Source organism: Pseudarthrobacter sp. AL07 (assembly GCF_029960665.1).
GTDB lineage: Bacteria > Actinomycetota > Actinomycetes > Actinomycetales > Micrococcaceae > Arthrobacter.
Window position 1 is genome coordinate 56,571 of the sequence record NZ_JASBRB010000006.1, and the last position, 55,828, is coordinate 112,398.

The following is a 55,828-nucleotide window of genomic DNA, read 5'->3' on the forward strand; positions in this document are numbered from 1 at the left end:
GATGGCACGCGTGATCACGCCGGCGCCGTGGATCAAGACACCGAGGACCGTGAGGGCGACGGCGACCCGCGCCGGAACGCGCCGTTCCGCCGCGTAGCGCATGTCGGCGTCGGCGGTCTGCCCTGCCCCGGAAGCCGGCCCGCCCTGCTTGGCAACGGACGACGACGGCCGCTCGGCCCGTCCCACGGGTCCGGCCAGGTGTGAGTCCACCCTGTCCACTGCCGCACTGTCCACTGCCACTATGTCCGCTGGCGCGGCTGAGCCGGCGCCGGCCATCGCGGGTACCCTGGCCGCGGCAGCCTCGGCCGCTTTCAGGTCAATGGCGCGCAACGCTTTGCTGCTCTTCGCGAGGTCCCAGGCGAAGGCGATGAAGGCCACGGTGTAGGTGCCGGCGGCGAGCAGCATAAACAGCTCGCTGTACTGGCCCATTGCTTCGTTGATGGCGAACGGCATTACTTGTCCTTTTTCGGCCCGGTGGGGCCAGCTGGAGAGGTGAGCGAGACTGCGCCATTATCACCCTGGCGGCTGGGAGTTTGCTGGGTGACGCTGGAATCAGAGTGGGAATCGGGATCCTCGATCTGCCACTCTTCGGACAGCAGCTTGCGGATGACGGCCGCCTCCGCGGCGAGCCGGTGGTCCTCACCGCGGGCAAGCAGGCCATACTCCACCATGGTCCGGCCATCCCCGTGGGTTCCGGTCCGGATCCAGACGCGGCGCCGGTTGACGTAGAGCGAGACGATCAGGCCGCCCACGGCCAGCAGCGCGAATATGAGCGCGTAGAGCTGGCCCGGGTTGTGGTGGATGTCTACGCCCACATACCGCTTCACGCTGTCAAAGCTGATGCTGCCTTTGCCGTCCGGCAGGTCGTAGGTGCTGCCCGGCGCCAGGGTGATGCCACCGGCGTCCAGGTTGCGGGCGTTCAGCGGGGTGAGGTCACTGACGTCCAGTTCGAAGACGTTCTGCGGGGAGCCGGCGTCCAGGCCGAGGTCACCGAAGTAGGAGTTGAGAGTCAGCCGCGGGTTGAACAGGTCCGGATCGCCGCTGAAAGACACGCCCTCGTCGGTGACAAACGCTGTGGGCAGGAAGAACCCCACGAAGCCAAGCTGTTCGGGCCGGGCGTCCGGGACCTTGATCACCAGGGACGAGTAGTAGTTGTCACCCTGGAGTTTAGCCACCACGGGACCCTGCATGGCCACGTTGCCGGCGCCGTCGCGGATGGTCACCACGGGCGCGTAGCCGTTGCCGGTCAGGTAGATGCTGGTGCCGCCCAGGGTCACGGGGTCGTTGACCTTCAGGACTTCCTGCCTGGCAGGCGAGTCCGGGGTTTCCCGGGTGGTGACTTCGGCGTTGAAGTCGATGGGCTGACCGATTTTGCCTGGTGATTCGCGGTCAAACAGGACGTCGAATTTGTCCAGCTGGATGGAGTACGGCTGCAGCTGGCTGGACTGGAAGTTGGTGCCGGGGGTGAATTGGTCGTAGCCCACCAGCGTGTTCACGAAGGTGTCGCCCTCCACCAGGATGCGCTGGCCGCTGTAGCCGAACAGGCCGCCCACGGCCACGGACACCAGCACGCCGATCAGTGACGTGTGGAACACCAGGTTCCCCACTTCCTTGGCGAAGCCGCGCTCGGCGCCCAAAGACGGCCGCGCACCGTCGTCGTCCCTCACGTCAACGCGGTAGCCGCGCTTCTTCAGCACTCCGGCGGCACTGCGGATGGCGTCCGACGCCGGGAGGCCGGCGTCGGCGGGAACCACCAGGGTGCCGTACTCGGGGAGGCGGGAGAGACGTTTGGGGGTCCGCGGCGGCTGGGAGCGCATGGCCCTGTAGTGGGCGATGGCACGCGGGACCACGCAGCCGATCAGCGAGATGAACAGCAGGATGTAGATGGCCGAGAACCAGGCCGACGAATAGACGTCGTAGAGCTGCAGGGTATCCAGCAGCTTCCCGTAGTCCGGGTTGCCCTTGATGTACTGCGTCACGATGGACGGGTTGGCCGGGCGCTGCGGGAACAGGGACCCGGGCACCGCGGCAACGGCCAAGAGGAGCAGCAGGAACAGCGCCGTGCGCATGCTGGTCAGCTGGGTCCAGGCCCACCGCAGCATCTCCACCGGCCCCAGGACCGGCAGCGCCGCCTCAGTTTTGGCTGCGCCAACGGGGGCCGGAGACTTTTTGTTTGCTTTCACGCGCTCGCTCATCAGATCGGCAACTTCACATCGGTTTGGAACCAGTACTGCAATTCGGTGACCCAGGTGCCCCAAACGCCGCTGGCCATCAGCAGGCCCAGCACCACCAGTATCCCGCCGCCGATCCGCTGAATGGCCACACGGTGCGTGCGGAAGAAGGACATCACGCCCATGCCGCGCCGGACCGCCAGTGCGATCAGCAGGAACGGGATGCCCAGGCCCAAGCTGTAGACAAACGCCAGGAAGGCACCCTTGGCTGCGGATGAACCGCCGGACAGGCTCAGGAGCTGGACGGCGGAGTAAGTGGGGCCGATGCACGGGGCCCAGCCGAGTCCAAACGTGAGGCCCAGCAGCGGTGCGCCCCACAGGCCGGCCGGCGGCTTGGCGTGGATCTTCGCATCGCGCTGCAGCCAGCCGAATCCGCCCATAAACACCACCCCCATGAGGATGACGAGGAGCCCCAGCAGTTGGGTGATCCAGGCATTCTGCGAGCCGGTGATCAGCGTGCCCAGCTGGCCGAACGCGCCGCCCAGCAGGACGAAAATTACCGAGAATCCCAGCACAAAAAGCCCGATGCCCGCAAGCATCCGGCCACGTTTCTGCTTCTCCAGGTCTACGCCGCTCAGTCCGGTGACGTATCCGAGGTAGCCGGGCACCAGGGGCAGCACGCACGGCGACAGGAAGGACACCAGGCCGGCGAGCAGCGCCACCGGGATGGCAAGCAGGAGCGAGCCGTTAAGGATGGTTTCGGCGAAGGGGCTGTTCACGGTCCGGGGCCGCCGTTACTCTGCCACGGCGGCGGTGATGAGGGCTTTGAGGGTGCCCTTCTGGATTTCGCCCAGCACGCGCGAGGCCACGCGGCCCTGCTTGTCCAGGACCAGCGTTGTGGGGACCGCTCCCGGTGGGACCAGGCCGGAGACGGCCAGGAGCACGCCGCCGTTCTTGTCGTCGAAGCTGGGGTAGGTCAGGTTGAACGTTTTGTCGAAGGCCTCCGCGGTGGCTTTTTCGTCGCGGAGGTTGACGCCGAAGAACTGCACACCCTGGTCCTTGAACTCCTGGTGCAGCTCTTCCAGGATGGGTGCCTCCACCCGACAGGGTGCGCAGGCGGCGAACCAGAAGTTCAGGACCGTCACCTTGCCCTGGAAGTCCGCAGAGGATACTTGGGTGCCGTTGAACAGCGTGCCGTTGATAGCGACGGCGGCCTTGCGGTCCGGCGCGGTGAACTCTGTCACCGAGCCGTCCCCGGCTACGTAGTTCTTGTTGTCGCCGGCTTTTGCCTGCTTGGCGAGGGCGTCTTCCTGCGCACAGGCGGACAGGCCCAGGGTCAGGGCGGCAAGGGCGGCGCCGCCGGCAGCGAGCACGGCGCGCCGGGATGCGGTGCCGGCCGTTGTGCGGGATGTTGTCCGGTTGTCCATCACGTCATGCTCCCGGGGTGCTGGCGGCGCCGGGAAGGAGCGCGGCAGCGGGCTCACTGTACTCAACACGCAGGAGCGAGCCGTCGTCGTCGAACACCAGGGAGGTGATGGACGTCAGAGTGCACTCGCGTTTGCGCGGGTCATGCCACAGCGGCTTGCCTTCGGCGCTGAGACGGGTGGCCCAGATGGGGAGCTGGTGGCTGACCATGACGGCTTCCGGGCCGCCTGTGCCGTAGTCTCCGGCGGCCAGTTCGATGGCTCGGAGCCGGGCGTCCTCAACAGCTGCCCTGACGCGCGCGGCCTGTGCCTTATACGGTTCGCCCCAGGAGGGCCGGAACGGGTTGACCAGGTGCGGCCAGTGCTTGGGCTTCCGGAGCTCGGCTTTGGTGACCTTTATGCCCTGGAAGTAGTTTTCCGCTTCGATGATGCGGCCCTCCGTGTGGATTTCCAGGCCCAGCGCCTCAGCAGTGGGAGCGGCCGTTTCCTGAGCCCTGACCAGCGGCGACGATGCGAGGTAGACGATCCTGGCGCCGCGCGCGGCGCGCTCGGCGAAGTGGTCGGCGAGCGTCTGCGCCATTTCCCGGCCCAGTTCGGAGAGGTGGAATTCGGGCAGCCTGCCGTAGAGAACGCGGTCAGGATTGTGGACCTCGCCATGGCGGAGCAGATGGACAGTGGATTGGGGCATGTTTACCAGTTTCTCAAAGATGGCGTGCGATCCGAAATCTTCTACATCCAGTAGAACTCAATTTTTTGGAAAAATGTTCCGGAACGGGGAACAAAACATGCAAATGCATGTTTATACTGAATGCAGCGGATAGTTGAGGATTCAACAGATGAAGCGTCAAGCTATCCGGATATACCACCTGACAAACCCTAAGGAGAAACACCATGGCTCTTCCCGCAGACGTCACCACCGGCACCTGGACCCTCGACAACTCGCACAGCGAGATCGCGTTCACCGTCCGGCACGCAGGCATCAGCAAGGTCCGCGGCCAGTTCAAGGATGCCGCGGCAACCCTGGACCTCGCCGCCAACGTGGCCGATTCCAAGGTCAGCGCCATCATCCAGACAGCCAGCTTCGACTCCGGCGATGTCAACCGCGACGGCCACGTCCGCGGCGAAGACTTCTTCGACGTCGAGACGTTCCCGGAAATCTCCTTCGTCTCCAACGGCCTCGTGGCCAAGGGCAACAGCTACGAGCTGACCGGGGACCTCACCATCAAGGGCGTCACCCGCCCGGTTGCCCTCGAGACCGAGTTCAACGGCGTGGCTGTGGACCCGTTCGGCATGACCCGCGCCGGCGTCTCCGCGGAAACCATCATCAGCCGCAAGGATTTTGGCCTGACCTGGAACGCCGTACTGGAAGCCGGCGGCGTGCTGGTCAGCGACAAGGTTGCCATCAACCTGGAGCTCGCGTTCATCGCACCCGCAGCATAGTTTTCATCCTGAAGCACCCCGGCCGCCCTACCCGGAATCTGGCGGCGGGGGTGCTTTGTTTTGTCCCCTAGATACCGGCGAACCCGCGGTCTACAGTGAGACCCATGAGCAACAGTGAAGTGCCACGGCCCCAGCAGCCTCAGCAGCCCGGCGCCGAGCAGCCCGGTGCCCAGCCGCCTGTCACACCGCCGCCTACCGGCAGCGCTCCTCCGGCCAGCAACGTTCCGCCCGCCGGCTACCAGCCGCCGCAGGGTTTCCCGCAGCCGGCCCAGCCGTACAGTCAGCCGGGCCCGGCCTACAACCAGCCGGGCCAACCGGGCGGCTTCCAATTTGCGATGCCTACCGACGGCCCTCACAGCTTTAATGACGTTATGCCCAAGGGCGGTTTCTCCGGCATGTTCAGCGTGACCGGGCTGCCCACCGAGCTCAAGGTCTCGTACTGGATCTGGCTCATCGGCGGCATGTTGGGAGTCCTTGGCGGCCTGTTGGCAGTGCTGGGCTCGCTGGCGTTGTTCGTTGTGGCACCCGGGCTGGCTGCTGTGTTCCTCCTACTCATCCTGGTGGCCCTCGCCCTGGCCGCGGCCCAGATTGTCCTGGCCCTGAAGATGAAGGAGGGCAAGGAGTGGGCCCGGCTGGCCCTCACGATCGTCGCCGGCGTTTCACTGGTGCTCGCCGTGATCGGCGGCAGTGTGGGCGGCGGCAGCGGGATCGGCAACAACTGGCTGGGCTTCCTCATCTCCGCCGCGGCAACCGTCCTGATGTGGCTGCCGAACTCGCAGGCCTGGTTCACCTCCGTCAAGGGACGCGCGTAGACGCATCTCACCCGGCCAGCCGGGCTGTTAGCCGGGCTGATATGGGCGTTGACGAACGTGGATAGACAGCCGTGTGCGCACGAATATCCGCTGAAAGCTGGGCCGTGAACGAACCGGGCTGGCTTCCGCCCGAATACCTCTCTGGAATGATCCCCCGCGGCATGCGCCGGGGGTACGGTGGGAACTAAGCCGTACTGGGGGCAGGCCAGTTGGACTGCACCCAGCAGCCGAACTGACATCCGACCTGCAAAGGACCGCTCATGAGCACGCCTGTCCCGCCTCCTGTCCCGAACGAGCCCGAGCCCGGCAATCAACCGCCAGCCCCCCGATACGGCGAGAACAGCCCGCAGTTCGGGCAGCCCACGCCACCTGCGCCGCAGTACGGGCAGAACGCCCCGCAGTATGGCCAGAACGCCCCGCAGTATGGCCAGCAGACTCCCCCGGCGCCGCAGTATGGGCAGAACACCCCGCAGTTTGGGCAGAACACCCCGCCGCAGTTCGGCCAGCCCACACCTCCGCCGTATGGCCAGCCGCCGTACGGACAGTACCCTTACGCGCAGTACCCCTCAGAACAGCCGCAGGTCACTGGATCGAACGGGGTGCCCCGGCTGGTCAATATCTCGTTCTGGCTGCTGATCGGCGCGGGTGTTGTGTACGTCATCAGCCTGCTGATGGGCATCGGCAGGCTTGACGATCCTCAGATCCGGAATGCGTTCGACGACGCCATGCTCAGCAGCGGCGCCACCCCTGCTGACTTCAACTACGAAGACTTTAAGGGCATCCTTGCCGGATCGCTCGTAGTCTTCGCGATTATCGGTGCGGGGTTGTACGCACTCGTGGCGTTCTTCGTCCGGAAGGGCAAGAACTGGGCCCGTATCCTCGGCACCGTTTTCGCGGCACTGTCAATTTTTGGCCTCTTCGGCGTACCGAGCTTCGGAACCCTGGGGACTCTGGCGGGAATCGCGGCCATCGTGCTGCTCTACCTGCCGGCGGCGGCCCCGTACTTCCGCAAGCCGCAGCCGTTCGCCAGCCCCTACGGCGCACCGGGCAGCACGCCTGGCAACCCGTACGGCCAGTAGCACCACCCAGCTCGAATCCACAACCTCAACGGGCGTGGACCCAGCCATCGGCCAACGAAACTAGGCGGACTGGTCCGGGGTCTGCGCCCGTTGGGCGTGATAGGCGAGGATCTGCAGCTCGGTGGCCATGTCCACCTTGCGCAGGTTCACGCCCTCGGGGACCTGGAGCATGACGGGGGCGAAGCTGAGAATGCTGTGGACGCCGGCAGCCACCACGCGGTCGCACACGGCCTGCGCCACGGTGGCCGGAAGCGCAAGGACCACCATGTTTGCGCCCGTCCGCTGCAGCACCGCCTCCATGTCCGCGGCGTCGCTGACCCGCAGCCAGCCCACCTCATTGCCCACCACCATCTGGTCGGCGTCGAAAATGGCCACCACGTCAAACCCGCGGGACTCGAAACCGCCGTAGCGGGCCAGGGCTTTGCCGAGGTTACCCGCGCCAACAATGGCGACCTTCCAGTCGTGGGTCAGCCCCAGGGCTGCGGAGATGTGGCGGCTCAGGTACTGCACTTCGTAGCCCACGCCACGCGTGCCGTAGGAGCCCACGTAAGAGAGATCCTTGCGAAGGGTTGACGAGCTCACGCCCGATGCTTCCGCCAGGGACTCCGAAGATACCCGTTCGACGCCGTCGGACAGCAGCGTGTTAAGGGCGCGCAGGTAGATGGTCAGCCGTGCCACTGCTGCGGGCGGGATCTGCTTGGCCGCCTCTGTACCGTGGACAGGCTGCGGACCGTGGCCAGGCGGTGTCCCCTGGGCATTCTCTGCACCTTGGACAGCCTGGGGAGATGAATCCAGTGATGTCACTATCCCCTCCATCCCATCGCGTCGTGACTCCACTCTAGAGCCCCGCCACTAGTGCCAACAAAGCCGGCGTCATTCGGCGAGGCCGCTTTCCTATCAGGCCATGGCGCGTTGGAGGACGCGCTCCAGCCGGGCTTCGTCGATCTTCCAGAAATCGCGCTGGATTCCATCCACCAGAACCACGGGGATCTCCTCCGCGTACCGCTCACGCAGTTCCGGCAGCTCATCCACCAGCTGTTCCGTCCACCCAAGTCCCAGCAACGCAGTAACGCGTCCGACGGCGTCGCGCGCGGCTGCGCACAGGTGACAGTCTGCTTTGGTGATGAGGACTACCTCGGGTTTTGCCATGCATTAACCGTAACGCCCCACTGGCACTGGCACTGAAATCCTGGCCACCGAGTATTGACTAGACTCGTGGACATGCCCGAGGAGAAATACGTCGCTGTGGTGACCCAGCCGGATGCGTTGATGCAGACCGGCGAAGCCGCCTTTTTCGACGTCGATAACACCCTCATGAAGGGCGCCAGCCTTTTCCACGTTGCCCGCAAGATGCACCAGCGCGGAGCCTTTACGCTGACGCAGGCTGCAGGGTTTGCGTGGAAGCAGTTTAAATTTGTGACGCGTGGCGAGAACATGGACGACGTCCACGCTGTCCGCGATTCAGCCCTCACCCTCGTTGCCGGCATCACGGTGGAAGACGTCAAGGCCTTGGGCGAAGAGGTCTACGACGAAATGATCGCGTCCAGGATCTGGCCCGGCGCCAAGGCACTGGCGCAGCAGCACCTCCGCGTGGGCCGGCGGGTCTGGCTGGTCACCGGCACCCCCATTGAGGTCGCCACCGTCATTTCCACCAGGCTGGGCCTGACAGGAGCCTTGGGCACGGTTGGCGAGGTTGCCGACGGCATGTACACCGGCCGCCTGGTGGGCGACATCCTGCATGGTGCAGCGAAGGCTGTGGCCGTCCGGGAACTGGCAGACACCGAAGGCCTGGACCTGAAGCGATGCTGGGCCTACAGCGACTCATACAACGACATCCCGCTGCTGACCTTGGTAGGGCACCCGGTAGCCATCAACCCCGATGCCAGGCTCCGCCGCCACGCACGGGACAACAACTGGCCGGTCTACGACTTCCGTTCCGGCCGACGCGCTGCCACCTTGGGCCTCAAGGCAGCAACGGCCGGTGGCGCCGTGTACGGGCTCTGGCGCGGATACTCCCGGATGCGCGGCCCCCGGGCATAACCGCCGCCGCAACTGGCGCCGTCGACGTTTCACGTAGGAGCGCATCGCGGCCGCTCACACGCAAAAAAATGCCCGCTGCCGGATAGGCAACGGGCATTTCACGCTTGTTGAAGTATCTCTACTTCTTATTACGGCGCTGGTGACGGGTCTTACGAAGCAACTTGCGGTGCTTCTTCTTGGCCATACGCTTGCGACGCTTCTTAATAACTGAACCCACGAAAGTTCCTCACAAACTAGATGCAGTACCTGTCTGATGGAAAAGGTCCGTGGACAGAGCTACAGAACTGAAACAACTGACAGATTCTTACAATGACGTAAAACGTTCCTTAACAGGGTACCGCTTCTTGGGCATGCCAACTGACCGCAGGTAATGCTCAGGCGGTTTCGGTGTGTCCGTCCACCACAGCACCCTTAAGGTACTGCTCGACGGCGTTTTCCGGCACCCGGTACGACCGGCCGAAACGCACCGCGGGCATTTCGCCTGAATGGACCAACCGGTAAACGGTCATCTTGGAGACGCGCATGACCTCGGCCACTTCGGCGACGGTCAGGAACTTCGCGTTCGAGAAGTTCTGTTCTGCGGACATTTCGCTATTCCTTTGCTGATGGATGACGACAGTAACCCCAGCTGTGTTTCATTGCGGTGTGCCGATGCTGAGCCATCCACCAACCATGTGTTAGATACTCTAGAGGTTCATGGGGCTGTAGTGAAAGTCATCCGGGCAATGATTAAGAGGTCCGCCGCTTCCGGGAGGACGCCGCGAGCTGATCAAGGACCGAAACGGATACGTCCCAATCCATGCACGCGTCCGTGACACTCTGGCCGTAGACCAGTTCCGGCCGGGCCGCCGCGTGCTCGGTGACATCCAGGTTCTGGGCACCGCCCACCAGGAAGCTTTCCAGCATCACGCCAGCGATGGCCTGTGCCGCCTCGCCGCCGTCCTCCAACTGCGCGCCGATTTCCAATGCCACTTCCGCCTGCCGGTGGTGGCTCTTACCACTGTTGGCATGGCTGGCGTCCACGATCAGCCGGGGGTTGAGCCCCTTCCCGGCGAGCTTGCCGGAGGCGCTTTCGACCTCGGCCACTGAGTAATTGGGTCCCTTACGTCCGCCGCGGAGGATGACGTGGGTGTCCGGATTCCCCGCGGTGGCCACCAGCGCGGCCCGGCCGTCACCATCGATCCCCAGGAAGGCCTGGGCGGCAGCGGCGGCGCCGCACGCGTCGAGCGCGACCTGGAGGTCGCCGTCGGTCCCGTTCTTGAATCCGATGGGCATGGAGAGCCCGGAGGCTAGCTGGCGGTGGATCTGGCTTTCGGTGGTGCGGGCCCCGATGGCTCCCCAAGAGATCAGATCCGCCATGTACTGGGGGCTGATGGGTTCCAGGAATTCGGTGGCGGTGGGCAGTCCCAGCGCGGTGACCTGTTGCAGGAACTCCCTGGCGGTCCGGAGTCCCGTGACCATGTCGTGGCTGCCGTCCAGGCGAGGATCGTTGATCAGGCCCTTCCAGCCCACCGTTGTGCGGGGCTTCTCGAAGTAGGTGCGCATCACGATCAGGAGGTCGTCACGGTGCTTTTCTGCCTGGCTGACCAGCCGGCGGGCATATTCCAGTCCAGCCTTGGGATCGTGAATGGAGCAGGGGCCTACGATGACCAGCAGCCTGTCGTCCACGCCGTCCATGATGGCCCGGACTTCGTCGCGGCCACGCTCGACGACGTCCGTCACCCGGGCGTCCATGGGCAGCTCGGCGATGAGCTCCTGGGGCGTGGGGAGCGGCGTGAATTCGCTGACGCGCAGATTGGACGTGGATTTTGCGGGAGTGGCTGTCGCGGTGCTCATGTTCGGGTCCTGTTCCAGATAGGAAAGCGGGCCCAGATCAGAACCCGCCGGAGAAATGGCGAAGGGCAGAGAATGATCTCTGCCCTGTTGGCTCTGAAGGAAGATGGATGCGTGTCAGTTAGACGCGGGCTCCTCCAGAGCCAACGAAAAATACGCATACCAACGGTTTGTCATAGGCAAACCATAACCGTGTGCTGCCACGGCCGCAAAATCGAGGCCGTAACGTTGCGCGGCGTCAGGCCAGGAGCCTTTGGAGGTACTGCAGCTGCCTGATCCAGTGGTGCTCCTGGCCGCCTTCGTGGTTGTTGAACCGGTAGACCTCGATCTGCTTTTGCGCCGCGGATAGTGCCGTGGAGTCGCCGCCGTAGGCATTGAAGCTGGCGAACACCGTGGACGGCGGGCACACATCGTCCATCTGCGCCACCGAATAAAGGGCAGGCACGGTGGCTGCCCTGGCCAGGTTAACGCCGTCAAAATAGTTCAGGACCGCGAGCATCGGCTCATACCGGTCCCGATGCCTGCCCAGGAAAGCCGCAATTTCCGGATAGGGGCCGCGGGCCGCGATATCGATGGACCTGGGGAAGTCCTGCAAAAAGGGGACGTCGGGCAGCGCGGCGATGACGCCGTCGAGCCTTCCCGCCACCAGCCCGGCAACCGCCACCGCGATGCCGCCACCCTGGCTGAGGCCGGCCAGGACCACGCGCGACGGGTCCACCTCCGGGTGGGACTGCGCCGCTTCCACCGCACGGAACGCGTCCACGTACACGCGGCGGTAGTAGTAGTCCTCGCGGCTGCCTGCACCCCTGGTCATGAGGCCCGCGTAGGCCACTTCGCCTGCTGACGGGTGCGGATCCGCCGTCTCGCCGAGGATCCCGCCGTAGCCCTGGCCTCGGGTGTCCATGATGAAATGCGCGTAACCGGCCTGCGCCCATTTGGTGTCCTGGTTGACCAGGCCGCGGCCGCCCGAATAGCCGATGTACTGCACAACGACGGGCAGCGGGGTTCCGGCGCTACGGTTCGCAGGGAGGTGCAGCCAGCCCTTGATCGGCGAGCCGCCGTAGCCGTTGAACGTGACGTCGAACGTGTCGATGACCGCCAAATGGTTCTCCACCGGCTCAAATGTTGCGTTGAGCGGGAACGTCCGGGCCTCGCCGAGCGTGGCGTCCCAGAAGTCCTGCAGGTCCGCGGGCGGGGTGACCCCCGAGGTGTAGCCGCGGAGCTGGTCAAGGGGGAGGTCGAAGAGGGGCATGCTGCCGTCCGGTCCTGTCTCGTCGGGTTCCTATCGGAGATCCTACGTCACACAATACGTCCGGGGCGCCGCTGATGACGCGATAGGACACGTGCGTCCTGCCTCAAGGAGCGGCTACAGGCGGGAGAGCTGCGGCGGGAACAGCGCCCTGGGCAGGCCCAGGGCGCTGAGGAACCCGGCGGCCCACCGAAGCCCTGGAGCGCACGGCCATCGAGCTGCTGGCCGAGGAGCTCGAGTCTGACACTCCAAAGCACCGGGCCGTCCTCTTCAGCCCCGAACTGGTGGTTCGGCAGAGCACGGCCCCGGCGGAAACCTCCCCTTAGGCATTCCCCGCCAGTCAGCGGCCAGGCCTGCCCTGGCGGGCGTCCGAGCTCCCGCAATTTCCTCTTGCCAGTTGGTGCCAACGGTGGGACTCTGCAGGGAGAGCGAGAGGTCCGTGAGTCCCATGGCACAAAGCACGGAGATCAACGGCGTTGCCGTCGATGAATTACAGACGTCCTTTCAGGGCGACCTTGTCCGCCCGGCTGACGCAGGTTACGACGAGCACCGCAGGGTGTGGAACGGATCGATTGACCGCCGTCCCGCACTTATTGCCCGCTGCACCGGCGTCGCAGACGTGCGAGCTGCCATCCGGTTCGCCCACACGCAGAACCTGCGGGTCTCTGTGCGGGGAGGCGGTCATAGCTTTCCCGGGCTGTCAGTTTGCGACGGCGGTATGGTCATCGATCTCGGGCCCATGAAGGGCATCCGGGTGGACCCCGAGGCGGGAACGGCACGTGTCCAAGCCGGGGTACTGCTCGGCGAGCTCGATCGCGAGACGCAGGAGTTCGGCCTCGCAGTTCCGTCTGGGATCGTCACCCACACCGGGATGGCGGGCCTGACTCTCGGCGGCGGCATCGGCTGGGTCATGCGCAAGTATGGACTCACGATCGACCAACTGCTGTCTGTCGACGTGGTCACCGCAGACGGCGAACTGGTCAAGGCAAGCGAGAACGAGAACGCCGACCTCTTCTGGGGCGTGCGGGGTGGCGGCGGGAACTTCGGAATTGTCACCGACTTCGAATTCCGGCTTGTCCCTGTTGGGCCGTACGTTATGGCCGGGCCGGTCTTTTGGCCGATGGAAGACGCACCGGAGGTGCTGCGGTTTTACCGCGACTGGATCGCAGACTGCCCCGACGAGCTGATGACCATCGCCGTGCAGCGGAGGGCGCCGGCGTTGCCGATTGTCCCGCCGGAGCTGGTGGGCAAGCGCGTCCTTGCTGTCACGGCCTGTTACGCGGGCCCCATCGATGAGGGCGAGCGGGTCCTGCGGCCGCTCAAGGAATTCGGTTCGCCCGTGTTGGACTTTTGCCGGCCGAAGCTGTTTCTGGAGCATCAGCGGACGTTCGATCCGTCGTTCCCCCACGGCTGGCATTATTACGTCAAGTCCTGTGATGTGGCGGCCCTTAGCGACGACGTCATCGACATCGTGGCCGAGCACGGCAGCCGCATCACCTCGCCGGTCACCAGCATCGCCCTGTGGCAGATGGGCGGCGCTGTGGGGCGGATCGACGATGGTGCCACGGCCTTCAATGGCCGCCAGGCCGGGTTTACCTTCAACATCAACGGCAACAGCAAGACCGCCGAGGGCTTCGATGCTGAGCGGCAATGGGCCCGTGACTACTGGTCTGCCCTCGCGCCCCACCACACCAGCGTCTACGTGAACTTCCTGATGGAAGAGGGCGAGGAGCGGGTCAGGCAGGCCTACGGGGCCGCTAAGTACGACCGCCTCAAAGCACTAAAGCGGAAGTACGACCCAGCCAACTTCTTCAGCCTCAACCAGAACATCAGGCCCGACTGATGACATTGCTATTGGATCGGAGAACATCATGCTCAAAGCCCTGCTCTGCAAATTGAACCTGCGCCACGATTGGCACATCCAATCTACTGACGACGGCGGCCGCTACCGGCGCTGCACACGATGCGGCAAGTATCAGGAAGGCGGCGGCGGCCGGGACGGCAACTGGGCAGCGCCGCTGGGTATGGGATAGGTCGGCCCGCCCGTGCCGGTTTTCCGGAGCCGCCCGGCCGCGCAAAACACGCTGGACTAGCACGCGGCTATGCTGCGGACGGCACCAATTTCCGGGGTGGCCGCACCTACACCCGGGCGGCAGGCGAGTACGTCTGGCGGCCGGACCACGGCAGCATCGTCCGGACCGGTAAACCGGCCGCCACCGACGGCGGGCTGACCGAGAAACTCTCCTGAAACGGACCCGACGGCGCTCCAATCCTGACCGAACAGCGTACCTGGACGTTAGCCGCCGTCGGGCCTTCCACCGGCGAACGTCTGGCCCTATTCGGCGGCGGGTAAGTCCGCCGTGCACGGGAGCATCGCACCCTGGCTCGCGTGGTCTGGCGGGTTCACGGCGGGAACGTTCGACGGCGGGACTCGCCCAAGCAGCGCGGCCACGCTCGTGTTCGTGGCCGCGGCGGATTCAACGGACCCGTGGATCGTCCGCGTGGACGGATACGCCGGTGTTGGCCAATCGCTGGCCTGGGATGCGCCTGTTATTGCCAAACCCGGCGTCCCCGTTCGCCGCAGCGTGACCGTGTTCATTGCCGACGTGATTTTGGGTACCGAAGGCATCGAGACATTGGTCAAGACACAAGGGGACAACTCATGAGTTAGACAACAACCGCTGCTACGCCGCCGTCGCAGCTGACCGCAGCCGTGACCCTTGCGGACAGGGGCCGCCGCACGCCGCCCCCCTCTACAGCGGTCCGTGCCATCAAGCGGAGCCGCTGGTACTGCTGTGCAACGGCAGCACCCGGCGCGACTTCCGCCCCCCGCTGGCCACGCATGCACCCCTGGGCCGCCGCGCGATGGCCGTGGTGTGCGCCCGGCCGGACCTCATCTTCGGCGAGAACAAAGCGGCCTACGTCCGCCACGGTTTCGGCGCGGAGCAGTGGGAGCAGCACCATCAGGGCGGACCGGCGGGGTATGCCGGACGGGATCCGCGCGTCACTGCGGCAACCACGTACGCCGTGGTGCTCTACCAGCCGTTCACCTGGAAACCGGCGGGACCCGGCGTGGAGATCGAGGACACGGTCCAGCTGTTAGAGGGCACGGAGAAACCGGGACGTACGTTCCGGAACATCTCCATGCCAGGTGATCGGGCTGGGGGTCTTGTGGATACTGGCTGTCGTGAGCGAGACTCATTGAGCACATGATGAACTGATCGTTTGGATTGCAGGACAAAACCAGCGGGAAGTGGACGCAAGGGCGCGTCCGCGCCTGCTCCGTGGCAACGACGCCGCAGGGGCGGATCCCGCAGACCGGGAGGATTGCTATGGCCGGAATGTTCGAACTGTTCGTTGACGCGGAGTCGTATTTCAGGTTCCGCCTGACTGCGCCGGATGGCACCGTGATGGCAGTTTCCAAGGCTTTTGACAACAAGACCGCAGCTGTTGCCGGTATCGCCGCCGTGCGTGAGTACGCCGGCATGGGGCTGATTGCCGATGTTTCCCCGATGGAAAGGCGGGCCACGCAGCCGGAGGCACGTGATGTGAGTGTTCAGGTTCGTGAAGTCCGGCGCATTCCGGCTGCGGACCTTCACACACGTTCCAGGGAAATGCATCGGGCCACCGGCGAACGTCGATGGGCCGGCGCAGTTTGACGCTCTCGACTCCGACAACCCGGGACAGGCCTCCGCGAAGAGCGGATCCATGCGTTCCCCCAACTACCGATCCCGGCTCATAATGTCGTCTCGACCGGTTTTTCCGGAGAGCGGTCTGCGGGCGCGGGGAGCGCTGCGAGAGGCCCAACGTTGAGGTCGCTTTAGTCGCTGGCGCCTCCGTGGACTTGATCACGCACCGTCCTGGCCTGTGGATCGCAGGTTTTGGTGTCCCGATAGGGGAACCCTCAACGGGCAGATTTCCATGTCTGTCTGCCGTACTCTGCTGACATGACCCCAACCAAGCTTCGTGCCTTGGAAACCATCGGAATCGGGCTGATGGTGCTTGCCCTTTATCTCACCGCGATTCTGGTAGTCATGCTTATGTCGTTGGCAAGGGGAGCGGCCATTTCAACCCTGGCAGTGACTGCCATAGGCGCAGGAGCAGCTGCAGCTGTCTCGTTGGCCCTCCGTCGATACACCAAAGGACTGCGCAACGGCTCAAGTCGCAGATCGAACGTCTGGCCCTCTTAGTGTCGGAACTGGGGTTGCTGCTTCTTGGACTCGGCCTGGCGATAATCGGCTTCATTAATTTTTTTGGCGCTTTTACCGCCACCCGAATGGCGTTCGTCGGTGCGTTCATTTTCCTTCTGACATGAAAATTGCGGTGACGTTGTCCCGTTGACTGAATGATCTGGCGGTCGGCGTTTTGGGACAGGATTATCCGGTGGGTTGCAGGGGCGAGGGTCACTTGGCAGCCCAGGGATTCGAGCCTTCCGATCGCGCGGGCCTTGGTTTTGGCTGGTGCTTGCAGCCTGAAGTAGTCGGCTCCGGGGTCTTTGTAGAGTTCGCCGGTGGTGAGCATGTGCCAGGCCGCGGTGAGCATGGCGCGTTCGATCCCGACGAGTGCCTTCATCGGTCCGCGCCGGGCGGCGAGGCTGGAGTCACGATGTCGCCCAGTTGCCATTAGCTAGTAGTTAAACCACCTTCACCTTCAGAGGACTTTCACCTCCAAGCAAATGCCCATGCTGGGCGTACAACGCCGACGGCTCACAAAGCAGCGACCTGCAGCCGTTGCGACGGGGATAAGACGCAGCTAAGCATGCGTCATCGGCATTTGTGACCGCGGGGAAAAATCGGCATCCGCGGGCCTGTGAGACGATTTGGACTCATACCTCGGCGGACTCTTCCCCGCCTTCCCCACCAGGAGTCCTGATGCCCGCGTTGCCTGCTATTGACCACCTCGCTCTTACCGTGACCGACGTTGAGGTCAGCGTCGCTTTCTACTCCCGTCTGTGGGATACAGAGCCCACCGGGACAATGCTCGATGGGCCGTTTATCCGACGTAAATTCGATCTCGGTGGAGGGGTGTCACTGGGACTCACAGAGCATCGCGCAGCTTCCGGCGAGGGCCGCTTCAGTGAACGCAATCCGGGCCTGGACCATGTGGGTTTTTCCGTATCCAGCGCAGCGGAACTCGTCGAATGGGCCGCGCATCTGGATACTATCGGCGTGGTCCACAGCGGGCCCATCGACGCCCCGTATGGCACGGCACTGAACTTCAAAGACCCAGACGGCATCGCACTGGAGTTCTTCTTGCCCAAGTAAGGGCTGCTCACCGCAGACCCTACGGAATTACCCGCCAGCACACGAAACCTCACCGGCCGTCCTGGAATGCTGCGGCTCCTTTTCCAGACTCCTCTGCGGGCCTTACCAATTCTGATAATTCTCATATCCCAAGCGGTTCAAGATTTAGCCCCATTTCGTGGACAAGTACCCGAACGCTGGCGGGCCCGAATACTACGCCGCTTACTTCGTGAACGCCGATGGCTTCGAACTAGAGCTCGTTGCCACTTCGTAGGAACAACGTCTCCTTCAGAACGCCCGCTCAGCGCTTCGTAAACGAAACAACCCTTCCCTCGGGAACGGCAGCCGGAGGACCGTCTCGTTTTAAGGAAGTGGGCGTATTGGCTATACACCGAAAAAATGTCTCTTAGCCAGGACTGCGACGTCGGCACACGGGTGAAGTTCGGACAGTTACGTAAGAACCAGCGCACCGTCCACGCGGCGCGGGATGCCCAGCGGGTTGCTCTCACGCAGTGCCGGGTGCAGGAACGTTTCCGGAGCGTCTTGGTAGGCGACCGGTCGCTGGAAGCGGCGGACCGCCGTCGCGCCCACCGAGGTGACCTCGTGGCCCGCTTCGGCCGGAGCCGCCGCTGACAAAGATCCTGCTCATGTTGGTTCCGTTTGGATTAGGGCGGACTAAGAGTAGCGGTAGTTGAAGGTGACCACCACGTTGCGGCCGGTTTCTGCCACGGCCTTGGTGATGCGGCGGCAGCCTTCGGCGTCGATGGTGAGGGGTTTTTCGACGACGACGTCGGCGCCCGCCTCGAGTGCCTCCACGATGTAGTCCGCGTGGGTGTAGTCCGGCGTGGTCACCACAATGCGGTCGATGTTGTTGGCCTGGAAGAAGGCGGTGAGGTCAGCGGGGTCAAACGAGGCCACGGGACCCGGAGCACCGAGCTCCTGGATGAGCTTCTGGTAGAACTCGACGCGGCCGGGGTTGACGTCGGAGAACGCCACCAGCTCGGCGGTGTCTTCGTGCGTGCCGAAAATAGCGCGGATATACATCTCGGAGCGCCCACCGTTGCCGATGAGGGCGATGCGGGCCCTGCTGCCCGCACCTGGCTCCGGAGCGGAGGTGGAGGCAGCGGTAGCAGAACTCGATTCGGCTGTGTTGACCATGAGGGTCCCTTCGGAGACGTTGACACTCGGCCGTGCTGCGGCAGGACAGAAAGCGTTTTCTCAGTGCCGCTACATGGTTTCTGTAAATAGACGCGCGGTCCCGTCAACCCTTAGCCTCTCCCAGAGAAAGCGTTTTCTGGCTGAAAGGTCTTTTTCTGCGGCGGCCCAGCCAACATTCGGCGCGCCGAACGCGCAGCCTCGCGCTTGGAAAGACGGACACCATCGGCATTGTGGTGCCGGACCTCGCCAACCCCACCTTCCAGGCGATCCTGCGCGGATTGAGCCGGGCTGCGGCGGAGGATGGCTACCGCGTCCTGATTGCCGATTCCTTCGAGGCCTCCAGCGAGGCAGCCATCCTGGCCGACGAAGCCCGCCGGCGCTGCGACGGCCTGGTGCTCTGTGCCCCGCGCATGAGCGACGCTGAGCTCGAGGAAATCGCACCATCGCTGCACCCGCTGGTCCTGATCAACCGGACGACGGCGGCTGCCGGGATTCCGAGCCTTGTGGTGGACCACGGGCAGGGAGTCCAGGACCTGGCCGAATACCTGGTGGGCCTCGGGCATACGCGCCTGGCCTTCCTGGCCGGCCCGGCAGGCAGCGCCTCCAATGGCCTCCGGCTCGAGGGCCTCGTGGCCATGGGCCTGATGAGCGGCCTGCACGAACGCGGCGTGGACGTTCCGGGCGACATCTCCGTCACCGGCTTCGACGACATCCCGTTCGCCCGCTACACCACGCCCACACTGACCACCGCGGCAGTCCCCATTGCCGAGCCCGGCGGCCAGGCCTGGCGTGAACTGCGGGCACTCATCCGCAAGGAAGGCCACGACGTCCCGGGCGGCCGGTACCAGCCGCGCCTGGAAATCCGGGCCAGCAGTGGCCCGGCCAAGGCGCGCCGTACTGCAGCCCCCGGCTGACCCGCACTATTCCTCCGCCGCGGGCCCAACCCCGCCCTCGCGGTAGTAGCCCTCGATGTGGGCAGCCACCAGCGTGGCCGCGTGCGCGCCGTCGTCGTTCCTGATGGCGGCCAGAATGTCGCGGTGCTCTGCCTGCAAGCGCGACGCCGTGGCAGCCCAGTCCGGGAGATTTGCCGTAAACCGGGCGGTGTAGCCCTGGATGGATTCGCGCAGCGAGCCCATCATGGCGCTGACCACGGCGTTACCGGCGGCGTCCGCGAGGGCCAGGTGGAACCGGATATCCAGCGCCAGGAAGTCATCCGCCGTCCGGGCAACGCGCTCGACGGCGTCCATCTCGCCTAGGAGCGTGGCGGCCAGTTCGAGCTCCGGAGCATCGGGCTTTGCCCGGGCGGCCGCCCAGGTCTCCAGCAGGATGCGCGTTTCCACGATGTCAGACACGGGCAGGTGCTGGGTGGCGACGTGGAGCCGAAGCGCCGAGCCGAGCGCTGCCGTCGGATCCGAAATCACCACAGTCCCCGCTTCCGGGCCGGAGCCAACCCCGGCGCGGACCACCCCCATGGCTTCCAGTATCCGGATGGCCTCTCGTACCGAGGTTCTTGACACGGCCAGCTGCTCGGCGAGTGCCCGCTCCGCAGGCAGGCGTCCGCCCACGCTCAGCGCTCCGTCGGAGAGCTGCCGTTCGATCCACGCCAGGACAAGTTGGTGCGTACGCATAAGACCATGCTAGTTGATGTGGTTGGACCACATGGTTTACAGTGTGGTTAGACCACAGCTCGAACCCTGCGCCAGGCCCACCAACGGAGGCAGCCATGACCCACACCATCCAGCCGGACAATCCCGAGGTCACGCCAGCCCCGGATGCCGCGGACCTCCCGGTGTTCACCGGCAGCGCGCCGAAGCCGGCCACCACCGGAGTCCCGGCCGCGCTTAAGCGCCGGATCCCCAAGTATTCGGACCTGGCCCCGCTGATGCAGTTCAAGAAGCCCGAGTTCAGTAAGGAAGCCCGGCTGAAGCGCGCCAGCACCATCTGGGACCTTCGCGACATGGCCAAGCGCCGCACGCCGCAGGCCCCGTTCGACTACACCGACGGCGCCGCCGAGGGCGAGATCACCCTGCGCCGCGCCCGGGAGGCCTTCCTGGACATCGAGTTCCGGCCCGGCATCCTGCGCAACGTCTCCAGCGTCGACCTCAGCACCGACATCCTGGGCAAGCCTTCCCGGCTGCCCCTGGGCATCGCCCCCACCGGCTTCACGCGCATGATGCAGTCCGAGGGTGAGTACGCCGGATCGCAGGCTGCAGAAGCCGCCGGCATTCCATACACCCTTTCCACCATGGGCACCGCCTCCATCGAGGACGTTGCAGCCGCCGCCCCGAACGGCCGCAACTGGTTCCAGTTGTATCTGTGGACGGACCGCGACCGGTCGCTGGAGCTGATCGAGCGCGCCGCCAAGGCCGGCAACGACACCCTTATGGTCACAGTGGACACCGCCGTCGCCGGCGCCCGCCTCCGCGACGTCCGCAACGGCATGACCATTCCGCCGGCACTGACCGTCAAGACCGTCCTGGATGCGTCCTACCGGCCGGCCTGGTGGTTCAACTTCCTCACGCACGAGCCGCTGACCTTTGCCTCGCTGTCCCGATACACCGGAACCGTGGCGGACCTCATCAACTCCATGTTCGACCCCACGCTGACGTTCGAGGACCTGGACTGGCTGCGTGAAACCTGGAAGGGCAAGCTCGTGGTCAAGGGCATCCAGACCGTGGAGGACGCCCGCAAGGTGGTGGCCCACGGCGCCGACGGGGTGGTGCTCTCCAACCATGGCGGCCGCCAACTGGACCGCGCACCCATCCCGTTCCACCTGCTGCCGGGCGTCAAGGAAGCCTTCACCAAGGACAACTCGGACGCGGCCATCATGCTGGACACGGGCATCATGAGCGGCGCGGACATCATCGCGGCCCTGGCCCTGGGCGCCGACTTCACGCTGATCGGCCGCGCCTACCTGTATGGCCTCATGGCCGGCGGCCGGGCGGGCGTGGACCGCACCCTGCAGATCCTCGAGAAGGACATGGCCCGCACCATGGCGCTTCTCGGTGTCAACAAAATCTCCGAGCTGACCCCGAACCACGTGCGCCTGCTCAACTAGTAGCCCCGCCCGCCCGTCCGCCCTGAGTTTTTGTCCAGATAATGGCACCAAAAGTCGATATTCCGGTCATTATCTGGACAAAAACTCAGAGTGGTGGGGCTACTTTTTGCGGCCGAACTTGGGGAGGTTCGGGAGGTTGGCCAGCAGGTCCGCGGCCTTTGTGGCGGCGCGGCCCACGGTGCGGCCGATCTGCTGCGGCACGGTGTCGTCGCTGAGCGGGGCTACGGAGCCGCCGGGAATCACGACGGCGGGACTCAGCTCGGCGCCCGGACGCTCCAGGATGGCAGCGATGGCGGCATTGTACGGCAGTGCGGTAGCCACGGTTTGCTCGGTGCCGGCGTCCGCCACAGCACGGGGTGACTTGGCGACGGCGGCTGCCGCGCCGACGTCGAACGTCTCCAGCCAGCTGACGATCCCCTCAAGCGGCTTGGGGTTCAGCGCGTAATAGCGCTTCTGGCCCTGCGCCCGCATGCTGACCAGTTGCGCCTCACGGAGGACTTTCAGGTGCTTGGAAATGGTGGGCTGGCTCGCGGAAAGTTCTTCCACCAACTCGCCCACGGCCTTGTCCCCGGCGCGCAGGGATACCAAAATGTCACGTCGGGTTGCTTCCGCAATGACGGCAAATACGTCGTCTGTCACCATGACTCCCACCCTAGCGACATATACGCCCCCGGGCATCAACTATTTCGCCCATGACCGTCCCGCGCGGGTTGAAAAAGGATCAGTCGAACCAGGGATCAAGGCCGTGCAGCGGGAAAACGGCTTTGCGGGTGGCCATGACCGTACGGTCCACGGCGTCGTTGGGGTCAAAGCCCACTTCCCAGGAACGCCACCAAAGCTCCGCATCGTCGCCCATCAGGCCCGGGGTGTCCATGCCGAACTTGTCCGAAACATAGGCGCGCCAATCCTCCGGCACCGGGGTCCGGAGCGGAACGGGACGCCCGGCGGCGATGCCGATCAGGTGGCTCCAGGACCGCGGCACAACGTCGGTGACGCTGTACCCGCCGCCGCCAGTGGCGATCCAGCGGTCCTCGCAGTGCCGGGCAGCGAGATTCCCGACGGCGGTGGCCGCCTCACGCTGACCGTCCACACTGATGTTCAGATGGGCCAACGGGTCAAGGCGGTGCGAGTCGCAGCCGTGCTGGCTCACGATGACTTCGGGCTGGAACGCGCCCACGAGCTGCGGCACCACTGCGTGGAAAGCACGCAGCCAGCCGGCATCGCCGGTGCCCGACGGCAGGGCAATGTTGACGGCACTGCCCTCAGCCTGCGGACCGCCGATCTCGTTCGCGAAACCGGTCCCTGGGAACAGCGTGAGTCCGCTTTCATGAAGGGAAATGGTCAGGACCCGGGGGTCGTCCCAGAAGATGCTTTCCGTCCCGTCGCCGTGGTGCGCATCAACGTCGATGTACGCCACACGGCGGATGCCGCCGTCGAGCAGTCTCCGGACGGCAAGGGCGGAGTCGTTATAGATGCAGAAACCGCTGGCGCGGTCACGGGCAGCGTGGTGCATACCCCCGCCGAAGTTCACGGCGTGGAGCGCGGACCCGTCCAGGATGGCGGACGCAGCGGCCAGGGATCCACCGGCAAGCCTTGCAGCGGCGTCGTGCATACCGGCGAAGGCTGGATCGTCGTCGGTGCCCAGCCCGCGGGCTTCGTCCGGCGAGGTCGGGTCGTCACTGACCTGGCGGACTGCAGCCACAAACTCAGGCGAGTGCACGGTTTCCAGTTCGGTATCGGACGCAACCTCCGGGGCCTCCACGGACACATGCGCAAAGTCCAGCAGGCCGAGGCTGCTTGCAAGCCTCGCCGTCAGGTCCAGCCGCGCGGGAGCCATCGGGTGGCCCGGGCCGAAATTGTAGGCCGTCATGGCGGAATTCCACACCACCATCGTTGGCGGCGCGGGCTGGCTGAGACCGGGCAGGAATGTCATCAATGACAGGCTACCGGAGGGCGCACCCGGCCCCGGCCCGGCCATAACGCGGGCATTAGTGGTTTACTACTGGAGGAAACAGTTTCAACCGAGGAAAAGCCCCCCATGACGCAACGCCAGTCGAGGCCCCGGAACCCGGCCAGCTGGCACCCGGCCGCACCGGGGCGCGAAGGCCTCTGGATCTTCACCCGTATCCGCGACTTCGTTGACGAAATTGCCAACACGTCGCCCGCACGGCTTGCCTTGAGCGCTTTCGGGACGGTCTGCCTGATCTTCACTTTCCTCCTGTCGCTGCCCATCTCCTCCGCCACCGGTATGGCCACTCCGATCCACCAGGCACTGTTCACGGCGGTGTCCGCCGTCTGCGTGACCGGCCTGACTGTTGTTTCGACGGCGGTGCACTGGTCATTTTTCGGCCAACTGGTCATCCTGATCGGCATCTTTGTGGGCGGATTGGGAACGCTGACGCTCGCCTCCCTGCTGGCCCTCATGGTGAGCAAGAAGCTTGGCGTCCGCGGCAAACTCATTGCCCAGGAGGCCATGAACAACGCCGGCCGGCTCGGTGAAGTGGGTACGCTGCTGCGCATCGTCATCACCACGTCCGTGGTGATCGAAGGTGTCCTGGCGCTTGCCCTGGTCCCCCGGTTCCTGACCCTCGGCGAGCCGTTCTGGCAGGCCGTCTGGCACGGTGTCTTTTACGCCATTTCTTCGTTCAATAACGCCGGATTCACCCCGCATTCAGACGGCATCGTGCCGTATGAGACCGATCCCTGGATCCTCATCCCGCTGATGCTCGGCGTATTCCTCGGCAGCCTGGGTTTTCCCGTTGTTATGGTCCTGCAGCAGAACGGGCTCAACTGGAAGAAGTGGAACCTGCACACCAAGCTGACCATCCAGGTGTCCTTCATCCTCCTCGCCGCGGGCACCGTGCTGTGGGGCCTGATGGAGTGGGACAACATACGGACCATCGGCGGCATGAACCTCGGCGACAAGATCACGCACTCGCTTTTTGCGTCCGTCATGACCCGCTCCGGCGGCTTCAACCTGGTGGACCAGAACCAGTTGGAGTCCACCACCATGCTGCTGACGGACGCCCTGATGTTCGCCGGCGGCGGCTCGGCGTCGACTGCGGGCGGCATCAAGGTGACCACGATCGCCGTGATGTTCCTGGCGATCGCGGCCGAAGCCCGCGGCGACGCGGACGTCAAGGTGTACGGCCGGACCATCCCGCAGGGCACCATGCGGGTGGCCATCTCCGTCATCGTGGCCGGCGCCACGCTGGTCTCCGTCTCCGCGTTCCTGCTGCTGCAGATCAGCGGCGCATCCCTGGACCGGGTGCTGTTCGAAACCATCTCCGCCTTCGCCACCGTGGGGCTGAGCACCAACCTCAGCGCCGAGCTGCCGCCGTCGGGCGTTTATGTCCTCACTGCCCTGATGTTCGCGGGCCGTGTGGGCACCGTTACCCTTGCAGCTGGGCTGGCCCTGCGTCAGCGCAGCCAGCTGTACCACTACCCGGAAGAGAGGCCCATCATTGGCTAATTCCTCAGGCGCCCCCAACCGCCCCGCCCACAACGCGCCGGTCCTGGTGATCGGGCTGGGCCGCTTCGGTTCATCCACCGCCGAGCAGCTGGTGAAACAGGGCCGCGAGGTGCTGGCGATCGAACGCGACCGGAGCCTGGTCCAGAAATGGGCACCGCTCCTCACCCACGTGGTGGAGGCCGATGCGACCAACATTGATGCGCTGCGCCAGCTCGGCGCCCAGGAGTTCAGCTCCGCCGTTTGTGGCGTGGGAACGTCCATCGAGTCCTCGGTGCTGATCACCGTGAACCTGGTGGATCTCGGCATCGAGCATCTTTGGGTCAAGGCCATCACACCCTCGCACGGCAAGATCCTCACCCGGATCGGCGCGAACCACGTGATCTACCCGGAGGCCGACGCCGGTGTCCGCGCCGCGCACCTGGTCTCCGGCCGCATGCTGGACTTCATCGAATTCGACGACGACTTCGCCATCGTGAAAATGTACCCGCCCCGTGAAACAGTCGGTTTCACGCTGGATGAGTCCAAGGTGCGCTCCAAGTACGGTGTGACCATCGTGGGTGTGAAGTCGCCCGGTGAGGACTTCACCTACGCCCGCCCGGAAACCAAGGTGTCCGCCCGCGACATGCTGATCGTGTCCGGGCATGTGGACCTGCTGGAACGGTTCGCCGCGCGGCCGTAGAACTCCGGAGTTTTTGTCCAGATAATGCCTCGAAAAGCCGCTTTTGGGTGCATTATCTGGACAAAAACTCTGCGCGGCTGGGGATTAGCCGAGCTGCCTGGTGATCTCTGCGGAGCGGTCCGCTGCGGCGCGGGCGCCGGCGGCGATGATGGACGGAATGCCGCGGTCGTCGAACGTGGCGATGGCCCGTTCGGTGGTGCCATTAGGGCTCGTCACTCCCTTGCGCAGGGCCGAAGGATCGGCGCCCGGCTCAGCCAGCATAAAGCCCGCGCCTGCGACTGTCTCCCGCGCCAGGAGCAACGACAGCTCGGGATCCAGACCCAGGTCGACGCCGGCAGCGGCCATGGCCTCGGCAAGGTAGAACGCGTAGGCGGGACCCGAGCCGCTGATGGCCGACACCGCATCCACCTGCTCCTCCGGCACCTCCACCACGGTGCCTGCGGCCCGCAGGATGTCCTTGACTGTCTGGAGCTGTTCCGGCGTGCAGTTGGTACCGGGTGAAACGGAGACGACGCCGCGGCCCAGCTTCGCAGGGGTGTTCGGCATGGTCCGGATCACCGGTTGTCCGGGAGGCAGTGCCGCTTCGAGTTGCGCCAGCGATACGGCTGCGGCGACGCTGACAACTACGGCCTTCGGGGACAGGGAGCCGCTGATTTCGCGGGCCAGGTCGATGATGCCCACCGGCTTCACACCAAGAATTACGACGGCGGATCCCTTGGCGGCGTCCTTGTTATTGTCCGGTTCCTCGTCGCCAGCGACAGCGGTAATGCCGTGGTGGCGCAACGCCAGCTCCTCGGCGCGTTCGGCACGCCTGACTGTAGCTATGACGTCGGCGGGGTTGGTCCCGGCGGCCAGTAGGCCCGAGAGGATGGCTTCGTTCATGGATCCACAGCCCAGAAAGGCGATTCGGTTACTCATGGTTCCATCATCGCAGTTCGGCTGGGCGGCTGCAGAAATGGAACGAATGGGACAACGCGGGAACCCGCCGAAACTGATTCACAGCGGACTCCCATGTTCGCTGCAGCTTGCACACAACTTCGCCGCTTAACGTAGTTATTACCTCATTGAGGGTGCGAGTGATGCGGCAAGCATGGGGATGTTTGCCCGAGGCGCCGGTGGTTTGCAGCAGGTTTTCCCCCATTTTCCTGCTGCGGACGCCGGCGCTTTCGCGTTAACGCTGTTTCAGGCGGGTGTGGACTCGATCGCCTGACGCACCGGGGCGGGCTGCACGATATGCGGGGCCGGATCCAGCGGACCGGCAAAGACCAGCTGGTCGAGCCGGCGCAGGATCAGCCCTTCACGCAGCGCCCAAGGGCAGATTCTGATCTTTTTGAACTTGAACATTTCCAGGGCGGCCTCGGCCACCAGGGCCCCGGCGAGGAGCTGATGCGCGCGGGCCTCGGACACGCCCGGCAGGAAGAGCCGGTCCTCGGCCTTCATGGCTGAAATGCGCTGCGCCCAGACGCCCAGGTCCGTGGCGTTGAGTGTGCGCTTCACGTAGGGGCCTGCGGCGCTGGGGGCGGCCCCTGCGACCCTGGCGAGCGACCTGAACGTCTTGGAGGTGCCGGCCACAACATTGGCGCGCCCCAAGCCGTCGAACTGCTTCACTGCGGGGGCCAGCGTGGCCCGGATATAACGGCGCACCTCCTTGACACTCTTGGCGGAAGGCGGGTCTTCGGCCAGCCAGTCGCGGGTCAGGCGGCTGGCGCCCAAGGGGACGGAGGTGGCCACTTCGGGCAGTTCGTCCTGCCCGAAGGCCATTTCGAAGGAGCCGCCGCCGATGTCCAGGTTCAGGATCGGTCCCGCACCCCAGCCGTACCAGCGGCGGACGGCGAAGAAGGTCATGGAGGCTTCTTCGCTGCCGGTCAGTTCCTGCAGGGTGACAGTGGTTTCGTGCTTGACCCGGGCCAGCACTGCAGGGCCGTTAGTGGCTTCACGGATGGCCGACGTACAGAAAGCCAACAGGTCGTCCGCTTTGTGCCTGGCGGCGAACTCCCAGGCTTCAAGGACGAATTCGGTCAGCTCGTGCTGTCCTTCGTCGGTGATGTTGCCGTCGGTATCCAGGTATTGGACCAGGGACAAGGGCCGTTTGTGCGACGCAAAAGGCACCGGACGCGCGCCAGGGTGGGCATCCACCAAGAGAAGGTGGACAGTGTTTGACCCGATATCGAGGACGCCTAGCCGCATCCTGCCATTATTCCCCCGCCCGGGCCCTCACCCACAACCTGCGCAGAAAATGTCAGTTTGCGGAGGCGTCCTCTGGTGCACCGTCCGGAAGTTCATCGGCGCGCTTGAAGTCGCGCTTGATGTTGGCGACGCCCTCCGGGTTGATCTCAAACCCGTATGCAGCGCCGGGGTTGATCACCATGCCCAATTCCTCGCCAATGTTGGCGATGATGGCTGCACCCTGGGTCCCCAGGACGTTCGGGGCCGCCTCAAGATACTGCTCGTCGACGCGGCTGGGGTGCGAGAACACCGCAAGGACGGGCTCGCCGTCAGCGTTCGCCAATACCAGCGGCTCCACCTGGGAGTCCTCCCCCTCGATCCCGTCGGTGCTGATGACGTAGACCTCGCTGTTGAGGAAGGACAGGATGACATCCACCGGGCTACCCTCGGGCTGGCCGCCCTGGGCGAGCTTCTCTTCGAGGTCGTTGAGCGGCGTGAGATCGGCTGTGCCGGGCTGTTCAGTCATGTATCTACTCGACCACGTTGGAGAGCCCGGCGCAATTCCGCCCCTATTTACTTCTTGGCTGGAGCCTTCTTCTTTGCCGGAGCCTTGCGGGCCGTGGTGGTGCGTTTGACCGGCCCCTTGGCCCGCTTCTCAGCGAGGAGTTCAACCGCTTGTTCCCGGGTCAGCTCCTCCAGGGACGTGGACCGCGGGACGGTGATGTTGGTGATGCCGTCCGTGATGTACGGCCCGAAACGGCCTTCCTTCACCACGATGTTCTTCTCGGAAACGGGGTCCGGTCCGAACTCGGCCAGCGGGGCTACCGCGGCACGGGCGCCGCGCTGCTTGGGCTGGGAGTAGATCTCGAGCGCCTGCTCCAGCGTGATGGTGAAGATTTCCTCTTCGGTGCCGATGGAGCGGGAGTCCGTGCCCTTCTTCAAGTACGGGCCGAAGCGTCCGTTCTGCACCGTAATGAGATTGCCTTCGGCGTCCTCGCCCAGGGCACGGGGCAAGCTCATCAGCTGCATCGCTTCATCCAGCGTGACGGAGTCCACCGTCATGGACGCAAACAGCGAACCGGTGCGCGGCTTAGCCTTGACAGGCTTCTTCGGCGGCTTCGGCTTGCCGTTTTTGTAGTACTCCACGGGCTGGTTGGCCAGCTGTTCCTCGGTCATCTCGGGGATGACTTCGGTGACGTAGGCGCCGTAGCGTCCGTTCTTCGCCACCACGGTGTGCCCGGTGTGCGGGTCAGCGCCGAGGACGCGTTCTTCCGGCGCGGCCGTCTCCATCAGCTCGATGGCCTTGGCCGCGGTCAGTTCGTCCGGCGCCAGGTCCTCCGGGACGTTGGCTCGGGAGTTTTCCACGATTTCGCCGGTCTTCGGATCAACGGTGGCGGCGGAGCTTTCCAGGTACGGACCGAATTTGCCCACCCGCAACGTGATCTCGTCCGTGATGGGAATGGAGTTGATTTCCCGGGCGTCAATGTCGCCCAGGTTGTTCACGATGCTCAGCAGGCCCGGATCTGCGTCTTCACCAAAGTAGAAGTGCTTGAGCCACGCGGAACCCACAGCCTGGCCGTTGGCGATCTTGTCCAGGTCGCCTTCCATGTCCGCCGTGAATTCGTAGTCCACGTAGTCGGTGAAGTGCTGCTCCAGCAGGCGGATCACCGAGAACGCGATCCAGCTGGGTACCAGGGCAGAGCCCTGCTTCCGGACGTAGCCCCGGTCCTGGATGGTGGAGATGGTGGAGGCGTAGGTCGACGGGCGGCCGATGCCCTTCTTTTCCAGCTCGGCGGTCAGCGACGCTTCGGTGAAGCGCGGCGGCGGCGAGGTCTCGTGGCCCACAGCCAGAATGTCCGACGCCGTGAGGGCATCGTCCTTGGCCACGTTCGGCAACCGTCGGGCTTCGTCGGAGTCGTCGTCCCCGCGGCTTTCGTCCTTGCCTTCTTCGTAGGCGGCCAGGAAGCCGGGGAAAGTGATGACCGTACCGGAGGCGGAGAACTCAGCGTCCCTGCCGTCAGTAGCTACTGCACCCAGGCGGATGGTCGCCGTCGAGCCCTTGGCGTCACCCATCTGGGAGGCGATGGTGCGCTTCCAGATCAGTTCGTACAGGCGGAACTCGTCGCCGGAGAGCTGCTTGGCAACCTGCGCCGGCGTGCGGAACGAGTCACCGGCGGGGCGGATGGCCTCGTGGGCTTCCTGCGCGTTAGCGGCCTTGCTGGTGTAGACCCGAGGCGACGCCGGGATGTATTCCGGGCCGTACAGTTCCGAGGCCTGGCGGCGGGCGGCCGTGACGGCTTCGTCGCTCAGCGCCGAGGAGTCGGTACGCATATAGGTGATGTAGCCGTTTTCGTACAGCCGCTGGGCCACCTGCATGGTGCTCTTGGAGGTGAAGCGCAGCTTGCGGCCGGCCTCCTGCTGCAGCGTGGAGGTGGTGAACGGCGCTGCTGGACGGCGGGTGTACGGCTTGGTGTCCACGGACCGGACGCGGAAGTCCGCATCCTGGAGTCCTGCGGCCAGCGAGGTGGCCAGTTCCTCGTTCAGGTGCGCCGCGTTGCGCGCGGTAAGGACGCCGTCGTCATTAAAGTCCCGGCCCGAAGCCACTTTGGCGCCGTCAACGGAGGCGAGCTTTGCCTTGAACGAAGCGGAACCGGCACCAAACTGGCCCGTGAGGTCCCAGTAGGAAGCCGAGGTGAACGCCATGCGTTCGCGTTCACGGTCCACCACCATGCGCGTGACCACGGACTGCACGCGGCCAGCGGACAGGCCGCGTGCCACCTTGCGCCACAGCACGGGAGAAATCTCGTAACCATAGAGGCGGTCCAGGACACGGCGAGTCTCCTGAGCATCCACCAGTGCCGTATCAACATCGCGCAGGTTGCCCATGGCGCGCTGGATGGCTTCCTTGGTGATTTCACCGAACGTCATCCGGTAGACGGGCACCTTGGGCTTGAGCACTTCCAGCAGGTGCCACGCGATGGCCTCGCCCTCGCGGTCCCCATCGGTTGCGAGATAGAGGGCGTCGGCATCCTTGAGGGCGGCCTTCAGTTCGGTGACCTTTTTCCGTTTGTCCGCAGACACCACGTAATAGGGTTTGAAGTCGTTTTCGATGTCGACGGCGAACTTGCCCACCGAGGTTTTCTTCAGTTCTGCGGGAAGCTCGGACGGCTGCGGCAGGTCTCGGATGTGACCAACGGAGGCCTCTACGATGAAGCCCTCGCCGAGGTACTTGGCGATGGTCTTGCTCTTGGCCGGAGACTCCACAATCACGAGTTTCTTGCCGGTTTTGGCCTTGCTTGGCACGGTGCTCCTACAGAAAAAGGTTGCTCGGGCAGATGAGCCCATACTCGCCTAGTTCACCATATTTTGGACAATCGTGCGCATTCATGTGGAAAACCCGCCGACTCATCGGGCACGTCAAGGACCCCGTTTTGGGGTGTTCCAAAGCGCGCCAAACCTCTATGCGGCAGGTTCGGAGGGAACCAGGAAACCGTCGCTGACCAGGTTCGCGACGTCCTCGAGCAGCCTGGTCCGGAACGCATCGCCGTCGAACCCGTCCTCCCCCGCGAGGCTCCCGCCGAGCAGCGCCGCGAGGGCCCCGATGATCTGGCCGACGGAGAGGTCACCGTCGCAGGCGGAGACCAATCCGGCGAGTTCGGTGCTGAGCAGATTGGTCCGGCGCAGGCCGGCACCCTGGCGCAGCAGGATCACGCCCGGGTGCTCGGCGCCGGGACGCTGATGCCGTTCCTCCGTGACGTCGTCCGCCACGAGCAGATGCGCGTCCGCCAGGCTGTTGGCGGCCAGCCAGTCGGAACGCTCGACGGCGGCGCCCAAGTGGGGCCCGATGGGCTGCTCAATGGGGTACGTAATTTCCTCGAACCGGCTGATGGCGGCGGCACTGGCTTCCGCCGGCGGCCGGCGCAGCCAGATCATGCCGAAGCCGATCCCCGCCACGTTCCGGGACGCGAAGTCCGCCAGGTACGCGGCATAGGCGTCCCGGTAATGCATGCGGTCGCGGGATTCTGATGCGTCCTGCAGCCACGTTTCGGCGTACTGTTCCGGGCCCACCTGCTCGCGCTGGATGAACCAGGCGTCCGCATCCGGACCGATCCAGCTTTTGGGCCGCTCGTGCCACTCGGCCCCGGCGGGAATTTCCCAGTTGCCCAGCAGTTGCGCGGTGCCGCCGGGAGCCAGGGCGCCGGGCAATGCTGCCACGAGCGAGGCCACGATGTCGTCGCCCGGCAGCCCGCCGTCGCGGTAGGTGAACTGCCCGGACGCAGGTTCGCCTACCGTCCGCGGCGTGATGACGAACGGCGGGTTGGACACCACAAGCTCGAATTCCTCACCGGCCACGGGCTCCAGGAGCGACCCCAGGCGAAGGCTGACCCGGTCCGCCAGGTGTTGCGGGTCCACGTGCAGGGCCTGGGCATTCAGGAGCAGGTTGAACCGGGTGAAGGCCAGAGCCCGCTCCGAGATGTCCGTCGCTGTGACGTGCTCGGCATGGTGCAGGAGGTGGAAGGACTGGATACCGCAGCCCGTGCCCAAATCCAGGGCCTTGGCGACGTGGCGCCGGACGGTGGTCTGCACCAGCGTGGTGGATGCCTGACCGATCCCCAGCACATAGTCGTGCCGCAGCACGCCGTCCTGCTGGTGCGCGGCGAGGTCGCTGGCCACCCACAGCTCGGCGCCGCCGCTGCCGTCCTCGTTGGAATCCCAGCCGTACGGCCGCAGATCTGCTCTTGCCTGCAGCAGATCCGGCGCCGGCTGCCCGGCGCCGGGCAGATCAGAGCCGGGCACGGACATAAGCAGCCCCAGCTCGACCAGGCCGTCGGACCGGATTCCCGGCAGGGCGGCGTCGAGCGTTTCCCGCGTTTGCGGTTCCGCCAGGAGCCAGAGACGTACGACGGCGGCGAGCGCCGACGCCGTGTTCTCACCGTTCGCAGGCCCACCCTTCGCCGCATCATTCCGGAGGGCGCTTTCGGTGGCCAGCAAAGCCGGGATGATCTGGTCCCGGTTCAGCGCGCGGTAGGCGGACTCGCCCAGGAGCCCGGCCACGCCGTCGAGCGTGTAGTCCACCCGGCGCAGGTCCGCGGCGAGCGCCGTCAGCAGTTCGGGGCGGTCGCTGCGCGGGGCATCGGGGGTGTTGCCGGCCAGGAAAAGCGTGGAATCATTCACCGCCCAAGTCTATTGGCGGGCAGGCTTCCCCCTGACGGTCGCCGCGAGCGCTGCCTCCACGCCGCCTTCCCGTCGGTGCTCATGCCGCGCCACCACGAATCCCCCTTCGCGTAGGCGTCCTTGCCCCAGCGTTTCTCCACCTCGTCCTTGTACTGCGCGTGGTCGAAACCTTTGAACATGTCTTCTGCCATGATTTCGCCACCTCCTTTCACTGCTTCGACGGTTTGAGTGACCGACGCGATCTGCCGCGCCAGCCTGACCTGTTCCCGCTTGAGCCATGCCAAATGCCCGGTGAGGGCGTTGGCCGCCCGATTCGTCGTCGAGCACCTGCCTGATTACCGGCAGGCCCAGCCCCAGGCCGCGACGCGTCCTGCTGGTGGTCCCTGCGAGCCGGGCAATGTCCTGGATGGACCAGTCCATATGTTCCTTCTTCCCGGTATGTTGGCGGAATAAGTCCGGGGTTGTGATCCGGCTGATGGTTCAACGATAAATTTTGACGTAGCGTCAAGGTCAAGGGTCTGAATCACGGAGCACAGGCGGGGCCGGGTAAATTGGCAGCATGGTTCTGTTTCCTTCCTCCCTGCCGCGCGCCGTCTCCGCTGTGGCTGCAGCAACTGTCCTCCTGGGCGCCTCCGGCTGCGCGCAGCAGCTTTCGGTCGAGAACGCCGACGTGCCGGCCTGGAAGGCCACCGCGATGCCATCGGCCAGCGGCATTGTTGCCGAAGACTCTGGCAGGATTCTCAACGCCCAGCCCATTGACCATGGGGAGACTGTGCCGGCAGGCAAGTACACATTGACGCTTGTCTGCGAAGGCGGCGGCAAGGCCTTCCTCGCAGTGCGGTCCGGCGGCAAAGCGCTTGCCGACCTCGGAGCGGCCTGCTACGGCACGCCGGAGTCCCGCAAAATAACTCTGCCGCAATCCGGGCCGCTGGAGCTCAGTGCCTCCAGCGTTGACGCGCCGGTGATCTACGCTTACCAACTGGTAACCGCGGGATAGTTGCCGGCCACTCCCGCACGACCGGCTTTCCTGTCACCTACTCGAGGCTCTGGATTGAGTCCGTGCCGGGCATAGGGTCGGAGTATGCCCGCAACGCAGGGGGCGCCGCCGACCCGCAGGGCTGTACTTCGTCCGGGTCCTTACCCGTCCCGGTCAGTCCCGGCGCGCACCCGGGTGAGGGGCGCCGTCGTACTGTGGACGGCGGGCGCCCTGGTGGCCGGATCTGCGCTCACCGGATGTGAATACACGTATAACGAGGGATGGCGGCCCGCCGAGAACGCCCCGACCGCTCCGGCAGTGACCGAGCCGGGGCCTCGCGCTGGTGCTGGTGTGCCGGAGCCAGCTGCGCGTCGACTTCAAAGTCCGCAATGACGAATTCACCATGGTGGACCTCAGCCTGCGCTGCGGATCCCGGCGCGAAAGCGTGATCTACCTGTCCAAGGAAACGGTGTTGCACTTCCAGGTTGAAGCGCAGTCCGCCGCCAATTTCGCCTACAGGCTGTCCCGGCTTTGAACTTCCCTATCTGCCGGATCTAGGCCGGCCGGACCCTTCGCCGACGCACGTTTCAGGCCGCGCAGCCTTCGGGGCAGCGAAGCGTCTCCGGGCTGGCTGCGCACCCGGCGCAGTACAGGGTCAGAGTGCGGCAACTCAGGTTGGAGCAGTTCTCGAACTTGCTCGTGGGCGAGGCACAGCGAACACACTCACCGATCGTTTTGGCATCCTCGCTGAATTCCAGGTGCATGCGTTTGTCGAACACGTAGAGCGAGCCTTCCCAGAGGCCCTGGTCCTTGAACGTTTCGCCGTAGCGGACGATGCCGCCGTCGAGCTGGTACACCTGCTTGAAACCGCGGTTCACCATCAGGCTGGAGAGCACCTCGCAGCGGATGCCGCCGGTGCAGTAGGTGACCACCGGTTTGTCCTTGAGGGCGTCGTACTTGCCGGAGTCGAGCTCCTTGATGAAATCGTGGGTGGTGGCCACGTCAGGGACGATCGCGTCCTTGAACTTGCCGATCTGGGCTTCGAAGGCGTTGCGGCCGTCAAAGAACACCACGTCCTCGCCGGCCTGTTTCGTGGCTTCCACCAGTTCGTGGAGTTCTTCGGGCTTCAGATGGGTGCCGCCGCCCACCACGCCGTGCTCATCCACCTTGAGTTCGCCTGGCGCGCCGAAGGATACGATCTCGTCCCGGACCTTAACACTCAGCCGCGGGAAGTCCTCCGCGCCGCCGTCGGACCATTTCACGTCGATGCCGTGGAAGCCCTTGTATTCGCGGGTTGTCTTGACATATTGCTTGACCGCACCGATCTCGCCGCCCACCGTGGCGTTGATGCCGTCCTTGGAAATGAGGATGCGTCCGGTCAGCCCGAGTTTTTCGCACAGGGCACGCTGCCAGAGCCGCACCGCGTCCGGATCTGCGATGGGGGTAAAGCCGTAAAAGAGCACAATTCGGTTCAAAGCCACGTATTTAAGGGTACTGGGTTGCCGGCCACCAGGCCCGCCTGGCAGCCGGGGCTAAGCTTTGCTCGCTGCGATGGCTGCGTCGTGCCTGTTCAGGGCGCCGCCCACCGTGGCCACCAGCGCGGCAACACAGACCAGAAGGGGCAGCGGAAAGGTGTTCTTGGATGGATCTTTGGTGGCGTGCATGCCGTCAGTCTTGTCCGGTCACGATTGCATAAGCAAGTCACATCGGGGCACCCTACCCCTGTTGCTTGTGTCGGGGCTGGAATACTCTCATGACATGAGTCCGGACGCCTTGGTTGAAGACATCACACGCCTTCTTGAAGTCTGGGTAGCTGGCTGGGCCGGCTGCCGCGGTTACCAGACATCAGTTGAGGGCCGCTTCCCCGCTGCACTGCGGGCCGACACCACCGGGGAGTGGGAGTACTTCGCCCCTGACCCCTCCGCTGACGAGTTCACTGCCCTGGCTGCGAAGACCGTCGAGGCGCCGGCCAGGGTCCTGACCATCCTCACCAATGACGTTGCCCGCTTCACGGCGCTAGCCCAGCAATACGGTCTGAACGTCACGTCCGCCTCGCAGGCCATGATGATTGTGGACATGTCCACCCAGGATACGGAAGATCCGTGGCTCTCCGACGATGATCTGAGCCTGGTCACCTCCGAACTCGACGGCGTCCACCACGCGGTGGTCCGTTCGGGTGACACGGTGGCGGCGAGCGGCAGGGTTTTTGTGGTGGACGAGACCGCGGTGTTCGACAAGATTGTGGTCCAACCGGCGTTCCAGCGCCGCGGCCTGGGCAGCTTCATCATGAAGGCCCTGGCCGCGCAGGCCATCGGACCGGATGTGGAGAACGGCCTGCTCCTGGCTTCCCTCGACGGCCAGAAGCTGTACTCCCACCTGGGCTGGTCCACTGTTTGCCGCGTGCTGATGCTGTCCACGTCCGATGAAGGCGCAGACCTTTCCGTGGGGTGATTTTTCCCCGGGTGAAAGAATGTTGGGGTGAACCCCCATGACTCCCTGATTCCTTTGCTGGGCCGAGGCCCGGACCCGGAGCAGCTGCGTCATGTCCGCACCATCCCCGCCCGCCAGGCTGTCCACGAACCATGGCCGGAGTGGGCGCACCCGGATCTCGTGGCCGCTTATGGTTCCCTCGGCATCCACGAGCCGTACCGGCACCAGATCCAGGCCGCCAACCTGGCCCACGGCGGCGAGCATGTGGTCATTGCCACCGGCACCGCCTCCGGCAAGTCCCTGGCCTACCAACTGCCGGCGATTGACGCCATCCACCGCTCCGAACTGCGCGTGCTGTCCGAACCGGGAAAGATCCACGACGACGGCGCCGTGACGCTTTATCTCTCGCCCACGAAGGCGCTCGCTGCCGACCAGCTTGCAGCCATCCGTTCCTTGAAACTGCCCACTGTGCGGGCCGAGACGTACGACGGCGATACCGATCCCGCGTCCCGCCGGTGGATCCGGGACCACGCCAATTTCATCCTCGCGAACCCGGACATGCTCCACTTCGGCGTCCTTCCCAATCACGCCTGGTGGGCCAGCTTCTTCCGGCGGTTGCGCTACGTGATTGTGGATGAGGCACACAGCTACCGCGGCGTGTTCGGCTCGCACGTGGCCAACCTGATGCGCCGGCTGCGCCGTATCTGCGCGTACTACAGTGCCGGGACCACCCACCCCGGTCCGGTCTTCATCGCCGCCTCCGCCACCGCATCGGAGCCAGGCACATCGTTCGGACGCCTGATCGGGGCGCCGGTCCGGGCCGTTGCCGAGGACTGCTCGCCGCACGGTTCCACCACCGTCGCATTCTGGGAACCTGCACTGACTGAGCTCAAGGGCGAGAACGGCGCCAACGAACGCCGCACCGCCGTTGCTGAAACGGCCGACCTGCTGGCGAACCTGGTCTCGTCCCGGATCCGGACCATTGCCTTCATTAAGTCCCGCCGCGGTGCGGAAACGATCGCTTCGATCACCAAGCGCCTTCTGGACGAAGTGGATCCCAGCCTGCCGCAACGCGTGGCCGCCTACCGCTCCGGGTACCTTCCAGAAGAACGCCGGGCCCTGGAAAAGGCCCTCCGCTCCGGCGAACTGCTGGGTGTCTCAAGCACGTCCGCCCTCGAACTGGGCATCGACATTTCCGGACTGGATGCCGTCCTGGTGGCGGGCTGGCCAGGCACCCGGGCGTCCCTGTTCCAGCAGATCGGCCGCGCAGGGCGCGCGGGCCAGGATGCCATCGCCGCGTTTGTGGCCAGCGATGATCCGCTCGACACCTACCTGGTGAACCATCCGGAGGCGATTTTCGACGTGTCGGTGGAGGCCACCGTCTTTGACCCGTCCAATCCGTACGTGCTGGGGCCTCATCTCTGCGCCGCTGCCGCGGAGCTTCCGCTGGGCGTGGCTGAACTGGGCCTGTTCGGCAGCACAGCAGAGAAGCTGCTGGGCCAGCTTGTGGCGCAGGGGTATCTGCGGCGCCGGCCAGCGGGCTGGTTCTGGACGCACTCCCAGAGCGCTGCGTCCATGGTGAACCTCCGTGCCGACGGCGGCGGGCCGGTGAGTATCATCGACGCCGACACCGGCTCCCTGCTCGGGACCATGGACTCGCCCCAGACGCACTACCAGGCGCACACGGGGGCCATCTACGTACACCAGGGCGAAAGCTATGTGGTGGAGGACCTGAACGAAGACGACCATTGCGTGGTGGTCCGGCGCACCAACCCCGACTACTACACAACGGCCCGGGACGTGACCCAGATCGAAGTGCTCGACACACTCCGGACTGAGCACTGGGGCGATGTTGCAGTGCACTTCGGCGATGTGAAGGTGACAACGCAGGTGGTTTCCTTTCAGCGCAAGGCCCTGATTTCAAATGAAATCCTGGGTGAGGAGCCGCTGGAGCTGGGCGCCCGGGACCTGTTCACGAAGGCGGTCTGGTTTGTGGTGGAGAACCGTACGCTGACGGGCGCCGGGCTCATCGAGGCGCAGTTCCCGGGGGCCCTGCACGCCGCCGAGCACGCAGCGATCGGCCTCCTGCCCCTGGTGGCTTCCAGCGACCGCTGGGACATCGGCGGGGTGTCCACCGCCATCCACGCTGACACAGGCGTGCCCACCATCTTTGTGTATGACGGACACCCCGGCGGTGCCGGCTTTGCCGAACGCGGCTTCGATAAGGCAAAGGTGTGGCTTTCGGCGACCCGCGACGCCATCAAGGCGTGTGAGTGCGAGTCGGGCTGCCCCTCCTGCGTCCAGTCCCCCAAATGCGGGAACAAGAACAATCCGCTGGACAAGGCTGCCGCCGTCACGCTCATCGATGTCCTCCTCAAGGACGCCCGTGAAATGCCTCCCCGCGGCGCCGAAATCCCGGCCAGCACGGAGCCGTTCAGCACCACAGCCGCTCAGGGCGGCGGCCCGGCCCGCGCCTGACCGGTGGCGGCGCCAACCAGAGTCCCTGTATTCAGCTCCGTTTGTACCATGACGGTCTGACCGGCCCCTTCCGTGCAGCTGACCAGTGCTGCAGCATTGCGGGCCGCCACCTCTGCGGCCACCGTGCAGGGGTCGCCGGACGTGATCCCGCGCAGGGCATCGGCCGCGGCAAGGGCGGCGAGGTCCGCCGCCGCCGCTGCCCTGCTGGCCATCACCGCGGACTGCGCGAACAACAGCAGCAGGGCCATCGCCATGATGACAACCAAAGCCAGTCCCGCGGCCAGGACTGTTCCCGAACCGCGCTCCGGGTTGTCCCCGGACTGCCTCTTCACGACGGCTCCACCTCGGGGGCCCGGATGTGTTCTGTCCGTTCGTCCGCGAATTGTGCCAGCCTGAAAAGGTATCCGTTCATCGTGGCCGGCATTGGCAGTAGCAGCGGCTGAGGATCGCCGCTGGCCGCCGGCGTTTCGCTCCGCGTGGTGGCCGTGGCTGTCAGCGTCCAGGGCACTGTTGCCCCCAGGGGTCCGCCCACTCCGTCAGCCACCGTGACGCTGAGCCATTCGCGGTCAGCCGCAACGGACGCCGTTGCCGACGTCCCCGCCAATGTCCTGACGATCCCCTGCACCGCGGAAGGGTCTTCACCGCGGGCCAGCGCCCGGGCGCCGGCCCGCGCCGCTTCCTCGAGCCTGAGCTGGGTGACGCCTGCGGAGGCTCCGGCCAAAAGCAGGGCAAGGAGCAACAGTACCGCCGGCAGCGCCACCGCGAACTCCGCCGTCACGGCGCCGTGGGCATTCCCCGGCCCACGGCGGCTGCTCCGGTCATTAGGACGTTGCAGCGCTGCCGGCGACAGAATCACGGCAAGGCCAGCGCCGTGCGGATGAGGTTCAACAGGAATCCGCGTACTTCGTCGCTACGGAGAATGAAGACGAGAAGTCCTGCGAAGCCCACAGCGGCCAGGGTGGCGATGGCGTATTCAGCCGTTGCCATTCCGGCTTCTGAAGCTGAAAGCCGGCCGTGGCGCTCCTTCCGCTCGCTGGCGCCAGGGTAAAGCTCCACAACGTTGCCAGCGGGCTCTGTGGATTCCTGTCGTTGGCAGGTACACGCCCCCAACGCCGCATCGGAGCGTGTTCCCGGGTCCCATGGTGCTGTGCCCGTAGGAGCGGCGCTGGACTCCTGTGCAGGTGCTGCGGAATGGCTGTTTTCGATGATGGTCATAGTGACATTTCCCTTCTGTGCTCCGGCCGAGTTGCCGGCTGATTCGACTCTTCCCGGCTGCGGAAGTCTCGGTAAGAGCCAACAACCCGTAAGTGGATAAGCGCGGCTTTGAGCGGATTGTGGAGGACAGGACGGGGTGTGGAGGAATGGATCGTAGCTCAAATCCCGCGCTCAGGACCCGGACGGCACCAATGCCAGCAGGACCGGAACAACGCCTAGGCAGATGAACGCCGGGAGCGAGCACAGGCCCAGCGGAATGACCAGCTTCACGCCGAGGGAGGCCGCCCGTTTCTCCGCGGCACGGAATCTTTCCCGGCGCAGCCTTGCGGCCTGCGCGTAAAGGATGGCCGACGACGGCGCTCCGGTCAGGGCGGCGAATCCCAGTGCGTCACGCAGTTCCAGGATTTCGGGAAGCCGGACTTCGGAACTGCGCCAGGCTGTCTCCCAGTCGGCCCCGATGGCGAGCGCAGACACCACCGGACGCAGCGCCTTGCCGTAGTCCGTCGAGGCCGAGGCAGCGACGAGTTCCAGCGACCGCCCGATGCCTGACCCCGCGTCCAGCATCGCCGCCACGAGCTCAAGCATCATGGCCGAGTCCCGCAATCCGTGCAGACGGCCACGATGTGTGAAGGCTTCATCGGCCCCCGGCGACCCTGCACCCACTTCACCTCGGAGCCGGACCAGCCGCTTTCGGACCCGGCTTGGCTGCGAAAGGGCCAGGCAAGCGGCCGCAGCCAGAACAACTGCCACAGCAAGCCCCGGCACAAGAACCTCCGTCATGGCACACCGGCCCCGGCAGCAGCACCGACCAGGCGGGCAGACCAGATTCTTCCGGCGATGGTGAGGCCCACTCCCGCTGCGAGCGCTGCCAGTCCCAGCGGGGTCCCGATCAGGATGGCCAACGGGTCCACGCCCAACGCTATTCCCAGGCCCAGCCCCATCAGCGGGAGCCACGTCAGGAGACCCACCGTGGCTTTCGGTCCGGCGAGGGCCGTCTGCCGTGCGGCCTCGGCATCGTCTTCCACTTCGAGTTGCGCGGCAAACCGCGCCAGCACATCAGCCAGCGGACAGCCACTGGCTTCGGCGATATCAAAGCAGGCGGCCAGCTCGCACCAGATTCGTAGCTCCCTGCCGTCGGCGCGCGAATACTCCGCCTGCGCGGTTTTCCTGATCGCTTCAGACACGGGCGCGCCCCGGAACGCTGCTGCCCGGACGGCGCCAAGCATCACCAGGGAACCTGCGCTGAGGCTCGGACCGCTGCGACTGGACGCTGGCCCGCGTGATGGTTCCGCACTTCCTGCCGGGTCCTTTGATGCGCGTAAACCTGCGTCCGTAGTTGCTGAAACTGGCTCCGGACGGCCACCGTGGACCAGCCACAGTTCATCCCAGAGCCGTGCCGGAGTGCGGCCGCCCTTGAGCAGCGCAGCAAGCTGCTGCACCACAAGGGTCAAGGACAGGTCATTGCTTTTCGGTCGTGCGCGGAAGACGTTGCGCCACGTGCCGCCCGTTTTGCTGCCACCGGCCCCGGCGTGAACCCGCGAGGCGAGGCCTGGTCCTGCACTCGTCAAAGCCCGCCGGAAACGGCCGGCGGCACCTCCGGGCGGGCTGAAGAGGAGCACGACCGCCAGCCCCAGGACCACGGCCAGCAGAAGTGTCATGCCGCGACACCCGCCGTGGGAGGCAGTCCTAACCTCGAGCTCAGCGTCTCCCAGGCAGGACCGGTGCCGATCTGACCACGCGTGGTCTCCAACGCCGGAACCACGGTAAGCCCGCCAGGACCGTCCTGCACCACACCCACGCAGGCAACATGCCGCCCGCGGCTGGACCGCTCCACGTGGACCACGACGTCCAAGGCACTGGCTGCCTGCAGCCGGACGGCGTCCTGGCCCATGCCGGCCAGTGCGCCCAAAGCTGTCAGGCGGGCCGGGACGGCGGTGGCAGTGTTGGCGTGGATGGTTCCTCCCCCTCCGGTGTGGCCGGTGTTCATGGCGGTCAGGAGCTCCCGGACCTCGGCACCGCGGCATTCGCCCACCACTAGCCGGTCCGGCCGCATCCGCAGTGCCTGCCGGACGAGTTCGCCCAGGTCCACTTCGCCGCCGCCTTCGAGGTTTCCGTGCCTGGACTCGAGCGAAACAATGTGCGGATGGACGGGGTTCAGTTCGGACGCGTCCTCGATCAGAACCAGCCGTTCTGCCGGGGAGCACAGCCCCAGCAGGGTGGAAAGCAGAGTGGTCTTCCCGGAACCCGTGGCCCCGCTGATCAGGAAACTCAGCCGCTGTTCAACCACGCCTTCAAGGACGTCCCGGACCACGCCACCGAACATGCCGCCGGCACGGAGTTCGTCCATGGAGAAGACCTGCTCCCGCCGGATGCGGACACTCAGCAGAGTGCCGGCTGTCGAAATCGGCGGCAGGACGGCGTGGACGCGGTAGCCACCGTCGAGCCTGACATCGACACACGGGGACCCGTCATCCAGCCGCCGTCCGCCGGCGGCCACCAGCCGTGATGCCAAGGCCCGCACCTGCGCCTCACCGGAAAACGAAACCCCGGCCGGTTCGAGGCCCTGACCCCGGTCGATCCAGACCGAGTCCGGGGCATTGACGAAGATGTCGGTGACATGGACGTCCCGCGTCAGTTCCTGGAGTGGGCCAAGCCCGTTCAGCTCGGCGCTGATCCGCTCCACAGCCGCGAGGGACCCGGCAGTCCCCAGCAGCCGCCCGGTGGCCTGGACGGCTGCGGCGACCCGGGACGGCGTGACAGGTCCTGCGTCGGCCATGACTGATTCACGGACGGTCTCCAACAGTGACGAATCCAAAAATCGCGGATCCAGGACCCGGGCCTGCCGACGGCGTGCCCCCATCCGGTGCTCCTGGGGCGACGGCGGCGGGACTGGCTGCCGCTCGCTCACGGCAGGTCTCCGACGGGGATGTCGCCGTCCAGAAGATCGAGCACTGAGGCGGCGAAATGCCTGACGCTCCGCCGTTTGCCCACGTCCAGGAGCCGTCCGTTTTCCCCGGCCGCCGTAACGCCACGCAGCTCCGGAACCCGGCCGTGAACCGGCAGTCCGACGGCGTCCGCAATCAGTCCGCCATCCAGCGCGGCGCCCGCCTTTCCCCGAACCAGGAGGGCCGCCTCGACCGGCGGAAGTTCGTGCAGCAGCCGGGCCGTGGCCACCGCAGCCTTCAGCTGCGCCGGCACAACCACCAGCATGCGGTCACAGTCCCAGGCAAACATCCGCACGGTTTCGGCGCTCCGACCGATGTCCACCACCACCAGTTCATAGCCCCGCCGGGCCGCATCCAGGACACCGCCTGTGGTGGCGGCATCCACCGGCGTCTGGCGGTCGCGGCTGCCGGGCCAGGACAGGAAAGAAAACCCGCCGGCGACCGGCAGTGAATCGGCCAGCTGGTCGGGATCTATGCTTCCGCTCGCTTCGGACAGATCAGGCCAGCGCAGCCCCTGCGTCTCCTCAGCCGCCAGCGCCAGTTCCAGGCCGCCGCCCCACGGGTCTCCGTCAACGAGCAATACACGCACACCCAGCCCGGCCGCCGCCTGGGCGATCCAGATTGCCGCGGTAGTGGCCCCGGCACCGCCGCAGCCCCCTGTTATCCCGAGGACGAGTCCTCCCGCTTCGGGCGACCGAGACCGGCTCAGGTACTCGGCCAGCCAGGCCGAGGCATCCGGCAGTACCGCCACCCGCTCCGCTCCGAGGGCTGTAGCCAGGTGCCAGAGGCTGTCCCCCTCCCCGCTCAGGCCCACCAACACGGCAGGGGCACGTCGCCGCGGCGGCAGCTCACGGACATCGCTCCCGACCAACACGGCGGCCGCGGCGTCCCAGTATTTGGCGGCTTCAGCCACGTCCGCCACCACCCGCAACTGGCCGCCGGCGGCAGCCACGATCCGTTCCACTTCGCCCTGCAGGAAGTCGTAGCTGGTGACCAGGAGCACCTCGGCACCAGCGGGGTCCGGCAGCCAGGCTCCCGCGGCCCGTCCCGAGGTAGGCGCACGGGACGTGGAAGCACCTGACCTGGAATCACGGGACTGGGAACCAACGGAGTCAGATCCGGGGGAAGGTGAGGGCCGGGCGCGGGACAGCTGGGTGGAAGACCGCTCGGAAGGGGGTGGAGATAGCTGGTGCCTGCTCATGCAGCCACTCTCCACCGCCCTCAGGTGAGGGAAACAGGGGCATGCCGCCGTATGTGGACAACTCCCCCGAACACCCGGACCGGACCTGGCAGACCGGCCCCCCGAACACCCGGACCGGACCTGGCAGACCGGCCTGCCTCGCCTTGCGGACCTGTGCCGCTTCGGTGCGGCCAACTTCCTTCTGCCGGTCCGCCACGGCGTACAGAGCCCCCGCCACAGGGCAGAATTAGACCTATGTATCTGCTGCTCGCCGCCCACGCCCACGGCGCAGCCCTCCAACAGGTCACCCAGGCGGGCAATCCGCACCCAGACCGCCCCGAACCGCGCCTGATCAGCGCAAGCGAGCTGGCCGGCGTCGTACGCCAACTGGAGAACCGTCCCCGCGAGGCGCCGCCCCGCTGGATCTGGAAGCGGACCCAGGACTGGTACCCCGCGCTGCTGGCGGCCGGCGTCGAGCTGGAGCGCTGCTATGACCTAGGTTTGTGCGGCAATATCCTGGCGTACTCACAGTTCACCGCCCACACGGAGTACGCCCGGAACGCCGAAAAGGAACCCCTCGACGATCCCCAGGCGCTGCCCCGCGTCCTGCAGCCGCCGCCCCCGTCAGCGGACCAAGGGGCCCTCTTTGACGACGTACGCCATTCTGCCCCACGGCAAGGACTGGCGGAGCTCCGCGCGGAATACGCCGCGCAGCAGGCAGCCCTGGCCGATGCGGCTCCGGACGAAAACAAGCGGAAGCGGCTCCAGCTGCTGCTGGCTGCCGAATCCGCTGGCGCCATGATCGCCGCCGAGATGCAGCACACCGGTGTTCCCTGGCGGGAGGACCTGCACGAGCAGATCCTGGCCGATTACCTCGGGCCGCGCCCTCCGTCTGGTCACCGCCCCGCGAAGCTGGAGGCCCTGAACACCCAGCTTCGGGGACTGCTCAACTCGCCCGGACTGAACCCGGACTCGCCGCAAGAGCTGATGCGCGCCCTGCACCGCAACGGCATCGAGGTGAAAAGCACCCGGCAGTGGGAGCTGATGGAGTCCAGCCACCCTGCCATTGCACCGCTTCTCGCCTACAAGAAACTGTCCCGCCTGCACACTGCCAACGGCTGGGCCTGGCTGGACGCGTGGGTGGCCAACGGCCGTTTCCAGCCCGAGTATGTGGTGGGCGGCGTCGTGTCCGGGCGTTGGGCGTCACGGGGCGGCGGGGCCCTGCAGATCCCGCGCCAGATCCGTGGCGCGGTCCATGCGAATCCCGGCCACAAACTCATCGTCGCGGACGCCTCCCAACTGGAACCCCGGGTGCTGGTGGCGCTGGCGCAGGACTCCAAAATGGCTGAAGCGGCGCGCGACAAGGACCTGTACGCAGGCATCGCCGCCCAGGGATTCGGTGGCGACCGCGCCAATGCGAAAATCGCCCTCCTGGGCGCCATCTATGGCGCCACCACCGGCGAATCCGGGCGCCTGATGCCACAGCTGGCACGGACCTACCCGCGCGCCGTTGGCTTTGTGGAGCAGGCGGCGCGGGACGGCGCGGCCGGCGGCACCGTGACCACCAGGCTTGGCCGGAGCAGCCCGCCGCCGTCGGAAGGGTGGTTCCGGAGCCAGCAGTCGGCCACGGTCGAGGAGCAGCGCCGCGCGGAATCGATTGCCCGTTCCCGCGGCCGCTTCACGCGCAACTTTGTGGTGCAGGGATCCGCCGCTGACTGGGCGGCGTGCTGGCTGGCGGAATTACGACGGCGGCTGCGGGCCCTGCGTGACGACGGTTCCGTTCAGGCGGAGTTGGTGTTTTTCCTGCATGACGAGGTGATGGTGCACGCTCCCGAGGCCGGCGTCCAGGCCTGCATCCGGGCCATCGAGGAAGCTGCCGTCGCCGCGAAGGAACTGCTGTTCGGCCCCATCCCGGTGGAATTCCCCGTCAGCCTGGCCGTGGTGGACTCATACGACAACGCAAAGTAGCACTTGGCCCCACTGCGTAGCCCAAAGAAACCTACCCGGGAGTAGCTGGTCGGAACTTCTGTGACCGAGGTTACATCAGAAGATCGACTGAAACAGACGACTTCAAGCATCTCGGTGCCCTGAAGGACGGCATCAAGGCCTTGCGTGAAAACGCGGCCACGGGCATTGTTGTTGATCTTCGGCAGCAACCAGTCACCACCAGCTAAGCCCGGTGCTAGAAAACCACCTCGTGCAGCATGGTCCGGTCCCACGGCACCGCCCAGCCCAGCTGCTCAAAGAGGCCATCCAGAATGATCCCGGTGAAGCCCCAGACCAGCACACCGCTGACCGCGAACGCGGGGCTGCTGAACGTCCTGCCATCGCGGCTGACCGTGGCTGTCACCCGGTTGGCCGGGTCCAGCAGGTCCCGGACGGGGATCCGGAAAACCTGGGCGGATTCGGCGTAGTCAACCACCTGCACCGGCGACGGCGCCGCCCACCAGCCGAGCACCGGCGTCACCAGGAAGTTGCTGCGGGCCAGCCCAAGCTCCTGCAACGTTCCCAGAACCTCCACCCCTGCGGTGTCCAGCCCGGTCTCCTCTTCGGCTTCGCGCAGGGCAGCGGCTACGGGGGTTTCGTCGGCGTCAATGGTGCCACCGGGAAAGGCAACCTGGCCGGGATGGGAATCCAGGGTGTGCGCGCGTTCCAGCAGCAGGACATCAAGATCCGCCGCGGCCAGGGGTCTGCCAGAGGCGGCCGGAACGTCGTCCAGTACACCGAAAAGCATCAGGACTGCCGCCTTGCGGGCTAGGGCTTCATCCACGGTCAGGGCCGCCCAGGCAGTGTTCGGAGCGGTGACGTCGCCGCTGTCCGATCTGAGCACCAGGTCGATCAGGTCCTGGCGTGCGCTCATGGGAGCCGCCTCTGTGATTCCATCCGGATTTCAGCGGCGCGGTGCGTTTCGGCCAGCAACCGGTCCAGGAGAAGTTCGTTCCCGGGCGCCAGTTCGTATTTAAGGAGCTTGGCGGCCTTGGCGGGGTCAGTCTCGCCCAACCCGTAGCTGGGGCACCAGTTCGCTACCGGACATGCGCCGCAGGCAGGCTTCCGTGAGTGGCACGCCCGCCGCCCGTGGAACACCACACGGTGCGAGAGCATGGTCCAGTCCTTCGGCTCAAACAGTCCAGCAACGTCGAATTCGATTTGCACCGGGTCTTCGGAGGTGGTCCAGCCGAAGCGCCGTGCGAGCCGGCCGAAGTGCGTGTCCACGGTGATCCCGGGGATACCGAAGGCATTGCCCAGCACCACGTTGGCGGTTTTGCGCCCCACTCCCGGCAGCGTCACGAGGTCCTCCAGCCGGCCGGGGACCACGCCGTCGTACTCGTCCACCAGGCGCGTGCTCAGCGCCATCACGTTCTTCGTTTTGGCCCGGAAGAAGCCGGTGGGCTGCAGGATCGCTTCGAGCTCGTTGGGATCAGCCTCGGACATTGCCCGGGCGTCCGGGTAGCGTGCAAACAGGATCCTGGTGACCTGGTTGACCAGCACATCGGTGGTCTGGGCCGACAGGACCGTGGCCACCACCAGTTCGAATGGGTTCCGGAAATCCAGCTCAGCATGGGCATACGGGTACTTCTCCGCCAAGGCCTTGTTGATCCGTCGCGCCCGGCGCTTCAACGCCAGCAAAGACTCCGGGGCTGATGCAGCCGGGCCGGATCCGGGTCTACGGGAGGGGGCCACGGGCCTGGTTAGCCGCGCTCGATGTTGCTGAGGTCGCGCAGCACGCCCACGCGGCCGTCGGTGTGCTGGACCAGGAATTCGTGGCCGCGGTCTTCCAAGGCCAGTACCCAGCCACCCGGTTCAATCACAAAGGCGGGGGCGCCGGTCTGGGGGTCCACCGCTGTACGGTGCTGGGCCACGGCAAACCAGAATGCCTCCTGCGCAGGCTCTTCGTACGATTCTTCCGGCCTGGAAGCCGGATCCACGGTGGCGCCGATGGGCTCCACGCTGCGCACCTGCTGATGCACGGCCGTCGCCGCAGGTTCCGCGGCAGCTTGGCGAGCCGGGGCAGGGACACCCGCGCCGGCGTCGTGAACCGCCGCTTCAGGGGCAGCGGCGGCGGACGCGGCCGTAGCAGCAGTCGGCGCAGATTCAACTGGAGCCGCAGCCGCCGTCGGGGTGTCACCCGCAGTGGTCTCCTCAACGACGGGTGCCATTGAGGCGTTCGTCGCTGTTGGGGAAGGCACGACGTCGGCGGCCTGGGTTGCAGGGCCGGGGTCGCCGGTGGCGGTCCACTTCTGAACTTCCGGGGCGGAGGAGACGGCCGCTGGCGCAGCCGGGGAGGAGAAGGCCCCAGCCGAAGCGGCAGGGGTGGCGGAAGCCGCGGAAGCTGCCGGGACGGGCGAGGCCTCAGGCTTGGGTTCCTTGGGCGTGTGCGGCCTGGGCAACGGCACAGCCGAGTCGCGGGCCATCACATGGGCCGGTGATTCGTCGCGCCCCAGAAAGTCACCGGCGAAGTAAGGGATATGCCGGCTCAGGACGGTCCCCGCGAACAGCACCACCGAACCGACCAAGCCCACCAACAGGCTGGGAACATAGGCCGCGGCCGCAGACACGAAGAAGAACGCCAGCGCAAAGGCAGCCACCACAGACGCGAACTGGTCAACGGACAGCGAGCCGATGCGGACTCTTGTCGCGGGAGCGAGCCGGCGTCCAACAAAGAGTGCCGAGACAATCAGCGGCAACACAAGGCCGACGCCCAGGAAGAACAGGCTGCCTGCGTTCCAGAGATTAAACCGGCCGAAGAAAATAGGCAGCAGCGAGGCCACCAGCAGAATGACGGTCGCGGCGAAAACGGCCAGGTCCCGCAGTGTGAATGGACCCAGCACGGCCTGGTTGGTGGTGCCCGGCTTGGCACTGGCCGGCTTCTGCGCGCCCTTCGCTGAGCCCTCCTCCGGGGTGGTCCCAGCCTGCGCCCCGGTTGCGCGGCCAAATTTCTGGCCGAAGCGTTGCTGGTTCATTCTGTACTCCTTAGCGTGGCGGCACCGGGACGGTTATGTCCCAAAACTGTGCCATCCGAAACGGCGGTAACGGCCAGGCCCGGCAGTGAAGCACCGGATCCGACAACTCCGTGGAAACTCACAATTCAATCTCAGCCTAGTCAACCGCATGGCCGATCACTAGCCGATCCGCAGCGGTGGGCCGCCGGTTCGCAGGGTCCATTAACCATTCACCGCTAAATAAACGCCGTTCGCGGGCGCCTCTGTGACAGCGAACACATCATGGCCCCGGCGCGTATTAGGCTTGACTCCGGAACAGCTCTTTGCGGAATGTCCGTGATCGGCCGCTGCCCGATGCCGCGCAAGCGACGGAGCACGGCCGGCGACGGCAGCCGCTTAAAAGACCGATGAATGATGAGGTTGACCATGTCTCACGACACTCCCGGCTCCACGGCCACCGCCCCCGCGGCTTCCGTGAGGGCAGACCAGCAGGGCGATGCCTTTGAAAACCTGCTGCACGAAAACCGCACTTTCGCCCCCAGCCCCGAATTCGCCGCCGACGCCGTTGTCACCGCCGCTGATTACGCAGAGGCCGACGCCGGACGCCCGGCTTTCTGGGCGAAGCAGGCCCGCGAGCTGCTTACCTGGAGCAAAGACTTCGACGAGGCATTGGACTGGTCCAACCCGCCGTTCGCCAAATGGTTCGTGGGCGGCGAGGTCAACGCCGCGTACAACGCGCTTGACCGCCATGTGGAGAACGGCCTCGGCGACCGGGTGGCCATCTATTTCGAGGGTGAACCCGGGGATACCCGCACCTACACGTACGCCCAGCTCACCGAAGAGGTCAAGAAGGCCGCGAACGCCTTCGAGTCCCTCGGCGTTGGCAAGGGTGACCGGGTTGCCGTCTACCTGCCCATGATCCCGGAGGCCGTCATCACGCTGCTGGCCTGCGCCCGCATCGGCGCAGTGCACTCCGTGGTGTTCGGCGGGTTCTCCGCAGACGCCCTGCGCTCCCGGATCGAGGACGCCGAGGCCAAGCTGGTTGTCACCGCGGACGGTACCTACCGCCGCGGCAAGCCCAGCGCGCTCAAGACCGCCGTGGACGAGGCCCTCGCAGTCGACGGGCACACGGTTCAGAACGTTGTGGTGGTCAAGCGCAACGGCCAGAACGTGGACTGGCACGAAAGCAGGGACCACTGGTGGGCGGACACCGTGGAGCTGGCCTCCCCGGAGCACAAGGCCGTAGGCCACGACTCCGAGCACCCGCTGTTCATCCTGTACACCTCCGGCACCACGGGCAAGCCCAAGGGCATCCTGCACACCACCGGCGGCTACCTCACCCAGGGCGCCTACACCCATAAGGCTGTCTTCGACCTGCACCCTGAAACGGATGTGTACTGGTGCACGGCCGACGTCGGCTGGGTCACCGGCCACTCGTACGTCGCCTACGCGCCGCTCATCAACGGCGCCACCCAGGTGATGTACGAAGGCACCCCTGATTCCCCGCACCAGGGCCGCTGGTGGGAGATCATCGAGAAGTACAAGGTCTCCATCCTGTACACCGCCCCCACGGCCATCCGTACGTTTATGAAGTGGGGACGGGAGATCCCGGACAAGTACGACCTGTCCTCCCTCCGGGTCCTTGGTTCCGTGGGCGAATCCATCAATCCCGAGGCCTGGATGTGGTACCGCGATGTCATCGGCGGCAACAAGGCACCGATCGTTGACACTTGGTGGCAGACCGAAACCGGCGCCCAGATGATCGCCCCGCTGCCCGGCGTCACTGCCACGAAGCCCGGCTCCGCCCAGGTCCCGCTGCCCGGCATCGCGGTGGACGTCGTCGATGAGAAGGGCGAATCCGTGCCGGACGGACACGGCGGCTTCCTGGTGATCCGGGAACCCTGGCCCGCCATGCTCCGCGGCATCTGGGGCGACCCCGAGCGGTTCAAGGAGACCTACTGGTCCCGCTTCGAAGGCATGTACTTCGCCGGCGACGGCGCCAAGAAGGACGAAGACGGCGACATCTGGCTCCTGGGCCGCGTGGATGACGTTATGAACATCTCCGGGCACCGGCTCTCCACCACCGAGATCGAATCCGCCCTGGTGTCCCACCCCTCCGTGGCCGAAGCCGCCGTTGTGGGCGCCGCGGACGAAACCACCGGCCAGGCCGTCGTCGCGTTTGTCATCCTGCGCGGCGACGCCGTGGACACCGGCGACGCCATCGTTCAGGAACTCCGCAACCACGTGGGCAAGGAAATCGGGCCCATCGCCAAACCCAAAACCATCCTCGTGGTACCGGAACTGCCCAAAACCCGCTCCGGCAAGATCGTCCGCCGCCTCCTCAAGGACATCGCCGAGGGCCGCGAATCCGGTGACGCCACCACCTTGGCCGACACCACAGTGATGCAGCAGATCGCGGCGTCACTTAAAAAATAAGAAAAGGCGGGGCAGCCATCCGGAAGGTAGCCCGCCCAAGCACACGCCGCCAGGGGTCCCCGACCACGCTGGCGAGCTGACAGGCTGACGAATGGGGGTTATCCGGAAGCGCGCGTCAAAGCGAGGAACGAGCAGCGCGCGGAGGATGACTCCCATTCGTCAGCGACGGCACCCCTAGACTGTGAGTACCCCTGTCGCCTGACTGAAGGATCCTGCCTCGATGCTCCCTGCTGCACGACACCAGGTCATTGTGGATGCCGTCCAGCGCGAGCGTGTGGTGCGGGTTTCGGACCTCGCCCAGCAGTTGGGCGTTTCCCTGATGACCGTCCGCCGGGATATCGAGCTTCTGGAGGCAGGCGGCAGGCTGGAGCGTATCCACGGCGGTGCCAAGCTCCCCGGCGATGTCAGCACGCATGAGCCAGGCTTCGAACTTAAGTCCACCCAGCTGACCGCGGAGAAGCGGGCCATCGCACTGGAGGCTGCCGGCCTGGTGTATGAGGGCATGGCCGTTGGTCTTAGTGCCGGAACCACCACCTGGGCCCTCGCCAAGGAGCTGGTGAACGGTCCGCGGATCACGGTGGTCACCAATTCCGTGCGCATCGCTGACCTCTTCCACCACGCTGCCTCCGGCGGCGCTGCCCGCTTCCCATCAACCGTGATCCTGATCGGCGGCGAGCGGACGCCGTCGGACGCTTTGGTAGGTCCCATCGCGACGGCCGCGTTGAAGCAGCTGCACCTGGACGTGCTGTTCATGGGTGTGCACGGTATGGACGCCGACGCCGGCTTCACCACGCCCAACCTGTTGGAGGCGGAGACTGACCGGGCGTTCGTCGCCGCCACCCGGAAAACCGTAGTCCTGGCCGATCACACCAAGTGGGGGCTGCTGGGCATCAGCACCATCGCCCCCTTGGACGCGGCCGATGAGGTCATCAGCGACGCCGGACTGGGCCCAGAAGCCCACCGCATCCTCGGCCAGCGCGTGGGCAAAGTCCGGATCGCGGGACAGCGAACCAAAAGCCCTTGATTCAGGGGCAGCCGCAGGACTGGCGGACGTGGAGCTTCGTGGGGAACATCTGCTGCTGCGGCGCGGCCTTGCGACGCGCAGCCAGGATGCCTTCGACGGCGGCCGCGGCCATCTCCCGGACCGGCTGATCCACGGTGGTCAGCGCCGGCCACGTGTACTCCGCCTCGGCGGAGCCGTCGAAGGAGGTCACCGCGATCTCTCCGGGGACTGCGACACCTGCCTCATGGAGCGCGCGGATGATGCCGACCGCCTGCATGTCCGAGCTCGCGAAAATCGCCGTGGGCCGATTCGAAGCGGCCAGGAGCCGTTTGCCCGCTTCGTAGCCACCGGACCGAGTGAAGGGGCTGCGTGCGATCGGCCCCTCAGGGAGGCCAGCCTCCGCAAGCGCCTTCAGCCAACCGAGTTCGCGCCCGTCAACGTCATTCCCCACGTTGGTGCCCATGGCCAGGCCGACGTTGGTATGACCGTGCCCCAGGAGGTGCTCCACGGCGATCTGTGCCCCGGCCAGGAGGTCCACACCGATGCTGTTGACGCCCGCCACCTCACGGTCCTGGTTGAGCAGGACCCACGGAATATCGGCCTTCTCGAGGTCTTCCAGGTCCGGCTGGAACAGGACGCTGGCGAGTAGTACGCCGTCCACCTGCCGCGCTGCCAGGTTCCTGACGTTCCGGCGTTCCTTGGCTATGTTGCCGTCGGAGTTGGTCAGCAGCAGCGCGTAGCCCCGCTCGGCCGCCGCGTCCTCCACAGCATGCGCGAGGAGCGAGAAGAAAGGGTTCGAGTTGTCGGGCACGATCAGCCCAAGTGTCTCGCTGGATCCCAATTTGAGGGCCCTGGCCGCCGCGTTGGGCCGGTAATCCAGGACCCGGATCGCATCCTGGACCTTCGCCTCTGTGGCCGGAGCCACCTTCTTGGGCCCGCCATTCACTACATAACTGACGACGGCAGTGCTGACGCCCGCGTACCGGGCAACGTCCTTGCGGGTCACCGGGCCACGCGGGGCCTGCACTGTGGGAGTCGTCATGGTGTACATGCTAGCTATCAGATCCCCGGGGCGTCGCCGAAGTCGCGGATGGGCAGCCGTTCCCCGCTGCGGAGGGCGGACTGGTGCGCCACAATGCCGGGCAGCGTGAACCGGGCGGCAACCCAGGCGTTGACCGGCGGCTGCGTGCCGGCGTTGACCGCTGTCACGAAGTCATCCACCAGGAAGTGGTGGCTTCCCTCGTGCCCGTTCGGTGCGCCGCGGAACTCCTCCGGCAGCCGATCAGCGTCATGGACAGGCGAGAGCCCGGAGACGAAGGCGTCCCTCAGTTCCGGCGCAACGTTAGCCAGCGACGGGTCATCGAGGGACATGCTGGGGCGTGATTCCAGCTGCTCGGAAATGTCGTGGACGTTTTCCTTGTCCTGCCAGACGGAGACTTTTGCGAGCTGTTCGAAGCTGGCCTCCGTCCCGAAGAACCGAAAGCGGGACTCCCTGATGTGTGAGGGGTAGCCCACGCGGCGCATCTCGTTGGTGCGCATAACGCCGCCGTCGTTGAGTTCAAAAAGGGCGGTGGCGTTGGAGAAGTCGTTGCCGAACATGCTGACCTCTTTGTCGAAGACGCCATCATTGCGGTCATCCTTGACTCCGACGCAGCTGACGCTGACCGCGTGGGCCGGGACGGCGCCGAGCACGCCGCCCACCGCGTGCGTCGGGTACAGCATCGGCGGGTAACTGGCGGTCTCCTTCCAGCGGGCACCGCCGCTGTACTGGTAGGCGTCGTAGAAGCCCAGGTCCATGTCGTGGACGTAGTCGCCTTCGCTGTAAAAGATCCTCCCGAAGCGGCCGGCGGCGTGCTGTTTGCGCGCATAGACGGTGGCCGGGTTGTAATAGCTGGTCTCCCCCATCATGTAGACCTTTCCGGTCTCGCGCACGGCATCGATGATGCGGGCGATCTCTTCCTCGGAAATGGCCATGGGGACGGCTGAGTAGACGTGCTTTCCGGCGCGGAGTGCCTGCTCCACCAGCGGTCCGTGTGTCCAGCGCTGGGTGAAGATGGCCACGGCGCCGACGTCGGATTCTAAGAGTTCATTAAAACTCGCCTTCACACCAGCGAGGTGCAGGCGGTCCGCGGCCTCGGCTGCACGCAGTGAAACTTCATCCACCACATAGACGGCACTGACCCCGGGGTGGAGATTGAAGAGGTGCGCGAACTGGCCGCCGAACTGGCCAACTCCTACTACGCCGATTGAAAACGTCATTGTTTGCCTTCCCTAGATGATGTGCGGGAGCGCCGGGCAAGCGCTGTCCTTCAGGCTTCCCAGTGTTTCACTCGAATCTACTCGAGTCAACGGCCTAGCGACTGGATAAATACTTTCAAATGCAACAAGAAATCCAACACTTGCCAGCATTAATCTACTCGTGTAGATTTTTCTCAGTTGTTACCCACATCACAGTCAGGAAAGGGTCGAAGATGACCACCCTTACCAAGCAGCAGCGGGACCCGGCAGGCCGGGCAGCACGGTCCAAGACAGGAAACACCGGGAGTACCCGGAAGAAGAGCCGCACGCACCGGATGGGCGATCTGAGGATCGCGATGGTGTTTATCTTCCCGGCGATGATCGGGTTCGTGGCGTTTTTCCTGATCCCCACAATCCGGGGTGTCTACCTCAGCTTTACCGAGTACAGCATCCTGGGCGATCCCACCTGGATCGGCATCAAGAACTACACCGCGATTTTCGCTGACGAACTGTTCTGGAACGCCATGAGCGTGACCCTGCAGTACGTGGCGCTGAACATCGGTTTCCAGACCGTCATTGCCCTGGGCCTGGCGCTGCTGATGCACCGGGTCGCGAAGTCCACGTTCATCCGGGGAGCGCTGCTGCTGCCGTTCCTGGTGGCCAACGTGATTGTCGCCCTCCTCTGGTTCTGGATGCTCGACTACCAGCTGGGCATCGTGAACGAAATCATCAGCTGGCTGGGCGGCCCCCGGATCGCGTTCTTCGGCAGCGAGCAATGGGCCATTCCCACCATTGCATTCGTCAACGTGTGGCGCCACATGGGCTACACCGCCCTGCTGATCTTCGCCGGACTGCAGTCGATCCCCAGCCACGTCTACGAAGTCGCTTCCCTGGACGGGGCATCGCCTACCCGGACGTTCTGGTCAATCACCATGCCGCTGCTGCGCCCGGTGCTGGTACTCGTCCTGGTGGTCACCGTCATCGGTTC

General features: G+C 65.5%; 54 protein-coding genes and 6 pseudogenes (2 of these 60 only partly in view). 23 read left to right on the plus strand and 37 right to left on the minus strand.

From position 1 onward, the window contains the following. The 5 genes in view from ccsB to QK290_RS07790 are tightly spaced (at most 15 nt apart) and all read right to left on the minus strand, a layout consistent with a single transcriptional unit that may run on beyond the window. Nucleotides 1-453, minus strand: the beginning of a protein-coding gene (gene ccsB / locus QK290_RS07770) for a c-type cytochrome biogenesis protein CcsB (protein WP_282330117.1). Its footprint begins 675 nt before the window's first position; only the first 453 of its 1,128 coding nucleotides appear in the window; it begins with the start codon at nt 451-453; its stop codon lies off the left edge, out of view. Then, nucleotides 453-2,195 (minus strand): cytochrome c biogenesis protein ResB, encoded by a 1,743-nt coding sequence (locus QK290_RS07775; protein WP_282330118.1) that lies wholly within the window; start codon nt 2,193-2,195, stop codon nt 453-455. The genes ccsB and QK290_RS07775 overlap by 1 nt, the downstream gene beginning before the upstream one ends. Continuing rightward, entirely contained in the window at nt 2,195-2,950 is a 756-nt protein-coding gene (locus tag QK290_RS07780; RefSeq protein WP_282330119.1) for a cytochrome c biogenesis protein CcdA, read from the minus strand. Before QK290_RS07780 ends, QK290_RS07775 begins: the two co-directional genes overlap by 1 nt. A gap of 15 nt (nt 2,951-2,965) precedes the next feature. After that, nucleotides 2,966-3,598 (minus strand): TlpA disulfide reductase family protein, encoded by a 633-nt coding sequence (locus tag QK290_RS07785; protein ID WP_282330120.1) that lies wholly within the window; start codon nt 3,596-3,598, stop codon nt 2,966-2,968. Between the two features lie 4 nt (nt 3,599-3,602). Then, nucleotides 3,603-4,283: a histidine phosphatase family protein gene (locus QK290_RS07790; RefSeq protein ID WP_282330121.1), complete on the minus strand. Its 681-nt coding sequence runs from the start codon at nt 4,281-4,283 to the stop codon at nt 3,603-3,605. 203 nt (nt 4,284-4,486) lie between these two features. On the opposite strand from QK290_RS07790, the gene QK290_RS07795 reads away from it, so the two are divergent. The 3 genes from QK290_RS07795 (at nt 4,487) to QK290_RS07805 (ending at nt 6,926) form a co-directional block, all read left to right on the plus strand. Beyond that, complete coding sequence (locus QK290_RS07795; protein WP_282330122.1) at nt 4,487-5,035, plus strand: YceI family protein; 549 nt, start codon at nt 4,487-4,489, stop codon at nt 5,033-5,035. Nucleotides 5,036-5,139: 104 nt separating this feature from the next. Further along, nucleotides 5,140-5,847, plus strand: a complete 708-nt coding sequence (locus QK290_RS07800; RefSeq protein WP_282330123.1) for a hypothetical protein — start codon at nt 5,140-5,142, stop codon at nt 5,845-5,847. Between the two features lie 260 nt (nt 5,848-6,107). Further along, on the plus strand, nt 6,108-6,926 hold the full coding sequence (locus tag QK290_RS07805; protein ID WP_282330124.1) for a hypothetical protein: 819 nt from the start codon (nt 6,108-6,110) through the stop codon (nt 6,924-6,926). A gap of 60 nt (nt 6,927-6,986) precedes the next feature. Here QK290_RS07805 and QK290_RS07810 read toward each other — a convergent pair whose 3' ends face one another. Both QK290_RS07810 and QK290_RS07815 read right to left on the minus strand, forming a co-directional pair. Continuing rightward, the gene (locus tag QK290_RS07810) at nt 6,987-7,730 is read right to left on the minus strand and encodes a redox-sensing transcriptional repressor Rex (RefSeq protein ID WP_282330125.1); all 744 of its coding nucleotides are present in this window, start codon (nt 7,728-7,730) and stop codon (nt 6,987-6,989) included. 93 nt (nt 7,731-7,823) lie between these two features. Next, a complete protein-coding gene (locus tag QK290_RS07815) occupies nt 7,824-8,075 on the minus strand; it encodes a glutaredoxin family protein (protein WP_282330126.1) in 252 nt (83 codons plus the stop codon). A gap of 72 nt (nt 8,076-8,147) precedes the next feature. On the opposite strand from QK290_RS07815, the gene QK290_RS07820 reads away from it, so the two are divergent. Beyond that, nucleotides 8,148-8,966 (plus strand): HAD-IB family hydrolase, encoded by an 819-nt coding sequence (locus tag QK290_RS07820; protein ID WP_282330127.1) that lies wholly within the window; start codon nt 8,148-8,150, stop codon nt 8,964-8,966. 118 nt (nt 8,967-9,084) lie between these two features. On the opposite strand, the gene QK290_RS07825 is transcribed toward QK290_RS07820, so the two are convergent. From QK290_RS07825 to QK290_RS07840, 4 genes are all read right to left on the minus strand, one after another. Further along, the gene (locus QK290_RS07825; protein WP_003792170.1) at nt 9,085-9,183 is read right to left on the minus strand and encodes an AURKAIP1/COX24 domain-containing protein; all 99 of its coding nucleotides are present in this window, start codon (nt 9,181-9,183) and stop codon (nt 9,085-9,087) included. Between the two features lie 157 nt (nt 9,184-9,340). Continuing rightward, nucleotides 9,341-9,553 (minus strand): helix-turn-helix domain-containing protein, encoded by a 213-nt coding sequence (locus tag QK290_RS07830; protein WP_043452394.1) that lies wholly within the window; start codon nt 9,551-9,553, stop codon nt 9,341-9,343. Between the two features lie 142 nt (nt 9,554-9,695). Then, nucleotides 9,696-10,802, minus strand: a complete 1,107-nt coding sequence (locus tag QK290_RS07835; RefSeq protein WP_282330129.1) for a 3-deoxy-7-phosphoheptulonate synthase — start codon at nt 10,800-10,802, stop codon at nt 9,696-9,698. Nucleotides 10,803-11,037: 235 nt separating this feature from the next. Next, a complete protein-coding gene (locus tag QK290_RS07840; RefSeq protein ID WP_282330130.1) occupies nt 11,038-12,051 on the minus strand; it encodes an acetylxylan esterase in 1,014 nt (337 codons plus the stop codon). 176 nt (nt 12,052-12,227) lie between these two features. Here QK290_RS07840 and QK290_RS07845 point away from each other — a divergent pair. The 6 genes and pseudogenes from QK290_RS07845 to QK290_RS07870 form a co-directional block, all read left to right on the plus strand. After that, nucleotides 12,228-12,374, plus strand: a pseudogene (locus QK290_RS07845) (LacI family transcriptional regulator); the annotation flags it as partial. A gap of 122 nt (nt 12,375-12,496) precedes the next feature. Continuing rightward, complete coding sequence (locus QK290_RS07850) at nt 12,497-13,891, plus strand: FAD-binding oxidoreductase (protein WP_282330131.1); 1,395 nt, start codon at nt 12,497-12,499, stop codon at nt 13,889-13,891. Nucleotides 13,892-13,919: 28 nt separating this feature from the next. Further along, entirely contained in the window at nt 13,920-14,081 is a 162-nt protein-coding gene (locus QK290_RS07855; protein ID WP_282330132.1) for a hypothetical protein, read from the plus strand. A 327-nt stretch (nt 14,082-14,408) separates the two neighbouring features. Further along, entirely contained in the window at nt 14,409-14,714 is a 306-nt protein-coding gene (locus tag QK290_RS07860; RefSeq protein WP_282330133.1) for a DUF6807 family protein, read from the plus strand. Nucleotides 14,715-14,823: 109 nt separating this feature from the next. Continuing rightward, a pseudogene (locus QK290_RS07865) lies at nt 14,824-15,153 on the plus strand (peptidase M24); the annotation flags it as partial. Nucleotides 15,154-15,380: 227 nt separating this feature from the next. After that, nucleotides 15,381-15,707, plus strand: a complete 327-nt coding sequence (locus QK290_RS07870) for a DUF1508 domain-containing protein (RefSeq protein WP_282330134.1) — start codon at nt 15,381-15,383, stop codon at nt 15,705-15,707. Nucleotides 15,708-16,440: 733 nt separating this feature from the next. Here QK290_RS07870 and QK290_RS07875 read toward each other — a convergent pair. Next, nucleotides 16,441-16,659: pseudogene (locus tag QK290_RS07875) on the minus strand (IS110 family transposase); the annotation flags it as partial. Between the two features lie 260 nt (nt 16,660-16,919). Here QK290_RS07875 and QK290_RS07880 point away from each other — a divergent pair. Further along, complete coding sequence (locus QK290_RS07880) at nt 16,920-17,312, plus strand: VOC family protein (RefSeq protein ID WP_282330135.1); 393 nt, start codon at nt 16,920-16,922, stop codon at nt 17,310-17,312. Between the two features lie 429 nt (nt 17,313-17,741). Here the strand turns inward: QK290_RS07880 and QK290_RS07885 are convergent, their stop codons facing one another. Then, a complete protein-coding gene (locus tag QK290_RS07885; protein ID WP_282330241.1) occupies nt 17,742-17,927 on the minus strand; it encodes a hypothetical protein in 186 nt (61 codons plus the stop codon). A 42-nt stretch (nt 17,928-17,969) separates the two neighbouring features. Beyond that, nucleotides 17,970-18,449 (minus strand): annotated as a pseudogene (locus QK290_RS07890) (Gfo/Idh/MocA family oxidoreductase); the annotation flags it as partial. A gap of 191 nt (nt 18,450-18,640) precedes the next feature. Between QK290_RS07890 and QK290_RS07895 the strand changes: the two are divergent. After that, nucleotides 18,641-19,363: pseudogene (locus QK290_RS07895) on the plus strand (substrate-binding domain-containing protein); the annotation flags it as partial. A 6-nt stretch (nt 19,364-19,369) separates the two neighbouring features. Here QK290_RS07895 and QK290_RS07900 read toward each other — a convergent pair. After that, nucleotides 19,370-20,077: an FCD domain-containing protein gene (locus QK290_RS07900; RefSeq protein ID WP_282330136.1), complete on the minus strand. Its 708-nt coding sequence runs from the start codon at nt 20,075-20,077 to the stop codon at nt 19,370-19,372. A gap of 95 nt (nt 20,078-20,172) precedes the next feature. On the opposite strand from QK290_RS07900, the gene QK290_RS07905 reads away from it, so the two are divergent. Continuing rightward, complete coding sequence (locus QK290_RS07905; RefSeq protein ID WP_282330137.1) at nt 20,173-21,507, plus strand: alpha-hydroxy acid oxidase; 1,335 nt, start codon at nt 20,173-20,175, stop codon at nt 21,505-21,507. A 99-nt stretch (nt 21,508-21,606) separates the two neighbouring features. Here QK290_RS07905 and QK290_RS07910 read toward each other — a convergent pair whose 3' ends face one another. Beyond that, nucleotides 21,607-22,149, minus strand: coding sequence for a metalloregulator ArsR/SmtB family transcription factor (locus QK290_RS07910; protein ID WP_282330138.1), 543 nt, complete (start codon nt 22,147-22,149; stop codon nt 21,607-21,609). A 79-nt stretch (nt 22,150-22,228) separates the two neighbouring features. Then, entirely contained in the window at nt 22,229-23,440 is a 1,212-nt protein-coding gene (locus QK290_RS07915) for an acetoin utilization protein AcuC (protein ID WP_282330139.1), read from the minus strand. Between the two features lie 105 nt (nt 23,441-23,545). On the opposite strand from QK290_RS07915, the gene QK290_RS07920 reads away from it, so the two are divergent. Both QK290_RS07920 and QK290_RS07925 read left to right on the plus strand, forming a co-directional pair. Continuing rightward, entirely contained in the window at nt 23,546-24,979 is a 1,434-nt protein-coding gene (locus tag QK290_RS07920; protein WP_282330141.1) for a potassium transporter TrkG, read from the plus strand. Next, entirely contained in the window at nt 24,972-25,658 is a 687-nt protein-coding gene (locus QK290_RS07925; RefSeq protein WP_104060499.1) for a TrkA family potassium uptake protein, read from the plus strand. The genes QK290_RS07920 and QK290_RS07925 overlap by 8 nt, the downstream gene beginning before the upstream one ends. A gap of 84 nt (nt 25,659-25,742) precedes the next feature. Here the strand turns inward: QK290_RS07925 and proC are convergent, their stop codons facing one another. The 6 genes and pseudogenes from proC to QK290_RS07955 form a co-directional block, all read right to left on the minus strand. Then, complete coding sequence (gene proC / locus QK290_RS07930) at nt 25,743-26,576, minus strand: pyrroline-5-carboxylate reductase (protein ID WP_282330142.1); 834 nt, start codon at nt 26,574-26,576, stop codon at nt 25,743-25,745. A 264-nt stretch (nt 26,577-26,840) separates the two neighbouring features. Further along, complete coding sequence (locus QK290_RS07935) at nt 26,841-27,845, minus strand: Ppx/GppA phosphatase family protein (RefSeq protein ID WP_282330143.1); 1,005 nt, start codon at nt 27,843-27,845, stop codon at nt 26,841-26,843. Nucleotides 27,846-27,897: 52 nt separating this feature from the next. Continuing rightward, nucleotides 27,898-28,350, minus strand: coding sequence for an SseB family protein (locus tag QK290_RS07940; RefSeq protein WP_282330144.1), 453 nt, complete (start codon nt 28,348-28,350; stop codon nt 27,898-27,900). Nucleotides 28,351-28,397: 47 nt separating this feature from the next. After that, nucleotides 28,398-31,127: a type I DNA topoisomerase gene (topA, locus tag QK290_RS07945; RefSeq protein ID WP_282330145.1), complete on the minus strand. Its 2,730-nt coding sequence runs from the start codon at nt 31,125-31,127 to the stop codon at nt 28,398-28,400. Between the two features lie 156 nt (nt 31,128-31,283). Then, entirely contained in the window at nt 31,284-32,999 is a 1,716-nt protein-coding gene (locus tag QK290_RS07950) for a methyltransferase (protein ID WP_282330146.1), read from the minus strand. A 47-nt stretch (nt 33,000-33,046) separates the two neighbouring features. Next, a pseudogene (locus QK290_RS07955) lies at nt 33,047-33,419 on the minus strand (MerR family transcriptional regulator); the annotation flags it as partial. Between the two features lie 139 nt (nt 33,420-33,558). Between QK290_RS07955 and QK290_RS07960 the strand changes: the two are divergent. Both QK290_RS07960 and QK290_RS07965 read left to right on the plus strand, forming a co-directional pair. Further along, nucleotides 33,559-33,996 carry a hypothetical protein gene (locus QK290_RS07960; protein WP_282330147.1) on the plus strand — a complete coding sequence of 146 codons (438 nt, stop codon included), beginning with the start codon at nt 33,559-33,561 and terminating at the stop codon, nt 33,994-33,996. A gap of 328 nt (nt 33,997-34,324) precedes the next feature. Beyond that, nucleotides 34,325-34,510: a hypothetical protein gene (locus QK290_RS07965; protein ID WP_282330148.1), complete on the plus strand. Its 186-nt coding sequence runs from the start codon at nt 34,325-34,327 to the stop codon at nt 34,508-34,510. A 52-nt stretch (nt 34,511-34,562) separates the two neighbouring features. Here QK290_RS07965 and QK290_RS07970 read toward each other — a convergent pair whose 3' ends face one another. Together QK290_RS07970 and QK290_RS07975 are read right to left on the minus strand one after the other, a co-directional pair. Then, nucleotides 34,563-35,456 (minus strand): rhodanese-related sulfurtransferase, encoded by an 894-nt coding sequence (locus tag QK290_RS07970; protein WP_282330149.1) that lies wholly within the window; start codon nt 35,454-35,456, stop codon nt 34,563-34,565. Nucleotides 35,457-35,507: 51 nt separating this feature from the next. Further along, nucleotides 35,508-35,639, minus strand: coding sequence for a hypothetical protein (locus QK290_RS07975; protein ID WP_282330150.1), 132 nt, complete (start codon nt 35,637-35,639; stop codon nt 35,508-35,510). A 94-nt stretch (nt 35,640-35,733) separates the two neighbouring features. Between QK290_RS07975 and QK290_RS07980 the strand changes: the two genes are divergently transcribed. Together QK290_RS07980 and QK290_RS07985 are read left to right on the plus strand one after the other, a co-directional pair. After that, nucleotides 35,734-36,426, plus strand: coding sequence for a GNAT family N-acetyltransferase (locus tag QK290_RS07980; RefSeq protein WP_282330151.1), 693 nt, complete (start codon nt 35,734-35,736; stop codon nt 36,424-36,426). A 27-nt stretch (nt 36,427-36,453) separates the two neighbouring features. Then, nucleotides 36,454-38,883, plus strand: coding sequence for a DEAD/DEAH box helicase (locus QK290_RS07985; protein ID WP_282330152.1), 2,430 nt, complete (start codon nt 36,454-36,456; stop codon nt 38,881-38,883). On the opposite strand, the gene QK290_RS07990 is transcribed toward QK290_RS07985, so the two are convergent. The 7 genes from QK290_RS07990 to ssd all read right to left on the minus strand — a co-directional run bounded on the left by QK290_RS07990 (nt 38,856) and on the right by ssd (nt 44,244). After that, on the minus strand, nt 38,856-39,215 hold the full coding sequence (locus QK290_RS07990) for an Rv3654c family TadE-like protein (protein ID WP_282330153.1): 360 nt from the start codon (nt 39,213-39,215) through the stop codon (nt 38,856-38,858). The genes QK290_RS07985 and QK290_RS07990 overlap by 28 nt on opposite strands. Continuing rightward, complete coding sequence (locus tag QK290_RS07995; protein ID WP_282330154.1) at nt 39,212-39,739, minus strand: TadE family type IV pilus minor pilin; 528 nt, start codon at nt 39,737-39,739, stop codon at nt 39,212-39,214. The genes QK290_RS07990 and QK290_RS07995 overlap by 4 nt, the downstream gene beginning before the upstream one ends. Then, the gene (locus QK290_RS08000) at nt 39,736-40,098 is read right to left on the minus strand and encodes a DUF4244 domain-containing protein (RefSeq protein WP_282330155.1); all 363 of its coding nucleotides are present in this window, start codon (nt 40,096-40,098) and stop codon (nt 39,736-39,738) included. Before QK290_RS08000 ends, QK290_RS07995 begins: the two co-directional genes overlap by 4 nt. Before the next feature lie 171 nt (nt 40,099-40,269). Next, nucleotides 40,270-40,878 carry a type II secretion system F family protein gene (locus QK290_RS08005; protein WP_282330156.1) on the minus strand — a complete coding sequence of 203 codons (609 nt, stop codon included), beginning with the start codon at nt 40,876-40,878 and terminating at the stop codon, nt 40,270-40,272. Then, nucleotides 40,875-41,756, minus strand: coding sequence for a hypothetical protein (locus QK290_RS08010; protein ID WP_282330157.1), 882 nt, complete (start codon nt 41,754-41,756; stop codon nt 40,875-40,877). The genes QK290_RS08005 and QK290_RS08010 overlap by 4 nt, the downstream gene beginning before the upstream one ends. Then, nucleotides 41,753-42,958: a TadA family conjugal transfer-associated ATPase gene (locus QK290_RS08015; protein ID WP_282330230.1), complete on the minus strand. Its 1,206-nt coding sequence runs from the start codon at nt 42,956-42,958 to the stop codon at nt 41,753-41,755. The genes QK290_RS08010 and QK290_RS08015 overlap by 4 nt, the downstream gene beginning before the upstream one ends. A gap of 44 nt (nt 42,959-43,002) precedes the next feature. After that, complete coding sequence (ssd, locus tag QK290_RS08020) at nt 43,003-44,244, minus strand: septum site-determining protein Ssd (RefSeq protein WP_348994449.1); 1,242 nt, start codon at nt 44,242-44,244, stop codon at nt 43,003-43,005. Between the two features lie 234 nt (nt 44,245-44,478). Between ssd and QK290_RS08025 the strand changes: the two genes are divergently transcribed. Next, nucleotides 44,479-46,191: a bifunctional 3'-5' exonuclease/DNA polymerase gene (locus tag QK290_RS08025; RefSeq protein WP_282330158.1), complete on the plus strand. Its 1,713-nt coding sequence runs from the start codon at nt 44,479-44,481 to the stop codon at nt 46,189-46,191. A gap of 214 nt (nt 46,192-46,405) precedes the next feature. Here QK290_RS08025 and QK290_RS08030 read toward each other — a convergent pair whose 3' ends face one another. Genes QK290_RS08030 through QK290_RS08040 form a run of 3 tightly spaced genes read right to left on the minus strand, consistent with a single transcriptional unit; the run spans nt 46,406 to nt 49,184 of the window. Continuing rightward, a complete protein-coding gene (locus QK290_RS08030) occupies nt 46,406-47,083 on the minus strand; it encodes a CoA pyrophosphatase (protein WP_282330159.1) in 678 nt (225 codons plus the stop codon). Beyond that, entirely contained in the window at nt 47,080-47,904 is an 825-nt protein-coding gene (gene nth / locus QK290_RS08035; protein WP_282330160.1) for an endonuclease III, read from the minus strand. Before nth ends, QK290_RS08030 begins: the two co-directional genes overlap by 4 nt. A gap of 8 nt (nt 47,905-47,912) precedes the next feature. After that, on the minus strand, nt 47,913-49,184 hold the full coding sequence (locus QK290_RS08040) for a hypothetical protein (protein ID WP_282330161.1): 1,272 nt from the start codon (nt 49,182-49,184) through the stop codon (nt 47,913-47,915). A 405-nt stretch (nt 49,185-49,589) separates the two neighbouring features. Here QK290_RS08040 and acs point away from each other — a divergent pair, with 405 nt between their 5' ends. Further along, nucleotides 49,590-51,599: an acetate--CoA ligase gene (gene acs / locus QK290_RS08045; protein ID WP_282330162.1), complete on the plus strand. Its 2,010-nt coding sequence runs from the start codon at nt 49,590-49,592 to the stop codon at nt 51,597-51,599. Between the two features lie 220 nt (nt 51,600-51,819). Beyond that, entirely contained in the window at nt 51,820-52,623 is an 804-nt protein-coding gene (locus tag QK290_RS08050; RefSeq protein ID WP_282330163.1) for a DeoR/GlpR family DNA-binding transcription regulator, read from the plus strand. 1 nt (nt 52,624) lies between these two features. On the opposite strand, the gene QK290_RS08055 is transcribed toward QK290_RS08050, so the two are convergent. Next, nucleotides 52,625-53,644 (minus strand): LacI family DNA-binding transcriptional regulator, encoded by a 1,020-nt coding sequence (locus tag QK290_RS08055; protein WP_282330164.1) that lies wholly within the window; start codon nt 53,642-53,644, stop codon nt 52,625-52,627. Between the two features lie 17 nt (nt 53,645-53,661). After that, nucleotides 53,662-54,861, minus strand: a complete 1,200-nt coding sequence (locus tag QK290_RS08060; protein WP_282330165.1) for a Gfo/Idh/MocA family oxidoreductase — start codon at nt 54,859-54,861, stop codon at nt 53,662-53,664. Between the two features lie 212 nt (nt 54,862-55,073). Between QK290_RS08060 and QK290_RS08065 the strand changes: the two genes are divergently transcribed. Next, on the plus strand, nt 55,074-55,828 hold the 5' portion of the coding sequence (locus tag QK290_RS08065; RefSeq protein WP_282330167.1) for a sugar ABC transporter permease. Its footprint extends 211 nt past the window's final position; the window shows 755 of its 966 coding nt (coding positions 1-755); it begins with the start codon at nt 55,074-55,076; the stop codon falls past the right edge of the window.

Coding starts and splice junctions, on each gene's coding strand:
- QK290_RS07775 (WP_282330118.1), bottom strand. CDS start 2,195: ATGAGCGAGCGCGTGAAAGCAAACAAAAAGTCTCCGGCCCCCGTTGGC.
- QK290_RS07785 (WP_282330120.1), bottom strand. CDS start 3,598: ATGGACAACCGGACAACATCCCGCACAACGGCCGGCACCGCATCCCGG.
- QK290_RS07790 (WP_282330121.1), bottom strand. CDS start 4,283: ATGCCCCAATCCACTGTCCATCTGCTCCGCCATGGCGAGGTCCACAAT.
- QK290_RS07795 (WP_282330122.1), top strand. CDS start 4,487: ATGGCTCTTCCCGCAGACGTCACCACCGGCACCTGGACCCTCGACAAC.
- QK290_RS07800 (WP_282330123.1), top strand. CDS start 5,140: ATGAGCAACAGTGAAGTGCCACGGCCCCAGCAGCCTCAGCAGCCCGGC.
- QK290_RS07805 (WP_282330124.1), top strand. CDS start 6,108: ATGAGCACGCCTGTCCCGCCTCCTGTCCCGAACGAGCCCGAGCCCGGC.
- QK290_RS07815 (WP_282330126.1), bottom strand. CDS start 8,075: ATGGCAAAACCCGAGGTAGTCCTCATCACCAAAGCAGACTGTCACCTG.
- QK290_RS07820 (WP_282330127.1), top strand. CDS start 8,148: ATGCCCGAGGAGAAATACGTCGCTGTGGTGACCCAGCCGGATGCGTTG.
- QK290_RS07830 (WP_043452394.1), bottom strand. CDS start 9,553: ATGTCCGCAGAACAGAACTTCTCGAACGCGAAGTTCCTGACCGTCGCC.
- QK290_RS07835 (WP_282330129.1), bottom strand. CDS start 10,802: ATGAGCACCGCGACAGCCACTCCCGCAAAATCCACGTCCAATCTGCGC.
- QK290_RS07840 (WP_282330130.1), bottom strand. CDS start 12,051: ATGCCCCTCTTCGACCTCCCCCTTGACCAGCTCCGCGGCTACACCTCG.
- QK290_RS07850 (WP_282330131.1), top strand. CDS start 12,497: ATGGCACAAAGCACGGAGATCAACGGCGTTGCCGTCGATGAATTACAG.
- QK290_RS07855 (WP_282330132.1), top strand. CDS start 13,920: ATGCTCAAAGCCCTGCTCTGCAAATTGAACCTGCGCCACGATTGGCAC.
- QK290_RS07870 (WP_282330134.1), top strand. CDS start 15,381: ATGGCCGGAATGTTCGAACTGTTCGTTGACGCGGAGTCGTATTTCAGG.
- QK290_RS07880 (WP_282330135.1), top strand. CDS start 16,920: ATGCCCGCGTTGCCTGCTATTGACCACCTCGCTCTTACCGTGACCGAC.
- QK290_RS07900 (WP_282330136.1), bottom strand. CDS start 20,077: ATGCGTACGCACCAACTTGTCCTGGCGTGGATCGAACGGCAGCTCTCC.
- QK290_RS07905 (WP_282330137.1), top strand. CDS start 20,173: ATGACCCACACCATCCAGCCGGACAATCCCGAGGTCACGCCAGCCCCG.
- QK290_RS07910 (WP_282330138.1), bottom strand. CDS start 22,149: ATGGTGACAGACGACGTATTTGCCGTCATTGCGGAAGCAACCCGACGT.
- QK290_RS07915 (WP_282330139.1), bottom strand. CDS start 23,440: ATGACATTCCTGCCCGGTCTCAGCCAGCCCGCGCCGCCAACGATGGTG.
- QK290_RS07920 (WP_282330141.1), top strand. CDS start 23,546: ATGACGCAACGCCAGTCGAGGCCCCGGAACCCGGCCAGCTGGCACCCG.
- proC (WP_282330142.1), bottom strand. CDS start 26,576: ATGAGTAACCGAATCGCCTTTCTGGGCTGTGGATCCATGAACGAAGCC.
- QK290_RS07935 (WP_282330143.1), bottom strand. CDS start 27,845: ATGCGGCTAGGCGTCCTCGATATCGGGTCAAACACTGTCCACCTTCTC.
- QK290_RS07940 (WP_282330144.1), bottom strand. CDS start 28,350: ATGACTGAACAGCCCGGCACAGCCGATCTCACGCCGCTCAACGACCTC.
- QK290_RS07960 (WP_282330147.1), top strand. CDS start 33,559: ATGGTTCTGTTTCCTTCCTCCCTGCCGCGCGCCGTCTCCGCTGTGGCT.
- QK290_RS07975 (WP_282330150.1), bottom strand. CDS start 35,639: ATGCACGCCACCAAAGATCCATCCAAGAACACCTTTCCGCTGCCCCTT.
- QK290_RS07980 (WP_282330151.1), top strand. CDS start 35,734: ATGAGTCCGGACGCCTTGGTTGAAGACATCACACGCCTTCTTGAAGTC.
- QK290_RS08000 (WP_282330155.1), bottom strand. CDS start 40,098: ATGACCATCATCGAAAACAGCCATTCCGCAGCACCTGCACAGGAGTCC.
- QK290_RS08005 (WP_282330156.1), bottom strand. CDS start 40,878: ATGACGGAGGTTCTTGTGCCGGGGCTTGCTGTGGCAGTTGTTCTGGCT.
- QK290_RS08010 (WP_282330157.1), bottom strand. CDS start 41,756: ATGACACTTCTGCTGGCCGTGGTCCTGGGGCTGGCGGTCGTGCTCCTC.
- QK290_RS08015 (WP_282330230.1), bottom strand. CDS start 42,958: ATGGGGGCACGCCGTCGGCAGGCCCGGGTCCTGGATCCGCGATTTTTG.
- ssd (WP_348994449.1), bottom strand. CDS start 44,244: ATGAGCAGGCACCAGCTATCTCCACCCCCTTCCGAGCGGTCTTCCACC.
- QK290_RS08025 (WP_282330158.1), top strand. CDS start 44,479: ATGTATCTGCTGCTCGCCGCCCACGCCCACGGCGCAGCCCTCCAACAG.
- QK290_RS08030 (WP_282330159.1), bottom strand. CDS start 47,083: ATGAGCGCACGCCAGGACCTGATCGACCTGGTGCTCAGATCGGACAGC.
- QK290_RS08040 (WP_282330161.1), bottom strand. CDS start 49,184: ATGAACCAGCAACGCTTCGGCCAGAAATTTGGCCGCGCAACCGGGGCG.
- acs (WP_282330162.1), top strand. CDS start 49,590: ATGTCTCACGACACTCCCGGCTCCACGGCCACCGCCCCCGCGGCTTCC.
- QK290_RS08050 (WP_282330163.1), top strand. CDS start 51,820: ATGCTCCCTGCTGCACGACACCAGGTCATTGTGGATGCCGTCCAGCGC.
- QK290_RS08055 (WP_282330164.1), bottom strand. CDS start 53,644: ATGACGACTCCCACAGTGCAGGCCCCGCGTGGCCCGGTGACCCGCAAG.
- QK290_RS08060 (WP_282330165.1), bottom strand. CDS start 54,861: ATGACGTTTTCAATCGGCGTAGTAGGAGTTGGCCAGTTCGGCGGCCAG.